The sequence below is a fragment of the Limosilactobacillus reuteri subsp. reuteri genome (assembly GCF_000016825.1).
Lineage (GTDB): Bacteria > Bacillota > Bacilli > Lactobacillales > Lactobacillaceae > Limosilactobacillus > Limosilactobacillus reuteri.
On sequence record NC_009513.1, the window covers coordinates 490,515 to 548,185 of the forward strand.

Sequence of the window (57,671 nt, forward strand, 5' to 3'; positions counted from 1 at the left end):
AGAGTAGCTTGTGAGGGCTACTCTTTTTTTGTGCTACCATTTGCAACCATTTCTCAACTGGGTTAAGCGATTTTTTGCTCTTGTGCTAGTGATATTAATTTGTCTAGGTCGTCTTTATCTGCATAGTGTTTAATAAACGTTTTAGCATTTGAGCGATATTGATATAGTTTGTTTTTCTCTGGGTGTCGTTTCTTGTATCGTTTATGTTATGCTCACTGCCCTACTCCCCTTGTGATATAATATATTTGCTATTTTTTATATCGAAGGGGCGCTCTCACAGTAGAGCGTCTTTTTTTGTTGGAATTTATCGTGCAAAAAAGTCGATGTGCGTTCCTAAAGTATCAATAAACTAACCCCCGTTGAAAGAAAACGGGGGCTTTTTTAGTATGGTCTATTTTAATAGCAAAAGAGGGGCGAATATTGCTCTTTCTTGCTTCTTGTTTTGACGTTAAATGTGATTATATCAATGATTACAGCTAATCACTCATAAGCAATAATAATTAACTACGAATTAGCTAACGAGTATAAGTTTTTCCGATATTGTTTTAACTACAAACATCCCCGATAATGTCCAATTTTGGGCAATGATTTCTAATTAAGATTGCTGTTATATCAACCTTTTAGATGAATTGATAAATTGCACATTACATGGAACATTTACTGTTTCACAATTCCAATGTTTTTATATGCGGTTGTTACCTTGTTCTGGTAGTAACCAGTATAAAAGCGATGGTGCTTTTGATAAACAAAGCCTAACAATTCCATATTGTGCTTGAATTGGCGGTTGCTTAATGGAATTATGGCTTGCTGTTGGCAATATTCCTTGTAATGGTTATATAGGACACGGCAAGCACAATAAAATCTGCGGTCTTTTTTTACCCCGTCAGAGAAAACAAAACTAACAACCGTTGGGTCTGCTTTGCCTTTATTTCTAACTCTGAAATGATAATCTTTCTTACTTTCAGCCATCCACTGTGCTAATGATCGCTTACTAAATACATAACGCCCACGATACCAACTCATTTAGAACCATCCCCTTTGTACTGGTCTTTCATGTAGTGGGTGAATAGCCATATAACTGCAATATCAGCGATAAGACTAGCTAAACCACAAGCAATAGCAACAATCAATAAACACGATACAGCGAACATTTAAATCAACTCCATTTCTCTATACTCTAATTTTCATTTTAAAGCCGTCTAAGCCGTTTTAACTTGCAAATGAATAATTATATTAAACAGACGCTATCGGCTTTAAAACTGCTGATTATTTTTAAATAAGCAGGGTTCTAATTTAATACGTTATATATTTTTCACTGTCGAGTTTTCGACAATGAGTTTTCGTGGCTGAATTTTCAGCAGTCAAACTTTATACAAGTTCCTTTTCCGTCCAATTGATAATGAAAAATTACAGTTGAACTATTGATATATCAGCATTTGGGCTAGTAAAGCATTGCACGCTTTTAAATAAAAAGCATCCCCTTTATATCGCTGTATTAACAGTAAATAGGGGATGTTATTTTTCGTAGGTCATACTTTTTTAAGACAGACGATAATGCTAAAAATGATTGTTAATTAGTGCCACTCGTTATGGTCTAGGCTGTTCACCTTATCCAATAGACTTTGGGCGTTTTCTTTCTGTTCCTGTGGTGCTGTAGGGTCATTTAGTATTGTAGTGGCTGCCACTCTTACAGCGTAACAGTCCATGAGCACTTGATTACCTTGTACTTTGAAATGTTCATCTGGAATATGAGCCACAAGAGGATTTTCAGCCTTAAAGCGTTCAATTGGATTGTTCCCAGCTACTTCTACTAAGCCCTCGTTAATTGCTCGCTGAGTAGGATTGCCTAACTCGTCAATCATCCCCTCATCAACTAGCATTTTATAGAGTTTGTCCTTGTTAGGACGCAAGCCAATAGAAAGAAAATGACTGTAGGCTTGCTCAACTAACGGTGGGTATTTGATGTTAAAATTCATTGTTTGTCCTTTCTTTTTAAGGGTGTCTAATCTGCCCAAACTGCTTCAAATATTTATTAGCTAATTTATCTTTTGCTTTGCTTTCCTCGCTATTGCTTCTTAGATAATCGCTTCTAATGGTCTTTAATTGCTTTTGAAGCGAACTAGAAAGTTTCTTGGCTTTTATTAGCTTTCGATTGTATTTAATTATTAATTGCCTGTTTTGTTTGAGCAGGGTAGGCGTTTGATGTTTGAAGATACCTAGACCATCAACAAAATACAAGTGGGTAAATGGTATCTTGATTAAGCTATCGTTTAATTGCTTCTCGTTGGCTTGTATTAGGTTGTCTAATCGTTTAATATCACTCATCAATTTAGTATAGGTCTCATATCCAGTACTAAAATCAGAAAGACTTCTCTCAAATTCTGTTAGATTCATGAAGATCACTCCTTAGAAAGGTAATTCATCATCAATGTTCTTCTCTTTTTATTTAGGATACTCATTCTTGATGTAGGACAAACATAAATTATCGGTTTCTGGAGTAATACTTGATTTTTCTTTTATCACTGTGAGGGTATCTTTTATTTCGTCAATAGATGATACTTTTAATTCATTTGAGAGAAAGTAAATCAATTGATCGTTATTTGTACTAAATGTTGTTTTGAATTTTGAATTAATGAATTTGATTAGTTGCTCAATTTCTTTTTGATTAACAGTAGAAGATTCTTGTGGAAGGCTTTCTTTTTCTTTATTTATATTCTCTTTATTTATATTATATTTATTTATATTGGAGGCGGATTTAGTACTTAAAAAGGCTGTTTTAGGCTTTTCCCGCCTATTTCCGCCTGCTTCGTTAGAATGTGTGTCAATCCCTTGTCGCTCTAGGGCTTGAACGTCATTATTTTGGGGTGAGGCTTTTTCCGCCTTTTTAAGCCTATTTTCGCCTATTTTATCCTCCATAACTAAGGCGGGTTTAGGACTATTTGAGGCGGATTCCGCCTTTATCAATTTATTTCTTGTTTCTTTTAAATTTTCAAGGTCAATACCTGTCTTTTTGCTATTATATTTGTGGAGAAAATCATTAAGTGTCATTGCGACATTCTCATCGTTTAAATTTGTTGTGTATCTCCAGTCTGTTCTAATATAAGTGATTTTAGTTAGTTCTATTTGTTGAGTGTTGGTGTGGTTTTTGAGGTCTTGATTATTTAACCAATCAACAATAATGACAACACTATCGGATACAATGATAAGACCAGCTTTTTCTAGTTCTTGGTAATTCTTTTCAGTGAAGTGATTGAGTACATTAATCATTGTTAGTTCAGAACAAAAGCCGTCATCATCCGCATACAAGACTAATTCATCGTATAAGTAGCGGTCTTCCACTGATAATTGGAGAAATTTATTACTTTGATGAATACTCTTTGAAATTAATCTTCTATTTGCCAATTTAAGATACCTCACTTTACATAACTGTTATTGGTTCATCAAACTCGCTAATTTTTATTAGACCAGCATCAGCAAGTTGAGAAAATTCTTCACCATTTACATGTAAAACATCGCATATAAGCTCACTACAATAGACAAGGTTGTCAGTGTTCTTATATGCTAAAAGATACAGATACAGTAATTTAGCGTCATTGCTAAGATTGTAAAAATCATCCGTTTCTAGGAAGTCTTTTAATTCCATTACTTACATACCTCCATGTTCTTATAACTTAATTGCCCGTCAATAAATAGCTTTGTTAAAGCGATAAGTCGTTTAAGCATTTCAACATCGTTATTTGTGACTTGTTCAATGCGTTCAACAATCTTTTGGCGTTCTCGCTCTTCTCGCTTGTTGTGCGCTAAGTAATTTGGATTGTTAAGCGACTTCATAATGAAATAAAGGCGAGTGGTGTTTTTATCATCGTTGTTCGTTAGCAAGGACAATTTAGAATATAAGTCACCATTGAAGCCGTCTAAGTAAACTAAAAAGGTGTGAACTTGCTTAATATCATCCCCAACGAACTTACTAATACGGGTGGCGAGTTCCGTTGGTTTTTTGCTGTTCTCGGTGTCTTTAAGATATGAATACCACGAGAGCAGGGCGAGGTAAGTAGTTTTCATGTCCCAACGTTCACGGTGTCCGTCTGGGGCTGTAAGAGTAACTAGTTGCATTCTGTATCACCGCCTTTGAGTTCAAGGGTTGCTAATTGTTGTAGTACTTCTAAATCATTATCATTTAGGCGCTCTAAGCACTCATGTAAAGCGCTGATAATATCTTGCTGATACTTAACTGTTAAGACTAGGCTAATTAAATCATTGTGAGTGTAATCATCCTTCAGCCACTAGTGTTTGAAGTTCATCAAGTGTTTGTGGCTTAGATGAATGCGCTAGCCAAATTGCTTTAAAGTCGGCCCACCAGTGCTCGATAACTGCGTTATCTGCTGGTGTACCAGGAGCTGAATAGCTATGTTGACTATTATTGCTAGTTAAATATTGATTGAACGCCTTAGAAGTATAAGCAGCTCCGCGATCAGTATGAATAAGTGGGGCTAATACACCTTCTTGTTTCTGAGCTTTCTTGAATACTTGAATTGCTCCCTCACTAGTTTCTGTTGGGGTAATTAGCCAGCTAATTGGAAATTGACCATATAAATCAAGAACCACATGTAAACGAACTTTATAATTATGAATATTGTAGGCGAGTTCTGTTGTATCAGTTACCCAAACCTGATTAGCTGCTTCCTGTTTAAATTGACGATTAAGTATATTTTCAGCTTGATAGGTTTGACGTTCCTTGTCGCGTTTTCTTTTAGCTTGACGATAGTCAGCTTTAATCCCATGTTCCTTCATAATTCTAATAACTCGTTTTTTGTTGACCAAATATCCAAGACCTGCACGCTTAATAAGACGAGTCATTTTCCCATAGCCAATACTTTGCTTATTAGTTTTCTCAATTTCTTTAATCAAATTAAGGATCTCTTGATCCTGGATATCCTTAGTAGTTAATTCTCGTTTTAGCCACTTATAGTAGGCTTGCCGGCTTACTTTAGCCGCTTTAACTAGTTCTGATACTGTATAACCGTCTTTAATCATTTCTTGAATCGCTTGATATCGTCCGGTCGATGCACCTCCCGATTGCGTATTTCGACTAATTTTTTTGCGAACGCAATTTGTACCTCGCTTTCTCGTTTCTCAGCTTCTAATTCACGTACTCGTTTTCTCAACCGTTCGAGCTCATTTGTCGGTTCTTTATCTTTATTTCTGCCACGATTATCTTTTAGTACTTCCCAATTATGATCGTGCAAATATTTACGTACCCACGAATAAACCCGCTGATAACTAATATCATACTTACTAGCTGCTTCTTTATAGTTGTTCTGGTGGTTAATCGTCCACTGCACAATCTGCTTTTTCTCATCAAAGGATACTTTCCGGCCCATTTTCTTAACTCGCTTTCTTGTTGCGTAAGCAACAGTTAGTTTGTCACTATTGTACTGGATAATCCATTGTTTTAGTTGAGAAATATGGCGTATTTTGTACTTAATTAAAACCTCACGACTAGCCAGTCCGTTAAGCTGATAATCTTTCACCGCGGCAATCTTTGTCTTAAGTGAATATTTTTGGTTATGTTTAGGACGAATTAATCCTGCCAGTCCTGCTAATAAAAATTGTTTAATCCATTTAGTCATGTTCGCTGTTCTCACTTCGTGATAGTCAGCGAATACTCCTAATGAGCAATCTGAATCCTGATAATTACTTAGTAATCTTAATTTTTCTGTTGTGGAATAACTAGAAACGAAAAACACCCCCTAGAATTGGCACTTTTATTATTTAAAGTGTCAACCCTAAAGGGTATTGTACGAATTTACCATTAGCGGTTTATTCCTTCTGTACTCCTTTTTGCGTTAAAAATATTAATTATCATAATTGCCGGTGATTGGGTTCATTTCATGGATTTGGTTTGTAGTGGGGTCATATTGATAGGTACCAGTAAGATGAGCTACATTTGGATCGCCGCCTTGGTTATTGCGAACTTCAATTTGATAATTATTGTTTTGATTATTCTTAGTCATGTAATAATGATTGCCATCTTGTTGAATGCCACTTGTCTTCACAAAACTTGTTAGGACTTGTTGATCATTTTGTGATGAGGAAGTAGTAGTTGCTGATTGGCTGCTAGGATTACTAGTTACTGATGAACTAGGAGCTTTTACCGTTTGATTAGTTGATTTTGCTGAACTGTTAGTTACCTTTGAATTTGCGCTTGTTGAGCTTGTATTTGTTGAAGAAGTGGACTGTACACTAGTAGGTGTAGATGTGGAGGCTTGACCCTTTGCTTTTTCGCTACTAGTAGAGGAGGCCGCCTTCTTACTTGTTTGTTGACTTACTTTTGTCGCGGAAGTAGATGTTTTTGTTGGGGCTGCTGCACTATTCGTACACCCAGCTAGTCCTAGGGCGGCTAAAATTACTAACGAACTTGCTAAAACTTTATTTGTCATCTTCATCATTTTAATGCCCCCCTCAACTTCTCTTTTTTATAAAATTCTTATAACTATATTATACCGTCTTTTGAAATGATTTTGTAATATTTTTAACTTATTTGTCACAATTAACCAATTATGTTTAATAATTTCTTAGATATTTTTCCTTTGTCTGATTTACGTTAAAATAAACTCTATTGAGGAAGTGAATTAAACGATGAATAAATACGATTTAACAATTACCAAATTACATCAAATGGTTAAAGAAGGAATTGTTCCGGGAGTTAGCTATGTGATTTTTGACCGTCAACATACGATTAAGGAAGTAACGGGGATGGCTCAAGTGTACCCTGAGACTGAATTATTAAAACCTGGTATGCTCTATGATGTGGCCTCATTAACAAAAGTAATAGGGACAGTTCCAGTTATTGCCATGCTTATTCAAAAAGGAGCATTGTCTTTAGATGATCCGATAAAGAAGTATTTACCTGAATTTAATGATAACCGACCAACTATTCGAAATCTTCTTACCCATACTTCTGGGATAGCTGGTTATATTCCACATCGTAATGAGTTAACTGCCTCTGAACTAAAGACGGCTTTTTTGACAAGAATGCAGGTGGAGGATAGTTTGAACCATCAAATCAAATATGCGGATGTGAACTATTTGTATTTGGGATGGATTATTGAACGAATTTATAATCAGCCGGTTCAAAAAGTTATTGCAGAACAGGTTCTTAAACCATTAAATATGCCAACTGCGACATTTAATCCTCATCCAGCTAACTGTGTACCAACAGAAGTACAAGAAAAACGTGGCTTGATTAGGGGAGAAACTCATGATCCTAAGGGGTATATTTTAGGAGAAAGTTGTGGATGTGCAGGCCTCTTTGCATCGTTGAAAGATTTGGAGATTTTTAGTCATGCGCTGATTGAAAATAATTTAAATGGTCTTCTTACTTCTGAAACAATTGATCTTTTTTTTACAGATCAAACACGAATTCCTGGTCCGCATAGCCGTTCGCTGGGATGGAAACTATTTCATGCTAAAGATCATCACCTTTTGATTAGCCATACTGGGTTTACGGGAACTTGGATGGTGTTAGATCGTCAAACTGACCAAGGCTTTATTGTATTAACTAATCGTGTTCATCCAAGTGCCAAAAACCAAGAATTTTTAGCTGCTCGTGACCAACTTTTTGCAATTTATTTAACAGAAAAAGAAAAAACTTTGTGAAATTTATATGCAATCAATTGAATAACCGCTTTCACAGAATATGCGCTTTAGGGGTAAAAAATGTATAAAGACTGTTGATAATTTATATTAATAACTTCTTTTTATATAATTCACTAAATATTGATTTGACGGCATTTGACAACGTTTACATAAACTAATATGATGTAGTTGTAGTCAAGTGATACTTCAAAAAAGGAGTGATATTGTATGCAAAGTCCAATTCATGTTACATCAGAAATTGGGAAGCTTAAGACAGTTATGTTGCATCGACCAGGTAAGGAAATCGAAAATGTTTATCCTGAAATTCTTCACCGGATGCTTGTAGATGATATTCCATACTTACCGATCGCTCAAGAAGAACATGACCTTTTTGCGCAAACATTACGTGATAACGGCGCAGAAGTCTTGTATCTTGAAGATTTATTAACAGACGCACTGGCAGATGATAATATCAAAGATGAATTCCTTGAAAAGATCATCGCTGAATCTGGTTATGCTGCTGGAGCAATCCATGACGGCTTAAAGGAATTCTTGCTTAGTTTCAGTACTAAGGATATGGTTAACAAGATTATTGCTGGTGTACGTAAAGATGAAATTAAAACAAAGTATGCTTCGCTTGCCGAATTAGCAGAAGATAAGGATTACCCATTCTATATGGATCCAATGCCAAATGCATACTTTACGCGTGACCAACAGGCATGTATCGGGGATGGAATTACCATTAATCACATGACCTTTAAGGCACGTCAACGCGAATCTCTCTTTACTGAGTACATCATTAAGCACAATAAGCGTTTTGCTGACAAGGGTGTTGAAGTATGGCGAAACCGTTATCCTGAAGGCCGGATTGAAGGTGGAGATGAATTAGTTCTCAGCGATCATGTATTAGCAATTGGTATTTCTCAACGAACATCTGCAAAGGCTATTACAGAATTAGCTGAAAGTCTCTTTGAAAAGTCTGATTACGATACAGTAATTGCTATCCATATTCCTCACAATCACGCAATGATGCACCTTGATACTGTGTTTACAATGATTAACTATGATCAATTTACAGTTCATCCAGCAATCTTACGTGATGGTGGACATGTTGATGCATACATTATGCACCCAGGTAATAATGGTGAAATTTCAATTACTCATGAAACAAATCTTAAAGAAATTTTGAAGAAGGCACTTGATAAGCCGGAAATTGATTTAATTCCTACTGGTGGCGGTGATCCAATTATTGCCCCACGTGAACAGTGGAATGACGGTTCTAACACGCTAGCAATTGCCCCTGGTGTAGTTGTAACTTATGATCGGAACTATGTCTCAAACGATTTGCTGCGTAAGCATGGCATTCTCGTTCACGAGGTTCGTTCAAGCGAATTATCACGGGGTCGTGGTGGCCCACGGTGCATGTCATGTCCAATTGTTCGTGAAGATCTCAAGAAATAAATAAGATAATGAAAGCAGCAAATTTATCTGAGTAATCTAGAAAGGGTATAATTTTGCTGCTTTTTCTTGTATCATTTTAGTGTAATCAACATGATAAGAAGGGAACACGAATGGATCGAAAGGCAAGAAGAAAATATATTGAACAAGTGGTTAATGATCGTAAAATTGAAACGCAAGAAGAATTGCTTAAGTTTTTAACTGAGGCGGGTTTCGAGACGACACAAGCAACAATTTCAAGAGATATTCATGCGTTGAATATCGTTAAAGCAAATGATGGCGATGGTCATACCCATTATGTTCAACTTCATGTGACACCCGAACATAATTTTGAACGATTATATCAAGGAATTCATGATAATGTGCGGACAATTGAAACTGTTCAATTTATGAACGTGATCAAAACTGCACTAAATTCTAGTTATGCGACGATTTTGGCTGGAATGTTTGATGAACTTGATATTCCGGAAGTTGTGGGCACACTTGCTGGAAATGACACCTTGATTATCATTAGTAAAGATAATGATGATGCTAAAATGGTTTATGACTTAATCATTCAACACATGCATTCATAAACTGCATAGGAGGGATATTTATGGATGAACAAAAGAAAGGTATTGGTAGAGGCGAATTGATCGCCTTAATTGTAAGTTCATGTATCGGTACCGGAATATTTGGTATTACTAGTGATGTGGCAGCGGCGGCGGCACCAGGTCCTGCCCTGTTAGCTTGGATTTTTGTTGGAATTGGTTTTTTGATGTTAGTTCTCTCGCTAAATAATTTATCTGAAAAGCGACCAGATCTTACTTCAGGGATTTTCTCATATGCTGGTGCCGGTTTTGGGCCATTAGGTGAATTTATTTCTGGATGGTCTTACTGGTTATCCGCATGGCTGGGAAATATTGCTTTTGCCACCATGTTGATGAGTTCAATTGGAACGTTCTTCCCAACCTTTAAAGGTGGTCAAAATTTACCATCGATTATTATTGCCATCATCTTCTGTTGGCTATTAACAATCTTAGTTAACAATGGTGTTGAAAGTGCATCTTTTGTTAACATGATTGGAACAATCTGCAAGGTTTTACCATTAGTTATCTTTATTATTATGATGGTTGTTTGCTTCAAGGCTGGGATGTTCACAGCAGATTTCTGGGGCCGAGTTGCCAATAATGCTTCTCACGGCACTACAACTGGGTCTGTTTGGGAACAAATGAAAGGTACCCTAATGACCTTAATTTGGGTATTTATCGGTGTTGAAGGTGCTTCTGTTATGGCAAGTCGGGCAAAGTCCCTTACAGCCGCTCGTGAAGCTTCTCTCATCAGTTTTGGTCTTTTAGTAGTTATCTATGTATTAATTTCAATTTTACCTTATGGTGCATTAACTCGGGCAGAATTAGCCGGCATGGGACAACCAGCTATTGGTCATGTTCTTCAAGCAACCGTTGGTAGTTGGGGCTCAATTTTAATCAATGTTGGTTTAATCATCTCAACAATTGTTTCCTGGCTTTCTTGGACAATGCTCCCAGCCGAAACAACAATGTTAGTTGCCGATGATAAGGCAATGCCAAAAATCTGGGGAAAGGTTAATGCCAAAAAAGCACCAACTGCTTCCTTGATGATTACAGCGGTATTGCAAACAATCTTCTTGTTCTCATTGCTTTTCACTGATAAAGCCTATGAATTCGCATATTCCTTATGTAGTGCAGCAATTTTATTCTCATACTTATTTGTTGGACTTTACCAAATGAAATACAGTTCTGCACACCAAGAATGGGGACAATTTACAATTGGTTTGCTCTCTGCTGCATTCATGTTCGCATGTATGTTCCTTGCTGGATGGCAAGAAGTCTTATTAGTTTCAATTAGTTTTATTCCTGGATTCTACATTTACTACTTAGCATGTAAAGAAAATAATCGTAAAGTTACAACTGCTGAAAAGTGGACAATGGCGCTAATTTTAATCCTAAGTGTTATTGCAATTTGGCTTGTTGCTAATGGAACTATTGCCATCGGCTAGGTAAATAATGTATAATTATTCCACATTTCAAGAATATTTATAAGTGAGGTGATTAAGGTGAAGGAAAAGAAGTTAAATCTCTTCCTCTTAATCACCTTAATTGTAGGAACGATTATTGGTGGTGGGATTTTTAATAGTCCGACCGATTTAATTTTGAAAGCAAATCCAATGGCTGCATTAGTTACCTGGTTAATTGGTGGCTTCGGGATTTTGATGCTAGTACTAGTTTTTTACAAGCTTTCTGTTATTAAGCCGGAGATGAACGGTGGAATTTATACTTATGCAAAAGAAGGCTTTGGTAACTATATTGGTTTTAACTCCTTTTGGGGATATTGGATGGGAGCAGTTTTTGGTAACATTGCCTTTATCTCGCTCTTTTTTAAGACCTTAAATAGTATGCTCGGGACGCATCAACTTTCGCCATTAATGTGTTTTATCGGGGGCTCAATTATTCTGTGGGGATACACTGCGATTACATGGTTTGGTGTCCGCGAGGCAAGTATCCTTAATGCCGTCATTACGATTATTAAGATCTTACCGCTTTTATTAGTTGTTATTGTTGGTGTCTTTGCATTCCAGCCGCATATTTTTAATGTTCCTGATTGGACAAACATTCTTGCCGTTAATCAAACGCAAGTCCCATTTAAAGACCAGATTAGTGGTGCGATGAGTACTATTGTGTGGTGTTTTGTTGGGATTGAAGCAGCTGTTTCAATGTCACGTCGGGCAAAGCAGCCACGTGATGTGGGGTTAGCAACGATTATTAGCTTTGTAATTGTATTGGTCCTCTATATTTCAATCTCTATTATTCCAATGGGGATTCTACCTGCTAAAGAACTTAGCCAGACTTCAGTTCCACTGGCAGCAGCGCTTAGTCATACAGCATTAGGAATAGTAGGGAGTCTTATTATTAAAATTGGCTTACTGATTTCTCTATTAGGGGCATTATTAAGTTGGTTTATGATTGGACCAGAAATTGCATACGTAACCAGTTATGATCGGGATATGCCGCGAGCATTTAAACTTGTTAATCGCCATGGTGTTCCTGGCTTTGCATTAATTGTATATACAATTATTATGCAAGTATGTTTACTAGTTTTACTGCTTCCACAGCTTCAAATGGCCTATACAATTGCATATACTTTAGCTGCGACGATGACCTTAGTTGCTTACCTGCTCTCTGCGTTATATGGGTTGAAGCTAGCAATTAGCGAAAAAATGGGCCTTGGCTTTAAGATTATTGCTACGTTAGCTTCTCTTTATTCCGTCTATATGTTAGTTGCTTCGGGACTTGAATATGTATTTGCAAGTGCGATTATTTTTGCGCTAGGAATACCATTATTTGCCGGGGCTCCTAATAAAATGAGTAAGAAAGAAAGGTGGTTAGCAACAATTATTGCCTTAGCAGCTGTGATTGCGCTGATGTTGATTATTACTGGAAAGATTAATTTTTAAAAATTAAAAGGGATGAGGTTAGAAGGAATTTTTACTTTCCTTCAATCTCATCCCTTTTTGTATTCTAATCTTCGCTAGTCATCTTACTTTTCATGTTATCCATTCGCCAGACAACATAGGTTTCAATCAATGTGATTAGGCTTACCCATAAAATCGTGAAATTTGATGAAGTAAGAAATAGTAAGATGATTAAAATCCAAGATATCCAGTTCCAACGACGCTCCAGACGGATAACTTTGGCAAAGCGTGGTGGGATTCTAGTTGGATTTTGAATGGCTAGTGCTTGTAGTTGGGAGAAAAGACGGACTTCCCAAAAACTTTCTAGCAAAAAAATAATGGTAAATACAAATGTTATGGTTTGGTTCACTGTTTGTCACCTTAATTAAAATGTAGGTTTAATTTTTAGGGCTTTTTGACTGCTTAAGTCGGCATCGGGGTATTTATGCTCAAGAGCTGCTAAAAGAATCTTTTTAGCAATCTCACCATTTCTTGTAAGAATGGGACCGTGGAAATAAGAGCAATAAGTGTTTTTATAGATTGCTCCTTCGGTATGATCTTCACCGTTATTTCCATTACCAGAAATTACTTTACCAAGCGGACGCTCACCTTTTCCTAAGAATGTGCGGCCGTTGTGATTTTCAAAGCCATGGTACTCTTGATTGCTTTCTTCGTTTTTGATGGTAATATCTCCAATGAACCGGTGATTGTCTTGACTTAAAGTATAGTGATCAAGGATTCCAAGTCCCGGAATCTTTTCGCCATCAGCACCGATATAATAGTGGCCGAGAAGTTGATAACCTCCACAAATAGCAAGCAGCGGCTTTCCATCATTAATAAACTTGTCAATTCCTGCTTTTTTGTTTGGAAGATCTTTGGAGACAACAAGTTGTTCGTAATCTTGTCCACCGCCGAAAAGAGCTAAATCAAAATCTTGTGGATTAAAGTCGTTGTCGATACTAATGACTTTGACATCAATATCGGCATCCATCTGTTTAGCGTAATATTGAAGGGCGATAATATTACCGACATCACTATAAGTATTTAATAAATCGCCGTAGAGGTGGGCGAGGTGTAAGTGATATTTTGCCATTAGTCCATTCCTCCTTTAATATAGCCCTTTTCTGCTAGTTGTTTCCGCAATTGCAGAACGGCTGTATATGTTGCCAGAATATAGACGTGTTCAGTTGGCATTTCCTTGATTTTATCAATTACCTGGGTAAGGTCCGGTTCATGCCACATATCTTTTACGCCAGCCATTGTTAATCTAGTGGTAATATCTTTATACCGTTCTCCTCCAGTCATGTATTGTGGGATTTGATGTTGGGTAAGTTTTTCAAAGTCGCCGTCCCAGATCCAGCTAGTATCAATTCCATCAGCATAGTTAGCATTTAGTAAGAAGGCAAAGCTAAAGGGCTTGTCATCTGTCTCAATCATATCCAAAACCTGATTAAGGCCAACTGGATTTTTAACTAAGATCAAAGTAACTTGTTTTCCATCTATATTAATGACTTCTTGGCGGCCAAAAACTCGTTCATCTGATTCAAAAGCATCTTTAATTTGTGCTTGGCTCACTCCGAGAAAACGACCAAGAGAGTAAGCCGCAAGAGCATTATAGATGTTATATAAACCACCGATTCCGATGGTGTATTTTTGCCCATCAATTTCAAAAGTTGAATGCGTGGGGGTAAGCTTATCAATTTTGGTAACAGCATACGTTAATTCTGGTCGATGGAAACCACAATTTGGACAGAAGTAGTTGCCTAGCCCGGCATAAGTTCGCATTCGATACTTTAGAATGTGTTGACATTTAGGACAAAGGAGACCATCAGTGTTAGCTGGGGCGTTGAAAGGCTCTTTTTCTTCGTGGTTAAAGCCATAATAAATGATTGGGTTAGGCAAGTCTTTGCTGTTAAAGAGCTGTTCATCCCCGTTAGCAATGATGGTTGCTTTCGGTGCTAATTTAACCCCCTTTAAGATCTTGTTATAAGTGGTGTAAATTTCACCATAACGATCCATTTGATCACGGAAAATGTTGGTGAAGACAAAGGCAATTGGGGTGATGTATTTACATACTTTAACTACATTGGCTTCATCGACTTCGAGGACGGCCAGCCCTTTTTTCTTTGGACGGGGGGCCGTAATAAAGGTAGTTACGATTCCTTGCTCCATGTTGGAACCAGTCGGATTAGTAAGAACCTGGTCATACTTTTCTCGTAAAACTCGTACGCTTAATGCGGTGGTTAATGTTTTTCCATTGGTCCCTGTTACAATAACAAGGTCGTACTTTTTGCTAAAGGCTTGGAGAATATTTGGATCAAGCTTTAAGGTTAGTTTTCCTGGAAGGGAACTTCCTCCGTTCATAAAAGTATGGAGGAACCAATAGCTTGACCGCCCGGCAAATTCGGCAAATGAACTTCGAACTGTCATGAATATATGTATTCCTTTCGTGTCAATTGTAAGTGATACAATAGTGATGATTAAAATTACCGTTTAATTCTAAACTTTACGATAACAAAAAGAAAGTTATTAAACTGAAATTATTATAAGATTAAAGTTATTCAATGTAAAAAACTCTTTCCTAATGTAGAAGTATTTAAATGACACAAATTTTTGGATATAATGAAGAGTACTATGCAAACAAAAAGGGGCAATTGTAGTGGCACAACTATTCTTTAAATATGGCGCGATGAATTCTGGTAAGTCAATCGATATTTTGAAGGTTGCTCATAACTATGAAGAACAAGGGAAGCCGGTTGTCTTAATGACGAGCGGCGTTGATGATCGTTCTGGTCGAGGCATCATTGCTAGTCGAATTGGCTTAGAGCGTAAGGTAAAACCAATTATGGATGATACCAATATTTACGATTACGTTAATAAGATGGACCGTAAGATATATTGTGTATTGATCGACGAAGCACAGTTTTTAAAGAAAGAGCATGTCTTACAATTAATCAAAATTGTTGATGAGCTAAATATTCCGGTAATGGCTTTTGGACTAAAGAATGACTTTCGGAATGAATTATTTGAAGGTTCAAAATATTTACTGATTTATGCTGACAAAATTGAAGAGATGAAAACAATTTGTTGGTTCTGTCCTCACAAAGCTACGATGAATTTACGGATTCATAATGGCAAGCCAGTATATGAGGGAGAACAAGTCCAGATAGGGGGAAATGAATCATATTACCCAGTATGCCGGAAGCACTATTTTCATCCCCAATTAAAACAATAGGAGGAATAACCAAGAATGGAAATGGAAGAAATTTTCGATAAGCTTCAAGCGGTTGCTGATCGTTACGATGAACTAAATGAATTGATCAGTGATCCAGAAGTAATTGCCGACTCACAACGTTTTATGAAGCTTTCAAAAGAAGAAGGAAGCTTACGTGAAACGGTTGAAAAATATAATCAATATAAAAAAGTTACCCAAACGATTAGTGATGATGAAGAACTATTACGTGAAACGAATGATGATGACTTAACCGCCTTAACTAAAGAAGAGTTAGCAGAAGCACGAGAAGAACAAGCACAGTTAGAAAAAGAGCTTGAAGTCTTACTAATTCCGAAAGATCCTAATGATGATAAAAATATTATCATGGAAATCCGTGGAGCTGCTGGAGGAGACGAAGCAAGCCTCTTTGCTGCTGACCTTTATAACATGTACCTTCGCTATGCTGAAAAGCAAGGCTGGAAAGTAGAAGTTGTGGATCGAAATGAAACTGAAGTCGGTGGCTTTAAGGAAATTGCCTTAATGATTACTGGGGATAAAGTTTATTCTAAGCTTAAGTTTGAGAACGGTGCGCATCGTGTTCAACGAGTTCCTGTTACTGAATCTGCTGGACGTGTCCATACGTCAACTGCGACGGTTGGGGTAATGCCAGAAGCTGAAGACGTAGATGTGGACATTGATCCAAAAGATATCCGGGTTGATGTTTACCGTTCAAGCGGTGCCGGTGGTCAGCACGTTAACAAGACTTCATCAGCTGTTCGAATGACCCACTTGCCAACAGGGATTGTTGTTGCAATGCAAGATGAACGTTCACAACAGCAAAACCGGGCTAAGGCAATGCGGATTTTGAAGTCACGGGTTTATGATTATTACCAACAACAAGAACAAAGCGCCTATGATCAAAAGCGGAAAGACGCGATTGGGACAGGTGATCGTTCAGAACGAATTCGTACTTACAACTACCCACAAAACCGAGTAACAGATCACCGAATTGGGTTAACATTAAACAAGCTTGATAAGATTATGGCTGGTGACCTCGATGAAATTATTGAAGCATTGATTGTTGCCGACCAAACGCAAAAGTTGGAGCAATTACGGAATGAGTAGTTTCGTACCGACCAACTATTTTATGGCTCAGCGATGGGCAAAAGAACAATTACAAGGAAAAGATATTGATCCAAGTGCCCCCCAGTTTTTACTTCAGCAATCACATGGTTGGGATGCGACTCACTTACTTTTACATAATCGTGATGAGATGCCGGCTGACGAAGTAGACTGGTGGAAGGATGCCATAACAAGATTGCTTAATCATGAGCCTGCTCAATATATTGTTGGGCAGGCCCCATTTTATGGACGAACTTTTAAGGTTAATAAAAATGTTTTGATTCCAGAAGCTGAGACAGCAGAGTTAATCGATTGGGTGTTGCAAGAAATGCCATCTCGTCCATTGAAGGTCCTTGATTTAGGAACGGGGAGTGGAGTGATAGGCATTACTCTTGCACTTGAACGGCCAAATTGGCATGTAAGTTTAAGTGATATTTCACCCGCTGCACTTGCTGTTGCTCAGGAAAATATGGCTAAGTTTAACCTGGAGTTGCCGTTAATTAAAAGCGATTTATTTGAAAATATTGATCAGCAATACGATTTAATTGTGACTAATCCGCCTTATATTGACCCGGACGATACTGGTGAAATTGATCAAGCAGTCCTTGAAAACGAACCAGCCTTAGCCCTATTTGCTAATGAACGTGGGTTAGGATTCTATCATCGCTTATTTAAGCAAGCAGGGCAGTACCTAACTACGACTGGTCAAATATTTGGCGAAACTGGTTATGATCAAGAGGAGTCAATTCAAGAATTACTACATCAAACCGATGAACACGCACAGATATGCCCACGACATGATGTGGCAGGAAAAATGAGGATGATACACGCATGGGATTTTTCAAACGCAGGAGGAAGATAGTAAGAATGGATACGAAGATTTTTCGACATGGTGAGATTGCCCAAGCAGCAGCTGCGATTAAGCGCGGTGAATTAGTGGCTTTTCCAACCGAAACTGTTTATGGGTTAGGGGCTGATGCAACCAATGAAAAAGCCGTTAAGAATGTTTATTTAGCAAAAGGGCGGCCAAGTGATAATCCATTGATTGTTCATGTTAACTCCATCGCAATGGTTGAAAAGTATGCTGCCGAGATTCCTGATAATGCCCGAAAGTTGATGGATGCATTTTGGCCTGGTTCTTTAACCATTATCTTGAAGATTAAGAAGGGCGCACTTTCAAAAACCGTCACAGGTGGTTTGAAAACTGTCGCCTTTCGTTACCCTGACTGTCAACCAACCCTTGATTTAATTGAAGAAGCTGGTGTTCCGATGGTGGGACCATCTGCTAATACTTCTGGGAAACCGAGCCCGACTACTGCTCAACACGTTTATCATGACTTGCATGGTAAGATCTCTGGAATTGTGGATAATGGTCCGACACGGGTAGGAGTTGAATCCACTGTCCTTGATATGTCAACAGACCACCCTGTAATTTTACGTCCTGGTGCTGTTACGAAGAAGGACATTGAAAAAGTGATTGGATCCATTGACCTTAATCATCATAAAGTAGGCAAAAATGAAACTCCTAAAGCACCCGGAATGAAATACAAGCACTATGCACCTAAGGCCCAAGTATATATTGTTGATGAAGATACTGATTGGGATAAAGTTGTTGAATGGATACGACAACAGCCATTTGACGTTGGGATGATGGCTGAAGAAAAAGTCCTTCAACAAGAAGTATTGCCGATGAACGCTATTCAATTTTCATTAGGAAAGAATGTTCAAGATGCCAGTGCTCGTCTATTTGATGGCTTACGGCAATTTGATGACCAGCCTAATGTTAAAGCGATTGTCACTCAAGCATTTCCAGCTCATGATTTAGGGGGCGCATATATGAATCGGTTAAATAAGTCTGCTGGTGGTATGCACTTTGATAGTAATGCGGTAAAATAATAAGGGAATCTAGTGGAAGAGGTACCACTCCCTAATTAAAATCTCAATAAAATAATAAAGAGACTGAGGCGGATTCCCAGCCTCTTTATTTATAACCAGAGGAGATGTTGTAAATGAACTATGGTAAAAAATCACCCCAATTATGGGCAGCCATTGAAAATGAAGAACAACGCCAGCAAGATACGATTGAGCTCATTGCTTCCGAGAATATTGTTTCAGATGCTGTTCGTGAAGCGCAGGGATCAGTTCTAACAAATAAGTATGCTGAAGGATATCCTAATAAGCGGTATTACGGTGGTTGTGAGTTTATCGATCAAGTTGAACAATTGGCAATTGATTATGCTAAAAAGTTATTCAATGCAGCATATGTTAATGTTCAACCTCATTCCGGATCACAAGCTAATATGGCAGTTTATCAAGCACTCCTCAAGCCCGGAGATGTGATTTTAGGGATGGGGATGGATGCTGGTGGGCACCTAACTCACGGAGCAACGGTTAATTTTAGCGGAAAACTATATAAGACGTATGGCTATGGCTTAAATCCAGATACTGAAGAGCTTGATTATGATGAAATTATGGCTTTAGCTAAGAAAGTAAAACCACAATTGATCGTTGCGGGAGCGTCTGCCTATAGTCGGATTATTGATTGGCAGGCATTTCGCAAGATTGCTGATGAAGTTGGGGCTTACTTGATGGTTGATATGGCTCATATCGCCGGATTAGTAGCAACTGGTACCCATCCAAGTCCGCTTCCAATTGCTGATGTCGTTACTACTACTACTCATAAAACTCTTCGGGGCCCGCGGGGAGGAATGATCCTCTCTAAATCGACTGAGTTAGGACGGAAAATTAATTCAGCGGTTTTCCCTGGAATCCAGGGTGGACCGTTGGAACATGTGATTGCGGGTAAAGCACAAGCATTTTATGAAGATTTGCAACCAGAATATGCGGAATATATCCAACAAGTTGTAAAAAATGCTCAAGCAATGGAAAAAGTATTTAATACTAGTAAACAGATTCGGGTGGTTTCAGGAAAAACTGAAAATCACCTTCTCGTTCTGGACCTTACGAAGACTGGTTTAACAGGAAAAGATGCGCAAAATCTCCTTGACCGTGTTCACATTACAACCAATAAAGAGGCTATTCCGAATGACCCACGAAGTCCATTTATTACAAGTGGTTTACGAATTGGGACTCCTGCTATTACTAGTCGCGGATTTAAGGAGGAGGATGCGCAAAAAGTTGCGGAATTAATCAGTACAGCTTTAACTAATCCCACCGATGAAGAGCGGTTACAAGAGGTCGCAAAAGGGGTACACGAACTAACCACAAAGTATCCGCTTAACTAAAAAATTAGAACATAAAAAGTTGTTAAGATCCTTTGTCATGACTTGATTTTTTTGGTAGAATAGTGAAGAAATTCAAAGGAGTGTATAGAGGCATGGGTAAATTTGAAGTGTTAGATCATCCATTGATTCAGCACAAGCTAACAATGATTCGGGATAAAAATGTTGGGACAAAGTTTTTCCGGGAAACGGTCAAAGAAATTTCAACTTTAATGGCTTATGAAGTTGCACGCGACATGCCATTAAAGGATGTTGAAATTGAAACGCCAATTGCTAAAACGACCCAGAAAGAATTGGCTGGTAAAAAGGTAGCGATTATTCCAATTCTTCGGGCCGGAATCGGAATGGTGGATGGGATGACGGACCTTATCCCAGCAGCTAAAATTGGTTTTATCGGAATGTACCGGGATGAAGAAACCTTAAAGCCACATGAATACTTTGTTAAGTTACCTAATGATATTACAGAACGGCAATTATTCATCGTCGACCCAATGCTGGCAACTGGTGGTTCAGCAATGATGGCAATCGAAGCCTTAAAGAAGCGTGGTTGCTCAGAAAAGAACATGAAATTTGCTTGCTTAGTTGCAGCCCCTGAAGGAGTTAAGGCTGTGCGCGACGCTTATCCAGATGTTGATATTTATACAGCAGGACTTGATGATCATCTTAATGAAGATGGATATATTGTTCCTGGGTTAGGCGATGCTGGTGACCGTCTTTTTGGTACTAAGTAGATTATTAAGGATTAAAAGCATGATCTGTAGAAAACTTTTTAGCTTTCGCAAATCTTGCTTTTATTTTTTATTTGTGTTGAAAAGGCTTTCGCTTATAATAGGTACTATACCAGAAAAGGGGAATTGATTAATGGAGACCCAAATTAATGGAATTGCAGCCAGTGATGGAGTGGGAATTGCACCTGCTTACTTATTGACGAAGCCTAATCTTAGTTTTGAAAAGTATCATATTAGTGACCCCGATAGTGAAAAAGCGAGATTACACCGTGCTTTTGAGAAGATCATTCAGAAACTAAAGGAAACCAAAAAGAAGCTTGTTGATAAACTTAATGCAGAAGATTTGACAATTTTTGATACTCATATTGCAATCCTAAACGATCCGGAAATGATTAAACAAGTTGAAAACCGGATCACAAATCAACGCTTAAATGCAGAATCGGCTTTTGCAGAAGTAATTACTAAGATGATCAAAACCCTTCAGGCGATGACTGGGAATGAATATATGCAAGAGCGGGCATCTGATTTTCAAAATATTCAAGACCAGGTTTTAGCAGAGTTAGAAGAGAAGAAGCTCCCTAATTTGCGCGAATTAGATCACCCTGTCATTGTAGTTGCCCATTCGATTGGTCCGGCCGATACTTCACAGATGGATGGCCGCTTTGTTAAGGGAATTATTACTGATTTGGGTGGGCGGACTAGTCACGCAGCGATTATGGCTCGTTCTTTACAGATTCCAGCAATTGTTGGGTGTAACGACATAACCAAAAAGGTGCAAAATGGCCAACGAGTAATTGTTGACGGCTTTGAAGGCAGTGCAATTGTTGAACCATCAACAAATGATGTTAAACAATACCAAAAAATTGCTGATAAGTTTATGAATGTCCGTCAGCAATGGAAAAAAATGATTAACCAGCCCTCAGCAACCGCCGATGGTCAACGGTACAAGATTTCAGCTAATATTGGTTCTTCAGTGGATATTTCGTCAGCAATAGAAAATGGTGCTGATGGTGTTGGCCTATTTCGAACTGAATTTCTTTATATGAAAAGTGACCACCTCCCAACCGAAGAAGAGCAGTTTAATGCTTATCGCCGAGCTGTTGAACAGTTAAATGGGAAACGGTTAGTGGTTCGGACCTTAGATATCGGTGGCGATAAACCACTTCAATTTATGCCCTTACCCAAAGAAATGAATCCATTCCTTGGGTACCGGGCTATTCGGATTGCTCTTGATCAACCAGAAATGTTTAGGACTCAGCTGCGGGCCTTACTCCGCGCATCCGAGTTTGGGAAGATTAATATTATGTTTCCAATGATTACCACGCTTGAAGAATTACGAGCAGCTAAGAAAATCTATTATGAGGAGCAGCAGAAATTAGCTGTCGATCATCCTGGGATTGGCCGTGATGTCCATCTTGGGATAATGATTGAAGTGCCATTAGCCGCGTTAAATGCTGATCGCTTAGCTGCAGAAGTTGATTTCTTTAGCATTGGAACTAATGATTTAATCCAATATTGTTTTGCGGCTGATCGTGGTAATGATTCAGTTTCGTACCTTTACCAGCCGCTGAATCCAACTTTTTTAAAATTAATTAAGCACATTATCGATGCTGGGCATGCTCATGATACAACTGTGGCGATGTGTGGAGAAATGGCAGGAGATCGCTATGCCTTGCCACTATTAATCGGGATGGGATTGGATGTCTATTCGATGAGTGCCAGTTCTATTTTACGGACACGTTCAATGATGAAACAATTAGACAGCAAAAAATGTCAGAAACTCTACCAACAGGCTGTTACAACTTGTGATTCAATGACCGGTGTGAAAAAGTTAGTTCAAGATTGGTTGGTAGCAAACTAAAAAGGATTTAGGAAAAGTAAAGATTTTTCTTAAATCCTTTTTTTGTTGCTTGTTAAGAGTAAAATGGCAATAGTTTTGCTGTACTAAGGGGATGTAAAGTTGTGATTAAGCAATACTGGACAAAGCAAAGAATCTGGTTGTTAATTTTTTTAGTGGTTGTTGGAATTGGTGCTCTCTTATTTACCAGCCATAATGAACAGTTTTATCAACAACCAATTGCTAAAGTAATCAGCGAAAAAACGGTGAATAGGCAAAGGGTAAAAGACCAGTTTGATAATGTTGACCATCAATATAATCAACAACTCCAAGTAAAACTAATGAATGGTAAATATCGTGGGCAAGAATTAACAGTCCAAAATACATATAGCGATTCGCAACCGATGGATCAACGTTATCGGGCAGGGAATGAAGTGTTTTTAACCCAGCTTCGTAAACGAGGCGGAAAACTAACCGCCAATGTTAACGGTTATAAGCGGGACACAGTAATCGTCTTTTTACTTTGGCTTGTTGTCTTGATGCTGCTTCTCCTTATGGGACGTTCAGGGCTGTTTGCATTCTTAAGCGTAGTAATTAATGCTCTTTTGTTTATAATTGCAATTGAGATTGACTTAAAGCAAAATGGTCAGCATATCATGCTGCTTTTTAGTGTTCTTGCCATAATTTTTACGTTTATTAGTTTATTATTAGTTCTTGGTTTTAGTAAAAGGATGCTGGCGACTTTTGCGGCAACAGTTATTGGAACATTTGTTGCCTTGGGAGTAAGTATGCTTGTATTTATGTGGACGCATGAACGGGGGATTTACTATGAATCAATGGAATATGTTACGCAAGTTCCTCGACCGCTTTTTTTAGCTGAAACATTGTTGGGGTCTTTAGGAGCAGTAATGGATGAATCAAGCGATATTATCGCCACTCTTTTTGAGTTAAAACAGCTAAATCCCGCTGTTACCCGCAAACAGTTATTTATCTCTGGGCGTAATGTTGGTAAATCAATTATGGGACCGTTAATAAATGTTTTGTTTTTAATTTTTATGGTGGATACCTTTACCGGTAGTCTTTTGTATATCAAAAACGGCAACTCATGGGGATATACTTATGCAATGAATATGAGCTTAGGGACTATTCAGAGCCTGATCAGTGGGATTGGAATTGTCCTTTCAGTTCCCCTTGTCAGTCTATTTGGGGCATTATTATTAGGGAAGAAGGTGCAAAGATGACGACAATTACGGGCCTTGGCTTAGTATTGTTAATTTTGATGGTCCTTGTGGGAGGAAAACAGGGCTGGACAGCTTTTTTAAGCTTGCTTCTTAATTTTGGCTTTTTATATTTTGCAATTATTTTAGTCGCGTTTCATGTCCCTCCGTTATTTGTAACGGTGACTATTGGGATTACAATTTTGGCAATAACCATTTTCATGGGAGAGGATGATTTGCGGACAACCGTGACAGCCTTTTATGCTTCCCTCAGCGTGTTATGTTTAATTTTAGTGCTGATCTTTATTGTCGAGCACTGGGCAATGGTGCAGGGCTTTGGAACAGAAGATAGCGATGAGTTAGAAGGAATGTCAATTTTAATTGGAATTAGTTATTTCAAAGTTTCTGTTACTACGACTATTTTGAGTTCGCTCGGCGCAATTGCAGAAGCGGCAATGGCGATTTCCTCTGGCCTTACGGAAATCCTTGAGAATCATCCCGAAAGAACTAATCGTCAATTAATTCATAGTGGGATGGCAATCGGGCAACAGATTATTGGAACAACATTTAATACGCTTTTCTTTGGCTTCTTCGGTGGATTCTTAGCACTATTTATTTGGTTCTTAGGTCTCCACTATTCCTTTGGTACAATTATGAATAATAAAATTTTTGTGGCAGAAATGATTGAAATTCTGATCTCTTTCATTGGGGTGCTGATCACTGTTCCCATGACCGCTTGGGTGATGACAAAGCGGCGTAAATCAGTTATTGACAATCATCCTAAAACAAAGTAATATACGAATAACTTATAAATAGACCTTTAATCGGAGTCCTGTGAGGCTTCAAAGGTGCGGATAAATTCTCAATACTCTTTCCATAGTTAGGATTGGGCAGAGGAAGAGACGACTTTGGAGCAGGGATTCCAAGGTCGTTTTTTCTTTAGGAGGATTTATATGGCGCACCGTGATAATGTTGTATTAGATGTAGACGAACGGCCGGCACCTTGGCAGTGGTTTGGCTTATCTTTACAACATATGTTTTCTATGTTTGGTTCCACTGTTTTAGTCCCAATCTTGGTTGGATTAAATCCAGGAATTGCCTTGTTTAGTTCGGGGGTAGGAACCCTGATGTACTTACTTATTACTAAGCATAAGATTCCTGCTTATATGGGATCTAGTTTCTCATTTGTTGTCCCAATGATGGCTTTAATGAAAACTACTGGTTATCCAGGAATTGTACAGGGTACAATTGCCGTTGGGTGCGTATATTTAATCATGTCAGTAATTGTAACGTTGGTTGGCTCGCAATGGATTGACCGCATTCTGCCACCAATTGTTGTCGGTCCGATTGTTGTTGTAATCGGATTGTCATTAGCAGGAACAGCCGCTAAAGATGCTACTATCAATTCGGCTACTGGCCATTATGATTTGCGCTTTTTTGCGGTCGCAATGCTTACGATGGCAATAACAGTTATCTTCAATATGTATTTTAAAGGATTCCTTGGTTTAATTCCGATTTTGATGGGGATTGTTGCTGGTTATATTATTGCGATCTTATTTGGTATTGTGAATTTTTCCCCAGTTGCGCATGCACACTGGTTTAGTTTGCCAGACTTCCAGATTCCGTTTGTTGATTATCATCCTCAATTATACTGGGGTGCGATTTTGAGTATGGCACCGATCGCTTTCGTTACCATGACAGAACATTTGGGGCATATTATGGTTCTGAATGAGTTGACTGAACGAAATTACTTCAAGGAACCAGGGTTGAACCATACGCTTGCAGGAGATGGGACGGCTTCAATTATTGCTGGTTTCGTTGGTGGACCACCCGTAACTAGTTATGGTGAAAATATTGGGGTAATGGCAATTACGCGTGTCCATTCAGTTTACGTTATTGCTGGAGCAGCTGTATTTGCCATCTTCTTTAGCTTTATTGGTAAATTAAGCGCTCTGATTGAATCTATTCCTTCACCAGTTATCGGCGGGATTTCATTCCTATTATTTGGTGTGATTGCCTCTAGTGGATTGCGCGTAATGATTGAGAACAAAATTGATTTTAATGAAAAAAGAAATTTAATGATTTCATCCGTTATTTTAGTAATTGGGATTGGGAATGCCTATCTTCAATTGGGAAAATATCAATTCTCTGGATTAGCAGTTGCAGCTGTCCTCGGAATAATAATGAATTTAATTCTTCCACAAAAAGCCAAAAGTGAAATGTAGTTTGGATTTTTAAGCAGAGTGAGAAAAAGGCATCTGACCTCTTACTTTGCTTTTTTCGTATGATAATAAAACAAAAAAATTGAGCGGTCGTGGAAAAAACAGATTGTGAGAAAAAAGTTTATCAAACCTATAAAAGCGTTTTCTTTGCACTCTTATCAATCGATTAGTAGGTATATATAAACCTAATGTTTTTTTGAATTTTAACGAAATTAATGATATATTAACATTCGTAACTTGGGGTAGTTCGTTTTATTTGCAACGTTCATCCAATTTACAAGCCAAATTATTGTTATAAGGAAAGAGGTGGAATATGAATGGGCGGTGATGCTTTAACTTTTAAGCTTTTCGGACTCACGTTCAATACTACGAACATTGTTTCTGGACTGATTATCTACGCAATCGTGTTCTTCACTCTTTACGGGATGTCACGAAAGATCCAAATGAAGCCTACTGGTGCACAAAATGTATTTGAGTGGCTAGTTGACTTTACTAATGGAATTGTGCGAAGTCAGATGCCAGCATCCGAACAAGGGCACTATAGTTTCTTTGCCTTTGTTTTGTTTGTTTTCATTTTCTTTGCAAACCAATTCGGTTTAATTTTCCAATTCCATTGGAACGGAGCTGAAGTGCTTAGAAGTCCAACGGCAGATCCAGTTGTTACGTTAACACTTTCTTTAATGGTAATGGTATTAGCATTCGCTGCTGGAGTAGCACATAATGGCCTTGGTGGATACTTGAAAGGATACACTAAACCATTTACTTTAATGCTTCCTGTTAACATTATCGAAGACTTTGCTAACTTCTTAACTCTTGGTCTCCGTATTTTTGGTAACATTTTTGCCGGTGAACTTTTAATGAGTTTGATTGCTAATATGGCATTCTCACATGGAATCCTAACTATTATTCCAGGACTATTTTTGGAACTAGCATGGCAAGGGTTCTCCGTATTTATCGGTTCGATTCAGGCATATGTCTTTGTAACATTAACGACGGTTTATATTTCTCGGAAGATTTCCGAATAATAATCCCTAAGGAGGAATTTTAAAATGGCATTAGGAGCAATTGCTGCAGGACTCGCGGCTATGGGTGCCGCTATCGGTGGTGGTATCGGTGACGGTATCTTAATCGGACACACAGTTGACAGTATCGCACGTCAACCAGAATTACAAAGTAGATTACAAGCAACGATGTTTATTGGTGTTGGTTTGATTGAAGCCATGCCTATTATTGCCATCGTTATTGGCTTCCTTGTTATGAACAAGTAATTATTTTAAGTTTTTTATTTTTTTAAGATAAGGAGGTGTCAATAGATGTTTGTAAACAGTGTGTTAGCTGAATCAAACAGTTTATACATTGGTGACTTGGTATTCTACATCGTTACTTTTATCATCTTAATGCTATTAGTTAAGCATTTTGCTTGGAAACCAGTAACAGATATGATGAAGAAACGTGCAGATAAGATTGCTAATGACATTGATAATGCTGCTCGTTCACGTGAAAGTGCTGAAAAGATGGCTGCAAAGCGACAAGCGGAGTTACAAAGCTCACGGCAAGAAGCTGCTGAGATTGTAAGTAATGCTAAAAAGTCTGGGGAAACTCAGCGAGCACAGATTGTTGAAACGGCGCAAAAAGATGCCCAAGCTCTCAAGCAACAGGCACAAAAAGATGCTGAGCAAGCACGTCGCGATGCATTAAATAGTGCTAAGGATGACGTTGCAAACTTATCTATTGAGATTGCTTCCAAACTCATCCAAAAAGAATTAAAGGCAGACGATCAAAAAGAATTGATCGATTCCTATATCGAAGGGTTGGTAGAACATGAGTCTTGATAAGAAGACAGTTGCTGATCGCTATGCGAAAGCACTGTTTGAATTGGTCGATGCTGATAACGAACTCGATCAAACTTATCAAGAATTGATTGCTTTACGCCAAGTCTTTGAGGACAACGAGGGATTGGACGCCGCACTTGCGGGAGTTCAATTGTCACTTGATGAAAAGAAATCATTGATTAAAGATTTACAGCAAGGTGCTTCGAAGTATGTTGCTAACTTAATTCAAATGGTTTTCGATTACGGCCGTATTGACTGCATGGTCGCAATTATTGATGAGTTTGAACGGCGGTATGACCGTAAAATGAAGCGGATGCATGCTGACGTTACCACAGCGATCCAACTCGATAAACAACAAGAGGATCAACTGAAGGCTAATCTTGCAAAACGTTTTGGTGCTAATGAAGTTACCTTAACGAAACATGTTGATCCAGAAATTTTAGGTGGGGTTATTGTCCATGTTGATAATAAGACATTAGATGGTAGTCTCAGCTCAAAGATTAAGCAAATTCGTCGTTTACTAGTTAGATAAATATATCTTTTTTCAAAGAGGTGAGACCTTTATGAGCATTAAAACTGAGGAAATCAGTTCACTCATCAAAAAACAACTCGCCAACTACCAAGACAAAGTATCTGTCGAAGAAACCGGTACTGTTACCTATGTTGGTGATGGGGTTGCTCGTGCCGATGGCTTAGATAATGCTATGGCTGGTGAGTTGCTCGAATTTAGTAACGGGGTCTACGGAATGGCTCAAAACCTCGAAAGTAATGATGTAGGTATTGTTATTTTAGGGGATTACACAGGCATTCGTGAAGGAGACACCGTTAAGCGGACGGGTCGAATCATGGAAGTACCCGTTGGCGATGCATTATTAGGACGGGTTGTTGACTCATTAGGTCGTCCAATTGACGGTCTTGGTGAGATTAAGACAGATAAAACTCGTCCAATTGAACGTAAAGCTCCAGGTGTTATGGAGCGTAAGAGTGTTAGTGTGCCACTTCAAACAGGTATTAAGGTTATTGATGCCTTAGTTCCAATTGGACGTGGTCAGCGTGAATTGATTATCGGTGACCGTAAGACAGGTAAAACTGCCATTGCGTTAGACACCATTATTAACCAAAAGAACCAAGACGTAATTTGTATTTACGTTGCTATTGGTCAAAAAGAATCAACTGTTCGGGCTAGTGTTGAAACTCTTCGTAAGTATGGAGCATTAGATTACACAATTGTTGTTTCAGCTAGTGCTTCAAATCCTGCTCCAATGTTATACATTGCGCCATATGCAGGGGCTGCGATGGGTGAAGAATTTATGTTCAACGGTAAAGATGTTCTTATTGTTTATGATGATTTATCAAAACAAGCGGATGCATACCGTGAACTTTCATTAATTCTTCGTCGTCCTCCTGGTCGTGAAGCTTACCCTGGTGATATTTTCTATACTCACTCACGGTTGCTAGAACGTGCTGCTCGTTTGTCTGATGACCTCGGTGGTGGTTCAATGACCGCCTTACCAATCATTCAGACGCAAGCTGGTGATGTTTCTGCATATATTCCTACTAACGTTATTTCTATTACTGATGGTCAGATCTTCTTAGATTCAGATGAATTCTATGCAGGTCAACGTCCAGCTATCGATGCTGGTACTTCAGTTTCTCGTGTTGGTGGTGACGCTCAGATCAAAGCAATGAAGAAGGTTGCTGGTACTTTGCGTTTGGATATTGCTTCATACAACGAATTAGCATCCTTTGCTCAATTCGGTTCCGACCTTGATGCAGCTACGCAAGCTAAGTTGGCTCGTGGTCAACGGACTATGGAAGTCTTAAAGCAGGGATTACATGATCCGCTACCAGTAGAAGAACAAGTTGTAACATTATTTGCTCTTTCACGTGGCTTTATCGATAAAGTCGAAATTGAAGATGTTCAACGTTACGAAAGTGAATTGGCTGCTTACATGCATGCTAACCACCAAGACCTCTACGACACCATCAAGAAGACTGGTAAGCTACCAGAAGGCGATGACTTGCAAAATGCTGTTGCTAAGTTCTCTGAAACATTTCAAGGGACAAAAAAGCAAGTCGCTGAAGAAAAATAGTTAATGATGATTAGTCGAAAGGACGGTGAGATTTAGTGCCAGCTTCACTCGCTGCAGTTAAACATAAGATTGATTCCACTAAGAGTACGCGTCAGATTACTTCGGCGATGCAAATGGTTTCAACCGCAAAACTGAATCAAATTCAACACCACACTCAGACCTACGAAGTATATGCTGAGAAGGTTAAGCAAATGTTGTCTGATCTGGTTAAATCTCACAGCGCAACATCTGCAGCTTCGCAAGATGATGTTTACGCTGCACTGTTTAAAAAGCGCGCAGTTAAAAAGACTGGGGTGCTTGTGATTACGTCTGACCGAGGTTTGGTTGGTAGTTACAATAGTAATATTATCAAGCAAACGTTAGATATGATGGCTAAGCACAATCTTGATAAAGACAACACAGTATTCTTGACGGTCGGTAAAACTGGAACAGAATTCTTTAAGAAGAGGGGAATGAATGTCGTTTACGAATATTCAGGCGTTAGCGATGTTCCTACCTATCGGGAAGTTCACAGTATTGTGAAGACTGCTGTTCAAATGTACAGTGATCAAGTATTTGATGAAATGTACATGGTTTACAGCCATTACGTTAACCGAATTACATCAAATGTTATTGTTCATGATGTACTTCCAATTACTGAAAAGTCATTACTCGATGACGAAAATGAAGCGCAAGAAAATACAGAATTAAATAATTCTGATGTAAGTACTGCGCATGTTTCAGCCGAGTATGAATTTGAACCGTCAGATACAGAAATCATTTCTGCATTGGTTGCCCAATATGCAGAAAGTTTGATTTATGGAGCGATTCTTGATGCCAAGACATCAGAACACTCTTCAAGTGCGAATGCAATGCGTTCAGCTACAGATAATGCTGATGACATTATCTCTACTCTCGAATTGCAATATAACCGAGCACGGCAAGCAGCAATCACCACTGAAATTACAGAAATTACTGGTGGTATGACTGCTCAAGAATAATTTTTTCTAACGTAGGAGGAAACAACATGAGTTCTGGTAAAGTTTTACAAGTTATCGGACCAGTTGTTGATGTTGAATTTCCCTTAGACGAAAAACTTCCTGAAATTAATGACGCTTTGAAGATTAAGGAAAGCGATGGTAAGACTTTAACAACTGAAGTTGCCTTGGAATTAGGTGATGGTGTTGTTCGAACAATTGCCATGGATGGTACTGATGGTCTTCAACGTGGTATGGAAGTTGAAAACACTGGTGCATCAATTAGTGTACCAGTTGGTGATGATACTCTGGGACGAGTATTTAACGTCTTAGGGGAACCTGTTGACAACGGACCGAAATTTGGTCCTGATGCAAAGCGGATGCCTATTCACCGTGATGCACCAAAGTATGATGACTTAAATAATGCTACCGAAATTTTGGAAACTGGGATCAAGGTTATTGATTTACTAGCTCCATATGTTCGTGGTGGTAAGATTGGTCTATTCGGTGGTGCCGGTGTTGGTAAAACCGTTTTGATTCAGGAATTGATTCATAACATTGCTCAAGGTCATAATGGTATTTCTGTCTTCACAGGTGTTGGTGAACGTACCCGTGAAGGTAATGATATGTACTATGAAATGAAGGCCTCTGGAGTTCTTGAAAAGACGGCCATGGTTTATGGTCAGATGAACGAACCACCTGGTGCCCGTATGCGGGTTGCCTTAACTGGTTTAACAATTGCGGAATACTTCCGTGATGTAAAGGGACAAGATGTTTTGCTCTTTATCGATAACATCTTCCGGTTTACACAAGCTGGTTCAGAAGTTTCTGCCCTCTTGGGTCGGATTCCTTCTGCCGTTGGTTACCAGCCAACATTAGCTACTGAAATGGGTCAGTTACAGGAACGGATTACTTCAACTAAGAAGGGATCAATTACGTCTATCCAAGCCGTTTATGTTCCAGCTGATGACTATACCGACCCTGCACCAGCTACAACATTTGCCCACTTGGATGCAACTACTAACTTGGAACGTCGATTAACCCAAATTGGTATTTATCCAGCCGTTGACCCACTAGCTTCAACTTCTACTGCTCTTACCCCAGAAATTGTTGGTAAAGAACACTATGAAGTTGCTACACAGGTTCAACACGTTCTTCAACGATACCATGAACTTCAAGATATCATCTCTATTTTAGGTATGGATGAATTATCTGACGAAGAAAAGACAATCGTTGCTCGTGCACGGCGGATTCAAAACTTCCTTTCCCAAAGCTTTAGTGTTGCTTCCCAATTTACAGGTTTACCTGGTAAATATGTTCCATTAAAGGAAACAATTAAAGGCTTTAAGGAAATTCTTGCTGGTAAGTATGATGATCTTCCAGAAGAAGCTTTCCGGTTAGTTGGACCAATTGAAGACGTTGTTGAAAAGGCAAAGAAAATGAAGGCTGAGACTGACGAAGATAGCTCAGAAGACTAGGAGGGATAATTATGGCTGAAAATACTTTTAAGGTCACTATTATTACTCCAGATGGCACCGTCTATGATAATGATAAGGTTACCATGCTCGTTATGAACACTGCTGGTGGACAAATGGGAATCATGGCTAACCACGTACCATTAATTGCTGCACTTGAAATCAGTACAGTTCGAATTAAACATTCTGAAGGCACTGATGAAGTTGCAGCGGTTAACGGTGGGATTATTCAATTTGATGGTCAAAATGCTACAATCGCAGCTGATAGTGCTGAAATGCCTGAAGCAATTGACGTTGAGCGGGCACAGAGAGCTAAAAAGCGTTCTGAGTCTGCAATCGCAGAAGCAAAGAAGAAGCATAACCAAAGCGACTTATCACGTGCAGAAGTTCACCTCAAGCGTGCAATTAACCGTTTGAATGCTGCTTCTAAGCAACGCAATATCTAAGGTATAATATTACAAAGAGGCTGGAGAAAATAATCCAACCTCTTTACTATTTTAAAGTGTAAATTGCCAAACCACAGTAGATGCTTAGCCATCCTTGCGGGGGTGGGACTAAAACTTACAAGCGAGTTTAGTCTCACCCCTTTTTCGTTTAAAAGATCATTAAGCTTTTTTACGAATTAATAATTTAATCATGTGATATGATATGATTGAATTTAGTTTAAAAGAGGGTGATCGATTGCAAATTACAGGATTACGAGCGCTAATAGAAATAATAGTGCAATTGGCATTTGTCTGGTTAGCGTTTTTTGCTATTCAAGGAATACATTTTGAGCATTTTTTTAACCGACCACCGCGCACATTACCTTTACTCATTGTTTTAATGGCTACTGGACTGGGATATTTATGTGCGACATTTTTCTTAAATATCCTAAGTGCAATTGGGAATTTAACATATTTAATTCGATAGTATTTACTGGAGGAACTTATGGAAAAAATTGTTGTTAGGGGCGGTCAGAGGTTAACCGGTCGAGTTAAAGTTGAAGGAGCAAAAAATGCAGTCTTACCAATTCAAGCAGCATCTATTTTAGCTTCTAGCGGAAACATTAAATTATCAAATGTTCCAATTTTATCGGATGTAACGACAATGAATCAGTTATTACGGTTCTTAAATATAAAAGTAGATTTTGATAAGGATAAGCACGTTTTGACAATTGATGCGGCTGATCCTGTATCATCTGAAGCACCATTAGAATATGTTAGCCGGATGCGGGCATCGATGGTAGTCTTAGGACCCTTGCTAGCTCGGACAGGGCATGCGCAAATTGCGCTTCCTGGTGGATGTGCGATTGGATCCCGGCCAATTGACTTACATCTTAAAGGATTACGTCAATTAGGAGCAATTATTGAGCAACACGATGGATACTTAGAGGCACGGGCTGAACACTTAATTGGTGATCACATTTATTTAGATTTCCCTAGTGTCGGTGCAACGCAAAATCTGATGATGGCAGCAACACTTGCGCAAGGAATTACAACAATTGAAAATGCTGCTAGTGAGCCTGAAATTGTTGATTTAGCAAACCTGTTGAATAAAATGGGTGCACGTGTCCATGGCGCTGGAACAGACATTATCCGGATTCAAGGGGTTAATTTCCTTCATGGTTGTGAACATACAGTAATGCCGGACAGGATTGAAGCGGGGACATTCATGATTGCGACAGCCATTACTAATGGTGACGTCGTGGTTGAAGGGGCAATTGCTGAGCATAACACCTCATTGATTGCTAAGTTGGAGGAAATGGGTGTGACAGTCATCGTTCAAGAAGATGGGATTCGTGTTCTGGGGACTTCGGTTTTAATTCCTACGAATATTAAGACTCTCCCATATCCAGGTTTCCCTACTGATCTTCAACCACAAATGTCCATTCTCCAGCTTTTGGCAAATGGGACCAGTACCCTAGATGAGACGATTTTTGAGAAGCGTTTTATGCATTTAGAAGAATTACGACGAATGAACGCTGATTTTCAAATTAATGGTCCAGTTGCGGTTTTAAATGGTCCTACGCATTTTAGTGGCGCTGAAGTAGCTGCCTCTGATTTACGAGCGGGGGCTGCTTTAGTATTGGCCGGGTTAGTTGCTGATGGAATTACCCAGGTTCGTAACCTAAAATATATTGATCGGGGATATTACCATCTTCACCAAAAGTTACAACAATTAGGGGCTAAGATTGATCGAATTGATGTCGAGGATAAAATTAAATTGGCGGTAAAGCCTTCTAAGAATAAAACAAATCAAGATTAAAGATTCGTAAGCGACGTCTATCTGTATCTCTATTTTGTGGTATAATTACGAACGATATTAACGAGTTTAGCGTTAAGACTTAACTAGCTAAAAGGAGAAGAAATTAATGGCAAAGGATATTGGAATTGATTTGGGAACTGCCAATGTTTTGATTTATGTTCAAGGCAAGGGTATTGTTCTAAATGAACCGTCAGTTGTGGCGGTTGATACAAAAACCAATAAAGTATTGGCTGTTGGTTCAGAAGCATACCGAATGGTTGGACGTACTCCTAGTAACATTCGGGCTATTCGTCCATTAAAGGATGGAGTTATTTCTGATTTTGATGTTACTCAAGAAATGCTTTCCTACTTTATTGGTAAACTAAGCGTTAAAGGGTTCATGTCAAAGCCAAACATCATGATCTGTGCACCAACGAATATTACTGAGATTGAACGGAAGGCAATTATTCAAGCCGCTGAACAATCTGGTGGTGGCAAAGTTTACCTTGAATACGAGCCAAAAGTAGCAGCAATTGGTGCTGGATTAGATATTTTTAAACCTCGTGGAAACATGGTCATTGATATGGGTGGTGGTACCAGTGATATCGCTATTCTTTCATTAGGCGATATTGTCTCAAGCCAGTCAATTCGGATGGCCGGTGATAAGATGAATAGTGATATTGCTTCTTATATTAAGAATAAGCACGGCCTAGTAATTGGTGAACATACTGCTGAAAAGATCAAAATGGAACTCGGGACTGCATTACGGGTTGATGATCCTGAAACGATGGATGTTCGTGGTCGAGATGTAGCTACTGGAATGCCAAAGCAAATCACTGTTAATGAAAATGAAATTGAAGAAGCATTGCATGATACGCTTGAACAAATTGTTTCAGCAGCTGTAAATGTATTAGAAACAATTCCACCAGAGTTAGCTAGTGATATTATTGACCGGGGAATAATGTTAACCGGTGGTACTTCTTTATTAAAGGGTGTCGATCAATTATTCAGTGCTCGTCTAAAAGTACCAGTTGTTGTTTCGCAAGACCCATTAGACAATGTTGCTAAGGGTGCTGGTGAAATGTTAGAACGGATGCAAAAGACTGAACGAAAGAAGTAGTTGAAATGGTAAGGATTTTATGTGACCTTATACGCTGGTATCAACAAGGCATTTCTGCCCAACGACCATTTCGCGTATGTCGCTTTACCCCCTCATGCTCGCAGTATATGTTAGAAGCTTTACAACGTTTTGGCTTAAAGGGGATATTGCTCGGAAGTTGGCGGCTCCTTCGTTGTCAGCCGTTTTCTCGTGGTGGCTATGATCCGGTACCTAATCATTTTACTTTTCGTCGTCAGGGGTAATAATAGTTATTAAGGGTGAAAAAGTGTCAAAGAAAGATAAAAAAGTAGAAGTCAGCGTTAAAGATATTGAACGTCATAATCAACCGGTTCAACAAATTTTTATTGGAGACCGATTGATTGGTGAAGTTGTAACCGATAATGAACGTTTCAAAGCAATGCTGATAAGTAACCAGAGCGAATTTTATGTTCGTTCTCAAGAAGAGGGATTAGAAATAGTCCTTCAACAATATCATCTTCACCAGCATTAGTTTGGTGAACCATCCTCTTTGATTAATAATTTGTAAAGGAGTTTGGTAATGCAACGTTCGCAAAATGATGTAGAAAGTCGGATTGACTGGGGAATTATATTCTGTGTTCTTTTGCTAGCCTTGATTGGTCTTGCCTCAATATATGTAGCGGCAGTTCATGATCGACAGCAAACTAGTGTAGCACGACAGGTTATTACCCAGTTGGTTTGGTATGCGGTTGGAACAATCCTTATTATTGTCATTATGCAATTTGATGCTGAACAATTATGGAAATTAGCACCAATTGTATACTGGCTAAGTGTATTTTTAATGTTCGCAATCCTAGTCTTTTATAGTCGAGCCTATTATGCTAGTACAGGGGCTAAGAGTTGGTTTGCAATTGGGCCATTTACGTTTCAGCCTTCGGAAATAATGAAGCCTGCCTATATTTTAATGATGGGGCGTGTTATTACGACTCATAATAATCGATATAGTGTGCATACTGTTGATTCAGATTGGCGATTAATTGGGACGATGTTCTTATGGCTATTACCAATTTTGGTTTCGCTGAAGTTTCAAAATGACTTTGGGACTGGGTTAGTATTCTTCGCTATTTTCTGTGGAATGGTCTTAGTTTCTGGAGTTACTTGGCGAATTTTGGCGCCAGCAGCTACGATATTAGTTGTTGTTGGGGGCTCAGCCTTAGCGATGGTAACTAGTTCGGTTGGGCGACAAATACTTGAACATGTTGGATTTCAAGCATACCAGTTTGATCGGGTTGACACCTGGCTTCATCCAGAACAGGATACAACTAACCAAGGGTATCAGTTATGGCAGAGTATTAAGGCGGTTGGTTCTGGTGGTATTACTGGAACTGGTTTTAATAACTCAAAGGTTTATGTTCCGGTTCGTGAATCAGATATGATTTTTTCCGTTATCGGTGAGAATTTTGGGTTCATTGGTGGGGTTTTATTAATCCTTATCTATTTGTTACTGATCTACTTAATGATTCGAGTAACATTCGATACCAAGAACGAATTCTATGCTTATATCTCAACCGGAGTTATCATGATGATTTTATTCCACGTTTTTGAAAATATTGGAATGAACATCGGTCTATTACCATTAACAGGTATTCCGCTTCCATTTATTAGTGCTGGGGGATCCTCATTAATTGGTAACCTGATTGGGATTGGAATGGTGATGTCGATGCGTTACCACCATCATTCGTATATGTTTAGCAGTAATCGTGAATTTAGATAGTGGGGTCATAAAATGGCAAAAGATTATTTTTGGGTAAAAGAACAAGCAGATGGTACTAAACGTGTCGGCTTAAACGATGAAGGCCGTGATGAGTTAGGAGAAGTAAGTTTCATCGATGTACCGGCAGTAGGGACAACCTTGAAACAAGCTGATAAGTTTATTGCGGTTGAAGCAGAAAAAGCAGTTACCGATGTGGATAGCCCCATTGATGGTAAGATTACCAAATTAAATGAAGCTATTATTGATGATCCGGCTGGATTAAATTCAAGCGATATGGAAAAAAACTGGATTGTTGAAGTTAAATAAAAATTAGGGGACTAGGATTAAGGCCACTTGATTCTAGTCTCCTATTGTTAGTGTAAGATTTTCATAGGTTGGATGAATAATTCATCTGGTCGTGGAAATCTTTTTTGTAGACCAATTTACTTATTTACAAAAAAAGAAAAGACCAGTAGCCTTTAGTGTGTCGAATACTAAGCAAAGGCAGGTCTTTCCTCATGGATATTTTAACAGAAATCGAGCAGAATTTGGTGAAATCAGGCAGTTTATTTGAAGCTGAACAGATTATTTTAAAAGGGGTATTGGAGTTAGGACAAGTAATCATGCAAAACTTTTTGGAAAGCTTAGATCGAAGCTTAAAGTCCCAAGCTCCAGCGAACTATCAAGTAATCAATAAACAGCCACGGACGCTTAATTTTATCTTTGGCCCGGTGACTTTTCAACGACGGTATTATCAGGCTGGGACAAAGAAACGTGAATTTTACTTAGACCAACAATTAAAAATTAAACCACGTCGTCGTTTATCGCCACACTACTTAATGATGATGGCTAAGATTGCCCAAACAACTACAATGCGCAATACTGCCGACATTTTGAACCTTGTATTTGACAGCGGAATTACTGCCGATTCGGTAATGCACGCCGTGCATGAGTTAGGAAATCAGGTAGCTAAACAAACTCAAGCAAAAGAACACCAAGCTACTCCTCGCCATATGCCTAAAAATTTAACTATTGAGGGTGATGCCTTTATGATTAAAGGTAAAAAAGAAGCAGGTCAGCTGACTCTTGTGCACCATTATCGGGTTTATGAGCGAGTAGCTAATCAAATCATTAATCGGCATGACTTTCTCAGTGTTGGGCACCAAGGACGGCTTGAAGCACGACTAAGTGATTATTTAGACCGCCATTATAAGCTTGCCGGTCAAACGATCTTTTTGGCCAGTGACGCTGGCCCAGGTTACGAACCAGCTAAGCTATTAAGTCTAGTTCCTCAAGGTGCACATGGTGAATACTTTCTCGACCGCTATCATTGTTTACAGAAAATTGAACATACTTTAGGCCGGCACAACGAATTAGCCATGCGAGCAATTAAAGCCGTTCGTCATCATGATCAAGCAGAGCTAACAATAATTTTAGATACTTATGAATCACAAAACCTAACGGAAAAACAAGCAGACGACCTAATGCGTTTAAGAAAGTATCTACAGCGAAATTGGCGGTATATCCTCTCACCACAAATGCGTGGATTTAAGGATATTCATTTAATTGGTTCAGTCGAAAGTTCTCACCGGGCTTTTACTTACCGGATGAAGAAACAGGGCAAGTCATGGACTAAGCAGGGGGCTAAAGCCATGATTGGTTTAATTGAAGCCCGAATGAATGGTGAACTGCAAGCTAGTTTAAATACAATCCTAGAACAATTAACAGTTCTTCCTCGAGTGGCTCAAACCAGCCTATTACAGGAAATGCATATTCGAACTGGAGAGTTTCTAAGAAAGGCACCGACAAAGCCGTCAATTGGAGTAGTACAAGGAATAATTCCGATTAATACGGCCACAAGTAGACCAATAGGACAACTTTTTAAGGCACTAACCCACTAAAACTGTATATTTAAAGGCTACCTATGAAAACTTGACAGATACTCTCCTATTTTAGTATTGGCGGATCTTTCCAGTTCATGTTATACTTAAGGTTCTAGGAAAACGGCTAAGATAAAAATATTTAAGGTGGTATTTATTATGACCCAAAAATTACACATCGCTTTATTATTTGGTGGCAACTCCTCTGAACATGATGTGTCAAAGCGATCAGCACATAATATCTATGATGCTCTTGATAAGGAAAAGTATGATGTAAGTCTTTTTATGTTTACAAAGGATGGAATTCTATTAGGCAATGAGGATTCCCAAAAGATCTTTGATGGCGAACCTGAAGACCAAGTGGTAGCGGAAGCATATCAAAAGATGGATATGAGTAGTCCATTAGCACCAATTATGGCCTTAAACGAACAAAAGGAAATTGATTTCTTCTTCCCTGTTATCCATGGTAATTTAGGTGAAGATGGTACAATTCAAGGTCTCTTTAAGCTCCTTAATAAGCCATACGTTGGTTCAAATATTGCAGCTAGTGCGATGTCTTTTGACAAGGACCTTACTAAGAAGATTATTAGTCAAGCTGGTATTCGCAACACCCCTTATGTAGTAGTTACGCCAGAAAACCAGGCTGACTATTCATGGGGACGGATTGAAGAAAAATTAGGCAATCTCACTTTTGTAAAGCCAGCTAAGCAAGGTTCCTCCGTTGGAATTCATCGAGTTACTAACGCTGAAGAATACGAAAAAGCATTAGACGATGCCTTTAAGTATGACTACAAGATCTTAGTAGAACAAGGAATCGCTAATCCTCAAGAAATTGAGATTTCAATCTTAGGAAATGAACACCCAATTGCCTCTAAGTTAGGAGCTGTACGTGTACCTAAGGATGATCCATTCTATGATTATGAAAACAAATTTGTGGATGCCAGTGGAGTTGTTTTTGAACTTCCTGTTAAATTACCACAATACTTAGTTGATGAAATTACAGACATGGCTTTGAAGGCATACAAGGCATTAGGAATGAAGGGGATGGCTCGGATTGACTTTTTAGTTGACAGCAATAATGTCCCTTATCTTGGTGAACCAAATACTTTACCAGGATTTACTAACATTAGTTTGTATCCTCAAATGTGGGAAGTTTCTGGGATTTCATATTCCGACTTGATTGATCGGCTAATTCAATTAGGATTACAAGAATTTGAACGAAACAGTAAGATTAAGTACGATTTCCGTAAGCTTGGTACCGAACGTGTTGGTCAAAAGAAATATAACGAAGACTAAAGAATAATTATTTGATGGTTAGGATGTTGTGAGTACAATGTGCTAACTATTTTTATTATTAAACTCATAATAGAAAGTAAATGTTATCGTAATGGTATAAAATCTGTGGTTTAGTATTGCAGTAAGAACAATTTATAATATAATGAAGATACGCAGTTTTTGTAAGTATTAGACTGGCCTACAGTCACGCTACTTGCAGTACTTTATAACCATCGCGGGGGTGACTGTGAAGATGGTTATAAGCATTTATTTTTTATAAAATTTATTGCATTTTAAGCATAAAAATAGTATTGATTTATTTTTGGTCTATAATAAAAGACCTAAGTAAAACCAAAGTAATTTTTGTTGCTAATGGTGTATAATACGATTGGCAATGGTACAGTTCATAGAGTACATAATTTATATTCAACAATTATGATTAAGGAAGGTAAACAATGAGACTCCGAGGAGACGTATTAAAACAAATTCGTCGCAAGCGTGGATTGTCCCAAACGGCTTTAGCTGAAGGGATTTGTACTCAAGCGACAATCAGCCTAATGGAAAAACAAAATCGATTACCCAAAATGGATATTTTAACGGCAATATGTGAACGCTTAAATATTTCTTCTGATCGAATTGTCGAAAATGAAGTTAGTGGAATTAATGAAACATTCAACCAAATCGTTGATAATTTGATTTCACGCAATTTTGAAGATGCTTCAGCGCTTTTGAAGAAGGTTCATGTAAAAAATCTAGAAAGTGATTTTGATAAACAACGTTACTACTATCTAGTAGGAATGGTTCAAGTTGAAAATAATCAAATTGATGAAGCCATTTTTAATTTTGAACTTGTTTTAACTCAATTTGCTACTACTAGTGCTAATATTTATTTAGCCATGACAACTGCAGGAATGGCACTTGCTTACTTAAAACGTGGTGATAAAGAACGGGCAGCACGGTTAACTAACCGGTCTGTAAAACTGATTGACAATAAAAAATTGATTGGGAGCCTTCATCAATGGGCATCAATTGATTGTCAAATTGCAGCATTATATCTTCAACTTGAAGACCCTGATAACGCTATTGAAGTTGCTAATAAGGGAATTGAACTTTGTCGGGAACATGATTCATTATTCTTATTAGATGAATTATATCTTTGTATAGGTCGTAGCTACATCCTAAAGAACGACAAAGAAGAAGCTAAAAAAGCATTAAAGATTGCTGAAAGTCTTAGCATTGCTCGTAATGGATCAGTAGCAGAAGATACAATTCTATTAGAGTTAAAGAATTTAGAAATTTAATTGATATGCGTAACTGAAAAACGAAGCTGAGAGATGGTTGATATGTCTCAGCTTCGTTTTTTAGTATAAATTTAAATATTTATCCGTACAAATAATTAATAAAAACTTAATTGATTATTAAAGACTAATTCCAGTTTATGTGCATTAAACGAGAATTAGTCTTTTTTGGTAGTAAAAAAATAAAAATATTTTTCACATGCATAACTGCTTCTAAATACAAGATAGACATGAAATTGTTAAATGTATAAAATGCTTTTTCACAATTGGTTATGATTATTTTTAAATAATTCGCTTGATTTATCCGTACAAATATTTTATAGTAATAATTGTTCAATGAAAGCGCGTTCATGTTCATGAAAAACTACTACTTTTTAATTTTTAAGGAGGATGAATGTAATGGCTAAAGCCGAGAAGAAAATATCAAGTGCATTTATCTACTTCTTCGGATCATTTGGGGGCATCCTATTTGGTTACGATATCGGTGTTATGACTGGTGCCTTACCTTTCTTACAAGCTGATTGGCACCTTGAAAATGCAGCTTCTCTCGTTGGTTGGATTACTTCAGCAGTTATGTTTGGGGCAATCTTCGGGGGCGCATTAGCCGGACAGCTTTCTGATAAGTTTGGTCGGCGGAAAATGATTTTAATGTCTGCGATTGTATTCATGGTATTCTCCGTTTTATCTGGTGTTTCACCAGACATGGGCGAAGCAAGTGCCTATTATCTGATTATTGTTCGGATGCTTTTAGGTTTAGCGGTTGGGGCTGCCTCAGCCTTGGTACCAGCTTATATGTCCGAAATGGCACCAGCTAAAGCGCGTGGACGTTTATCTGGACTTAACCAAACAATGATTGTTTCCGGAATGTTATTGTCATATGTTGTTGACTTCCTATTGAAAGACCTTCCTGGTGAATGGGCATGGCGTCTTATGTTAGGATTGGCAGCTGTTCCTGCTTTAATCTTATTCCTTGGTGTTCTTCGTTTGCCAGAATCTCCACGGTTCTTATTGCGTAAAGGTGATGAAGCACAAGCACGGAAAGTTCTTTCTTACATTCGTAAAAATCCAGCTGAGATTGACCAAGAATTAGCAAGTATTAAAGAAACTGCTAAAGAAGAGCGACAAGCAAATCAAAAGACAAGTTGGTCAACCTTATTCAGTGGCAAGTATCGTTACCTAGTTATTGCTGGGGTTGGGGTTGCAGCCTTCCAACAATTCCAAGGTGCAAACGCGATCTTCTACTACATTCCATTAATTGTTCAAAAAGCAACTGGCCAAGCTGCATCTTCAAACTTAATGTGGCCAATTGTTCAAGGGGTTATTTTAGTTGTTGGTTCCCTGGTTTACATGTGGATTGCTGATAAATTTAACCGGCGGACATTGTTGATGGTTGGTGGTGCTGTCATGGGACTTTCTTTCATTCTTCCAGCCGTTATTAATTGGATGATGCCAAATATGAATCCGATGACAATTGTTGTGTTCTTATGTATCTATGTTGCTTTCTACTCCTTCACATGGGCTCCGTTAACATGGGTGCTTGTTGGTGAAATCTTCCCACTAGCTATCCGGGGTCGTGCCTCTGGTTTAGCTTCATCATTTAACTGGATTGGATCATGGTTAGTTGGTCTTATCTTCCCAATTATGACGGCAAGTATGCCACAAGAAGCTGTTTTTGCGATCTTCGGAATTATCTGTATCTTAGGAGTTCTCTTTGTTAAGACTTGTGTTCCAGAAACTCGTGGGCACACTCTTGAAGAAATTGAAGAGCAAGGAACAAACCATGGTCGAGTAAAGGCCAGCAATCCTGAAAACTAGGAGGAATACTCTATGAATTTACGTGAAACAGCGACACAAGTAAAAAATGGTCAGGCTTCACTAGGAATTGAGTTAGGCTCTACCCGAATTAAAGCAGTCTTGATTAATCCAGATTTTGAAACTATTTCTTCTGGGAGTTATACCTGGGAAAATCAATTGAAAGACGGAATCTGGACATACCCGCTGGATCAAGTTTGGGAAGGAATTCAAGCTGCTTATGCCAAGATTAAGGCAGATGTCCAAAGTAAGTACCATGTGAGCTTGGATGAAATTAGTTCAATCGGTGTCAGTGCCATGATGCATGGGTACCTACCATTTGATAAAAACAACCAATTACTTGTTCCATTTAGAACCTGGCGGAATAACATCACTGAAGAATCCGCAGATAAATTAACTGATTTATTTGATTTTAATATTCCACAGCGATGGAGTATTGCTCACCTCTACCAAGCAATTTTAAACAAGGAACCGCATGTTAAAGATGTTGATTTTATTACAACTTTAGCTGGCTATGTTCACTGGAAACTTTCGGGTGAAAAAGTTTTAGGAATTGGGGATGCTTCAGGAGTATTTCCAATCGATGATCAAACATTAACTTATCGTCAAGACTTTATTGAAAAATTCAACTCATTACCAGAAGTTGAACAATACCCATGGCAACTTAAGAATATTTTGCCCGCAGTCCTGGTAGCTGGACGCGATGCAGGTCACTTAACTGCTGATGGAGCAAAATTACTTGATCCAAGTGGAACTTTACAAGCCGGTAGTTTGATGGCACCTCCAGAAGGGGATGCAGGAACTGGAATGGTTGGAACTAACAGTGTTCGAAAACGGACAGGAAATATTTCAGTTGGAACTTCAGCCTTCTCAATGAATGTGTTGGATGCTCCATTAAAGAAACTCCACCGTGATATTGATATTGTTACTACGCCAACCGGTGATCCAGTAGCCATGGTTCATATCAATAATTGTTCCTCAGATATCAACGCTTGGGTTGGATTATTTAGGGATTTTGCTAATGCAATTGGAGCCAAGATCGATACTAATACGCTTTACGAGACCCTATTTGATTCAACGGTTCATTCCGACCCAGATGCTGGTGGATTGATTAATTATAGTTATCTTTCTGGTGAAAATATTACCAAGATTCAAGAAGGCCGTCCCTTATTTGTCCGTACTCCAAATAGTAAGATGAACCTCGCCAACTTCTTCCTTACTCAACTCTATGCAGCATTTGCGCCATTGAAGATTGGGATGGATATCTTACTAAATGAAGAACACGTTCAAACCGATGTCATGGTTGCGCAAGGAGGACTCTTCGGGACACCAGTTATTGGGCAACAAGTTTTGGCGAATGCCTTAAATATCCCAATTACAATCATGAATACTGCCAGTGAAGGTGGACCATGGGGAATGGCAGTCCTTGCTAAGTATGCTGAGACTTACGGAAAAGAATCCCTAGCAGATTACCTTGACGAAAAAGTCTTTAAGAATCCAGAAAGTATGACTCTTACACCAGAATCTGCTGGCGTAAAAGGATATGAAAGCTTTATTACTCGTTACCAAGCAGGCTTACCTGTTGAAGCATTAGCTGGTGATGACATTAAAGAACGTGAAGAGAAAGGGAGTAAATAGTACATGTTAGAAGATTTAAAGAAAGAAGTTTATGAAGCAAATATGCGGCTTCCTAAACTAGGCCTTGTTTCCTTTACATGGGGCAATGTTTCAGGGATTGACCGTGAAAAAGGATTGTTTGTTATTAAACCTTCTGGAGTTCCATATGAAGAGATGAAGCCGGAAGACATGGTTGTTGTCAACTTGGATGGTGAGGTAGTCGAGGGTGACTTGAATCCATCCAGTGATACTCCTACTCACACTTACCTTTATAATCACTTCCCAAAGATTGGTGGAGTCGTTCATACTCATTCCCCATGGGCAGTAGCATTTGCAGCTGCACGGATGGATGTTCCAGCGATGAATACCACTCACGCTGATACTTTCTATACTGATGTCCCAGCCGCTGATGCTTTGACGAAGGAAGAAATTGAAGAAGACTATGAAGGTAATACAGGAAAGGTAATCGTTCGTTCATTCAAGGAACGTGGCTTGGACTATGAAGCAACCCCAGCGGCATTAGTAATGCAACATGGTCCATTTACCTGGGGGCCGACACCTGACAAAGCAGTTTATAATGCCAAGGTGTTAGAAGTTGTGGCAGAAGAAGATTATCATGCAATGCAATTAACGCACCAAGACCTTCACTTACCACAATACTTATTGGACAAACACTATTACCGCAAGCATGGTGCGAATGCATATTATGGACAAAATAATGCGCATTCAAAAGATCATGCAGCTCACGCTTAATTAATTTGGTAGCTACATTTAAAAACTTTTTAGGATAAAAGGAGTGTAATCTCATGGATATTAAGAATTACGAATTTTGGTTTGTTACTGGTAGTCAATTCCTTTACGGTGAAGAACAATTAAAGTCAGTTGCTGCTGACGCTGAAGACATTGTTAATAAGTTAAACGAAAGTGGTAAATTGCCTTACAAGGTTGTCTTCAAGGGTGTTATGACAACTGCTGAAGGAATCACTAAGTTTATGAAGGAAGCTAACTACAATGACAACGTTGCCGGTGTTATGACATGGATGCATACCTTCTCACCAGCAAAGAACTGGATTCGGGGAACTAAGCTTTTGCAAAAGCCACTACTTCACTTAGCAACTCAATACTTGAACAAGATCCCATATGACACCATTGACTTTGATTACATGAACTTAAACCAATCAGCTCATGGTGACCGTGAATATGCTTACATTAATGCTCGTTTACAAAAGCATAACAAGATTGTTTACGGCTTCTGGGGTGATGAAGAAGTTCAAGAAGAAATCGCTGACTGGCAAAATGTTGCGGTTGCTTATAACGAAAGCTTTAACATTAAGATTGTTCGTTTTGGTGATACAATGCGGAACGTTGCCGTTACTGAAGGTGACAAAGTTGAAGCTCAAATGTTCCTTGGCTGGACTGTTGACTACTGGCCAGTAAGTGACTTGGTTGAATATGTAAATGGTATCAGTGAAGAAGAAATTGATGCTGCTTACAAGGACTTAGCAAGTCGTTACGAAATGGTCCAAGGTGACAATACTAAGGAACACTATGAACACTCAGTTCGTTACCAACTTTGTGAATACCTTGGCTTGAAGAAGTTTATGGATGAAAAAGGCTACACTGGCTTTACCACTAACTTTGAAGACTTGCATGGTCTTGAAGAATTACCTGGGTTAGCTGCTCAATTATTGATGCGTGATGGCTACGGCTTTGGTGCTGAAGGTGATTGGAAGTCAGCCGGAATGGATCGCTTATTGAAGATTGCTGCTGATAATGTTGCTACTGCCTTTATGGAAGACTACACATTAGATCTTCGTCCAGGTCACCAAGCAATTCTTGGTTCACACATGCTTGAAGTTGACCCGACAATTGCTTCGGATAAGCCACGGGTTGAAGTTCACCCATTAGACATTGGTGGTAAAGATGACCCAGCACGGTTAGTATTTACTGGTCGTGAAGGTAAGGCTGTCGATGTTACCCTTTCATACTTCAACGATGGTTACAAGGTTATTGGTTACTCAGTTGATTGTCATAAGCCAGAAGCTGAAACGCCTCATCTTCCAGTTGCTAAGCAATTATGGACACCAACTGTTGGCTTAAAGGAAGGTGCTGAACGCTGGATGCATGCTGGTGGTGGTCACCACACAATCTTGAGTTTCAGTTTGAAACCACAACAAATTAAAGATCTTTTCGGAATGTTAGATGTTAAAGTTGATTTTATTGAATAGTTAATTTTAATTGAAAATCTGTAAAATGGTTCTACTCGGCAAACCTCGAGACGAGTAGAACCATTTTTTATCCGGAGATGGAAAAATGAAAACTGAAAAAGAGAAAATGCTAGCAGGGGAAGTTTTTAACGTTTACGATCCCGAATTAGTTAAAGAGCGCCAATATGCCCGTCAATTAGTTGAGCGCTTTAATGCTCTTGGCGAGATGAACCCGACTGCAAGCAATACTGTGATTCGTCAATTATTTGGACACGTTGGCGAAAAGTGTGAGGTTCATTCGCAATTCAAGTGTGATTATGGTTATAACATTTATGTAGATGACGATTTTTTCGCTAATTATGATTGTGTCATGCTTGATGTCAGTCCAATTCGAATTGGGAAGCATTGTTTATTGGGACCGCGAGTGCAGATTTATACTGTCAATCATCCCCTGGACCCACGATTACGACGCAATGGAGCTTACGGCCAAAGTAAGGATGTTACCATTGGGGATGATGCGTGGATTGGTGGCGGGGCAATTATTTGTCCAGGTGTAACTTTGGGTAATAATGTAATTGTTGGTGCTGGAAGTGTAGTGACAAAGTCGTTTGGTGATAATGTTGTTATTGCCGGCAATCCAGCACGAATCATTAAAAAGAATCCATATGTAGAATAATTGATTATTTCCCGGGTTATTTTTAACGCAAAAAGGGAACTAAGATATGGCCATGTGACGGCCGTTATCTTGGTTCCCTTTATCATTCTTAATATTTAAGGTTATATTCGTAAACTAGTGCTGGTTCTTTACCTACGCGTGTAAAGTTATTTAAGTTATTAATAGCAGTCATTTCCTCGTCGCTTAATGTGAAGTCATAGATGTTAATATTTTGCTTGATTCGCGCTTCATGAACTGACTTTGGAATGAAGGCGACCCCGCTTTGCAAATGCCAGCGGAGGACAACTTGGGCGGCAGACTTATGATGGTTAGCAGCGATCTTATTGAGGGTTGGATTGTCGAGGATGGTTCCACGCCCAAGCGGACTCCACGCCTGAGTAATAATATCATGTTCCTTATCGTATTGGAGCAAGGGTTGTTGATTTAGATGAGGATGACGTTCGATTTGATTGATGACGGGCATCTCATGTGCTTGGGTAGCAAGATACTGAAGGTGAATCATTTGGTAATTGCTAACACCGATTGAACGAGTCAGACCTTCCTTTTTTAATTCTTCAAGGGCTGCCCAAGTATCAAAGAAAGCGCGCTCAATTGGCCAATGAATAAGTAAAAGGTTAACATAATCGAGTTTCAACTTTTGGAGGGAGTCCTTAACAGAGTCAATCGTTTGCTTAAACCCTTGATTAGGTTCAGATACTTTTGTGGTAATGAAAAGTTCCTCACGGGGTAAACCAAGCTCCTGTAAAGCATTTCCAACCTCTGCTTCGTTTTTATATAATTGCGCGGTATCAAAAAGACGATAGCCAGCATCATAGGCATACTTTATCGCGGAGGTAATCGTACTTTGATCAGTAATTTTATATAAGCCAAATCCTTCTTGAGGCATTGATTGACCATCAGCAAGTAATAATTGTTTTACATCGTTATTCATTGGAATTCTCCTTTGTAATAAGCGGAGCAGTAGATTGTCCCTTAATTATCGTTGGGGGATAAACTTTTGAAGTGACTTCTTCGCCTGCAATCATTTTTAAGATCATTTTCCCAGCATCTTCACCTAGTTGACGTTTGGGGTGATTAGCTGTAGTAAGGCTAGGGGAGATAATTTGCGCCATTTCATAGTTATCAAAACCTATTACTGAAATATCAGTCGGCACTTGTTTCCCCTGTTTCTGAAGATGACTAATAACTCTTGTTGCAAGGCGGTCATTATAGCAGGCAATCGCCGTAATATCATTATTACTATTAAGCATCATATCGACTTTTTTGATAATATCTTCATAGTCTTCGCTTGATTGATACATAATAACATTTGATTTAGTGGTGGGGATGTTGTTATCTTGATAGGCTTTGATCATCCCAGCCATGCGGTCAACGCCTTGTTGATCATCTATTTGGAATACTCCTAAAATATTAGTATGTCCGAGGCTAAAGAGGTATTTCACTAATTCCTCCTCTGCTTCCCGATCTTTTGTCAGTAAAGAAGGAAAATCGAAGCCAGGATAAGTGGAGTGAAATAGGATTGTTGGAATTTTATATTTCTGGACTTGACGATAAAGATCTAAGTTAGGATTAGGCATGGCGCTTTCAGTCGGCTCAATAATTAACCCAGCAATTTGAAGATCCAACATATTTAAGATTGTTTGGCGTTCGCGTTTATGGTCATTAAGCGTATTTCCGACAATCATTGAGTAACCTTGTTCTGTTACCACACTATCAATTCCAGAAATGATTGGAGGGAAGATATAGTCAGCCATATGAGTGCTGATTACCCCAATGATTTTATTCTTTTCACTTTTTGTCCAATCGCGTTGCCAGTCTTGAACAAACATTCCACCACCTTGAATACGGTAAATATAATGTTCGTTTTCAAGATCGCCAACAGCGCGACGAATTGTATAACGTGATACATTAAAACGTTTCATTAAGGCACTTTCAGTTGGCAATTTTTCATTGATTTTATATTTTCCATCGATAATTTCGTTTCGTAAAGTTTGCTTTACTGTTTCATATTTCACTTCCAATGCTTTGCGCTCCTATCTTAATAAAATTAGTTTTGAATATATAAAAAATGCTCCATATAATTAGCAACCCGCTAACGCTTATGAAGCATTTGATTGATTTTATCTTGATATTTAGAACCGACGCTTCTTTGGATTTTCGATTGGTTTGTTATCCAAATCGGTCCGTACTACTAGAACGTCACAAATTGCTGTTCGAGTAACAAATTCGGTAACAGAACCGATCAAAATTCGTTCAACAGCGTTTAGCCCAGTAGCACCAATCATGATGAGGTCAGCACCCATTTCCTTTGGCATGTCCCGAGCAATAATTGTCTTTGGAGCACCATATTCAATGGAGTAACTAGCATTTTCAACACCGTGCTCTTTAGCATAGTCGATGTACTTGTCTAAAGTTTTCTTTGCAGTTTCTGTAACTTGTTCAACCATTGAAGTATCGAAACTGGAAATGTTTTGGAATGCACGTGTGTCAACAACGTGAAGTAAACGTAACTCAGTGTCTGCACCATTACGTTTTGCTACAGCAACAGCTTTCTTAAAAGCCAATTCAGCTTCTTTAGAACCGTCAACAGGAACTAAAATGTGTTTGTATTCTTGTGCCATAATTGTAGTGCCCTCCTGAAATCTTTATATTGTATACTTATTATACACTTTTTCACTATTGAGCGTAAAGCGCCTACGAAACATTACTTGCGATGATTTATACGAAAATCAGCAGTGATTGCGAAAGCCATTAATGTTTCGCTGACACAGCCGATGATTACCATAATAACGAGGAATCCGGTATTGTTTGTCCATCCGGAAATGATGCTTAGAATACCGACGATGGTCATCACAATTCCCCAATTTTTTAATTGTGGAGCTAGATATTTGCTTTTAGTAGGGTCAAAAACAAGAAATGGCTTATGGATGTGAGTTAAGAGAAAGATTCCTTCAAAAAGAGCAATCAAACCAAACAGGGTCATTAGAAGTGGTAACAACATAAAAATCTATCCTATCTATAATGAAATTAAAATGAGGGTGAGAAAAAGCAAAAATCTTTCTCACCCTCACTAAATATGTACGAAAACTCCGTTGGTGCCGTTAATTGTCATTCAGTGTTGACCTGTGTTTGAGACAGGTGGGACACGGCTGCCTAATATTCAACTACCAAGTGTAAAGGCATGTTGTCCAAAAGGCAATACACTAGTCCCAAAGTAATAAGACTGTAAGGCAAACCTGCGTTTAGACAACGCGTACACTACAGAATTTTCACTTTTATAATAGCATTTTTAAGTGGTTGGTGCAATTATTTGCTCGGATGATGTTTACCCCGTAAAGTATGTTGCTGGGCCTTCCGTAATTGCCAATATTGGCGGCCTAAACTGGCTTCAAAACGACCATTATTTTTGGGTTGGTAGTATTGGGCATCTTTGATTCGATCGGGCAAGTATTGTTGAGCTACCCAATCTTGGGGATGGTCATGGGGGTAATCATAATCTATCCCATGACCTAACTTAGCAGCTCCTTTATAATGGGCATCTTTAAGGTGAGCTGGAACGTCACCAAAGCCACCTTGGCGCACCTGAGCAAGAGCTTCGTCAATTGCATTAATTCCTGAATTGGATTTTGGTGACAGGCATAATTCGATAACAGCATCTGCTAAGGGAATTCGTGCTTCTGGGAAGCCCACTCGTTCTGCAGTTTGAACTGCCGTAACAGCTCGTTGCACAGCAGGCATATTCGCAAGCCCAATATCTTCATAGGCCGTCACCATTAAACGTCGTGCGATGATAGGAAGATCACCAGCTTCAATTAAACGAGCAAGATAGTGGAGGGCCGCATCAGTATCTGACCCGCGAATAGATTTTTGAAAGGCCGAGATGACATCATAATGAGCATCGCCATCTTTGTCAGCGGATAACGCCTTTTTCTGGACGCTTTCCTCAATAATCGGTAGCGTAAGATGAATTTTCCCATCTTCACTTGGATCAGTTGATTTGGCAGCAAGTTCTAATCCATTTAAGGCACTTCGAAGATCACCATTGGTCGCTGCTACTAGTTGGTCCTCGGCGTTTTCTTCCAGGACTAATGGTAAATTGCCCAGACCACGTTCTTTATCAACTAATGCATGCTGGATAGCGGTCTTCATTTCAGCAGTTGAAAGCGGGTGAACTGGAAAAATTTGCGTCCGACTGCGGATAGCGGGATTAATACTAATATATGGATTTTCTGTTGTCGCCCCGATGAGGATAATTCGTCCGTTTTCGAGGTGCGGAAGAAGAAAATCTTGTTTTACTTTATCTAACCGATGGATTTCATCGAGTAGTAAGATCACCGTTCCGCTCATCTTAGCTTCTTCTGCGACGATTTGTAAATCCTTTTTTGTATCGGTTGCCGCGTTTAGTTTTCGAAAAGCATATTTAGTTGAACCAGCAATCGCACTGGCAATGCTGGTCTTACCAGTTCCAGGAGGACCGTATAGAATCATCGAAGAAAGCATTTTTGCTTTAACCATGCGTGAGATGATCTTACCTGGTCCGACAAGGTGTTGTTGGCCGACCACTTCATCTAATGTCCGTGGCCGCATTCGATAAGCAAGTGGTTGTTGCATATATTAGCCACGATCCTTTCTATGGAAGAGGTGGTGGAAAAAGCTTTGGTGTTGATCATTGGTTTTTTCAGTCGTACTATTATTTGAATTTACCAGATTAGGATATCGCTTTTTGACGTCGACTGGTGATTGGTAAACAGCTGTTTTTGCCGCCACGACAACTGCTAATGAATCCAGGTCAGTTTTATATTCTGGATCAGTTTTTAATGTAAACTGGGCATTATCTTTAGCAGCAGTTTGAATGTATGGATGAATTTCGTCGTGAGGGAGATTACCGTTGATAAAAACAAGGTTACCAATTCCACGATCTAACTCGGCAGTTAATGCCTTTGTCCAATCTTGTTCCTGTAGTTCTTGAACACTAATTGTTAGACAGACGCGTTCACGGAATGTTCCGAGGTATTTTCGCTGTTCATCGGGCTTGATTTTTGGTGTACCGTAAACAGCATTGTCAATTCGCTGTTGAGCAGCACTTTTTTCTTGTTCAGACATATTGAACGCCTCCTTATCATGCAATTGTAACACGAAATGCAGAAAACTATATTTCTTGATAATATTATAATTTTTGTTATATCATGACTATGAAGAAACATAAAGTAGGCTAACATATAAGGGAAGTGATTATTATGTTTAGTGCAGTATTTTGGGTTTTAGCATTTTGGTTTATTGTCAATCTAGTCTGGACAATAGCGCGTCTTAATAATCGGATGATGTCAAGAACGTTTGCCTGGATAAATGTAGTGGCAGTAGTAATTGGCTTTTGGACATTTTATGCTGCCAGCAATGGCGGGGGCGGAATTGCTCCTTGGTTTCGGTTGATGAATTGGACTAACATTGTTCTTGCCATTTTTCAATTTTATAATGGATACTGTCCACATCAATATGGTAAAAAATCATAGCTCTAATTAAAAAGGCGAGGTTGGAAGAATTCTTCTTCCGGCCTCGCCTTTGATGTTTTATTTTACAATTTCACAGAATTCGATTGTTTCACTGTTAGGGCCTTCAATGTTGAAGAACTTAATTCCCTTATCCCAGAAGTCAAGGTGTTGAACTTCATTGTCCTTTAGTTTAAAACCTTCAGCTTTAGCAGCCTTGAAAGCCGCGTCCACATCGCTAGTATTAAGGGAAATGTGGTTAATAGCGCCCGTTTCGTGAACGGCACCGTCGCCAGTCCAGATTTCTAAAGTGAGGTGGCCATATTGCATGAAAACAACTTCATTTCCCTGGTCATCAGTATCAAATTCACCAAGCTTCTTGAAACCAAGCTTTTCCCAAAAAGCAATTGTTTTTGCCATATCATCGGTTGGAATCCCAATGTGTTGTACATCGTCAAAGTAACCTGCTAAACTCTTGTTAAATGCCATAATAAAATCACTCCTGTATAAATTTTAATTACCAATATCAAGTGCCTGGTGCTTTAATTTAGGGAAGATATAACGGTCTGCCCAACCAGTAATTGCACCTTGGAAGGCAAGGGCAAATAATGTTCCTAATCCAAAGTTGTAAATACCGCCTTGCATGAATGCAGCAATAATTGCCATAATTGTTGGTGGAATGTATGATAACCACATCGCAATTGTTGCGTTACCATGGCAATAACGGAAACGAATAATTTGGAAAAGGTCATCAGCGGGGTGTAACACGAGGTTGACACGCTGATAAATTGAAATGGCGGTTCCGATGAAAGCAACTCCTAAGAAGTTAATGAAAACATATAGGATAATCATCGGTAAGGTAGTGGCGTCCGGCATAATTCGGTTAAAGATGTCAGAGAACCACTGGATAAAAATAGAAAATGGCAACATGAAAATAAAATTACCACCAATTCGTCGCCAGTCCCACTTATGCATCAAAATTGCGTTGAGGACAGAAGTTAACATCCCTAAGACCATGAAAGCCCAGAAAAGGGTCATTGAATTATTCCCTAAAACGGCAATCCCTAGGTTGTTTTCTGCGGCTGTCCAATAAGCGGAGCCAAGAAATTGTGGGTGGACGTGTGAACTTGTAACAAGTGTTAGGACGTTCCCCATTGAGTTAATAACAATTGACAGTGCAAAGTATGCCCAACTAGCAGTTAATGAAATTGTTCGCTCGGCAACTTGACCTTGTACTGGAACTTTTTCTTGTTCCATTTATATTCTCCCTTCCAACTTGACCAATCATTTGGTGAAGTTATTCACTTTCTCTCTACGATGAATTAATTTACAACCATCAAAAAAGCTTGTCAAGCGCTTCACAAGCTGAAATAACGGGATTTATCCTATACCAAAATTATTGAAACGATTTACTGAAAGCGCAAACATTAAGTGGGCATAGGAAACATAAATCTAATTAGACCAATTAGCTGAAAAAGCTTACAAAAAAATTTTGAAAGGATGAGATATGTGAAAATAATCATTTCTCCAGCACGAACAATGCAAGTTGATACTGACTCCTTACTTTACAAAGATTTGCCGGAATTTCTTCAGCAGACAAAAGACATTTTAGGGTGGATGAGGAGTTTATCTTATGATGAGTTACACAAAGTATGGGGGAATTGCAGCTCGCGTTTAGCGATGAAAAATTATCAATGGCTCCAACAAATGGATCTTCAACGAAAGCTGACGCCAGCGATTATTGCTTTTACTGGTCTGCAATATCAATATATGGCGCCAAGTGTTTTCTCGGAGGATGGGCTGAAATACGTTCAAGACAATTTACGGATATTATCAGGATTTTATGGTATTTTACGGCCGTTTGATGGAATAATACCTTATCGCTTAGGGATGGGTGACATGGCGCCAGTGAATGGATATAAGAATCTTTATGACTTTTGGGGAGAACAACTTTATCATGAACTCTATAAGAATAATGATTTAGTAATTAGCTTAGCCTCGGTCGAATACGAAAAGGCAATTACTCCTTATCTACAAACGCAAGATCGATTTATTAAATGTATTTTTGGCGAAGAAATAAATGGAAAGATAAAACAAAAAGCAACATTAGCTAAAATGGCTCGTGGGAACATGGTGCGATATTTAGCAGAAAACCAAATTCAAACGATTGAAGGCGTCAAGCAGTTTAATATCGGCGGTTACCGTTTTCGGGAAGATCTGTCTACTGATGAAAAATTAGTTTTCGAACTGGTAAAGTAAAAGTAATCATATTATTTGCCAATCTTTTTGAATTGTCTTATAAAAGAATTGTATACAAAACTATCCACATTGCACTGATTCTATTAAATTTTTAATGATAGAAGGGAGCCAAATTATGGTAGGCGATTCTTTAAATAAGACAGGTGCCAATTTATTAATCAAGGCCTTGCAAGAGAATAATATTAACCGAATGTATGGAATAGTTGGAATCCCGGTAACCGATTTAGCGCGGCTCGCTGAATTACGCGGAATGAAATATTATGGTTTTCGCCGTGAAGATTCAGCAGTTAATGCCGCTGCGGCAACTGGTTACTTAACGCAAAAACCTGGCGTTGCATTAACTGTTTCAGCACCCGGTTTTTTGAATGGATTAACAGCTTTAGCTCAAGCTACTAAGAATTGTTTTCCGTTGATTATGATTTCAGGTTCGTCTGAACGCCATATTATTGACTTATCACAGGGCGATTATGAAGGCCTCGACCAATATAATGCGGCAAAACCCTTCTGCAAAAAAGCTTATCGGGTTGATCGAGCAGAAGATATGGGATTAGCTGTTGCAAGAGCCATTCGGACAGCAGTTTCAGGCCGCCCTGGTGGTGTTTATCTTGATATCCCAGCTGACACAATTGTTCAAGAAGATGATGCTGATCAATCTAGTTTGGGTGTTTATAAGTTAGTTGATCCTGCCCCTAAACAGGTACCTAATGATGAAGCAATATCACGAGCGGTTGATTTAATCAAGAATGCCAAAAAGCCCCTTATTATTTTAGGAAAAGGGGCTGCCTATGATCGGACCGAAAAACAAGTGCAACAATTAGTAGCTGAAACGAATATTCCATTTTTGCCAATGTCGATGGCAAAAGGGCTAATTCCAGATGATAGTCCTCATTCTGCTGCAGCGGCTCGTTCTCTTTCACTGCGAAATGCTGACGTAGTAATTGTAATTGGTGCCCGTTTAAACTGGATGCTTTCATATGGGGATGCACCACAATTTAACCCGCATGCAAAATTTGTTCAGCTAGACATCGATGCCACGCAGTTTGATTCCTCACAGCCAATTAGTGCCCCGCTCCAAGGAGACCTTAAGTCGATTTTAGATAAATTGGTTCCAGCACTATTGGCAACTGGATATCAAGCGCCCGAAGAATGGTTAGAGCAAATTGCACAAGATACTGAGAAAAATGACAAAAAATTCGCGCAACGAATTGCTAATGGTAAAGTAGCACAAAATTTTGGCTATTATGGAGCAATTGCGCCTATTGCTGAATACTTCCAACAACATCCAGATACCTATCTAGTCAGTGAGGGGGCTAATACGCTTGACATTGGACGAGATATGATTGGAATGCAACTCCCCCGTCATCGACTCGACACAGGAACTTGGGGCGTCATGGGTGTTGGCCTTGGTTATGCAATTGCGGCAGCAGTTGAAACAGGAAAACATGTTGTTGCGCTTGATGGCGATAGTGCATTTGGTTTTGATGGGATGGAGATTGAAACGATTTGTCGATATAAGTTGCCGATTACGGTCGTTATTATCAATAATGGCGGAATATATAACGGAATCGGCCAAGTTGTTCCTAATCAACTTGGGCCAACTA

General features: G+C 38.9%; 61 protein-coding genes, 1 other RNA gene and 1 pseudogene (1 of these 63 only partly in view). 41 read left to right on the forward strand and 22 right to left on the reverse strand.

Features of this window, described 5'->3' with window-relative positions:
* Positions 1-657: 657 nt before the first annotated feature.
* The 10 genes and pseudogenes from LREU_RS02285 to LREU_RS02325 all read right to left on the reverse strand — a co-directional run bounded on the left by LREU_RS02285 (position 658) and on the right by LREU_RS02325 (position 6,449).
* On the reverse strand, positions 658-1,023 hold the full coding sequence (locus tag LREU_RS02285) for a hypothetical protein (RefSeq protein ID WP_003667528.1): 366 nt from the start codon (positions 1,021-1,023) through the stop codon (positions 658-660).
* Positions 1,020-1,151 (reverse strand): hypothetical protein, encoded by a 132-nt coding sequence (locus LREU_RS10615; RefSeq protein ID WP_003667529.1) that lies wholly within the window; start codon positions 1,149-1,151, stop codon positions 1,020-1,022. The genes LREU_RS02285 and LREU_RS10615 overlap by 4 nt, the downstream gene beginning before the upstream one ends.
* A gap of 423 nt (positions 1,152-1,574) precedes the next feature.
* Positions 1,575-1,976, reverse strand: coding sequence for a hypothetical protein (locus LREU_RS02290; RefSeq protein ID WP_003667530.1), 402 nt, complete (start codon positions 1,974-1,976; stop codon positions 1,575-1,577).
* Positions 1,977-1,992: 16 nt separating this feature from the next.
* Positions 1,993-2,394, reverse strand: coding sequence for a hypothetical protein (locus tag LREU_RS02295; RefSeq protein ID WP_003667531.1), 402 nt, complete (start codon positions 2,392-2,394; stop codon positions 1,993-1,995).
* Positions 2,395-2,442: 48 nt separating this feature from the next.
* Positions 2,443-3,402 carry a hypothetical protein gene (locus tag LREU_RS02300; RefSeq protein WP_011953407.1) on the reverse strand — a complete coding sequence of 320 codons (960 nt, stop codon included), beginning with the start codon at positions 3,400-3,402 and terminating at the stop codon, positions 2,443-2,445.
* Between the two features lie 16 nt (positions 3,403-3,418).
* The gene (locus tag LREU_RS02305; protein ID WP_003667533.1) at positions 3,419-3,643 is read right to left on the reverse strand and encodes a hypothetical protein; all 225 of its coding nucleotides are present in this window, start codon (positions 3,641-3,643) and stop codon (positions 3,419-3,421) included.
* Positions 3,643-4,113 carry a hypothetical protein gene (locus LREU_RS02310; protein WP_003667535.1) on the reverse strand — a complete coding sequence of 157 codons (471 nt, stop codon included), beginning with the start codon at positions 4,111-4,113 and terminating at the stop codon, positions 3,643-3,645. The genes LREU_RS02305 and LREU_RS02310 overlap by 1 nt, the downstream gene beginning before the upstream one ends.
* Before the next feature lie 159 nt (positions 4,114-4,272).
* Positions 4,273-5,034, reverse strand: a pseudogene (locus tag LREU_RS02315) (IS3 family transposase); the annotation flags it as partial.
* Positions 5,031-5,630, reverse strand: a complete 600-nt coding sequence (locus LREU_RS02320; RefSeq protein ID WP_003667537.1) for a helix-turn-helix domain-containing protein — start codon at positions 5,628-5,630, stop codon at positions 5,031-5,033. The gene LREU_RS02320 and the pseudogene LREU_RS02315, both read right to left, overlap by 4 nt.
* A gap of 225 nt (positions 5,631-5,855) precedes the next feature.
* Positions 5,856-6,449, reverse strand: a complete 594-nt coding sequence (locus tag LREU_RS02325) for a hypothetical protein (RefSeq protein WP_003667538.1) — start codon at positions 6,447-6,449, stop codon at positions 5,856-5,858.
* Between the two features lie 190 nt (positions 6,450-6,639).
* Between LREU_RS02325 and LREU_RS02330 the strand changes: the two genes are divergently transcribed.
* The 5 genes from LREU_RS02330 (at position 6,640) to LREU_RS02350 (ending at position 12,568) form a co-directional block, all read left to right on the forward strand.
* A complete protein-coding gene (locus LREU_RS02330; protein WP_003667539.1) occupies positions 6,640-7,659 on the forward strand; it encodes a serine hydrolase domain-containing protein in 1,020 nt (339 codons plus the stop codon).
* Positions 7,660-7,866: 207 nt separating this feature from the next.
* Positions 7,867-9,099 carry an arginine deiminase gene (arcA, locus tag LREU_RS02335; RefSeq protein WP_003667540.1) on the forward strand — a complete coding sequence of 411 codons (1,233 nt, stop codon included), beginning with the start codon at positions 7,867-7,869 and terminating at the stop codon, positions 9,097-9,099.
* A 110-nt stretch (positions 9,100-9,209) separates the two neighbouring features.
* On the forward strand, positions 9,210-9,671 hold the full coding sequence (locus tag LREU_RS02340) for an arginine repressor (RefSeq protein ID WP_003667541.1): 462 nt from the start codon (positions 9,210-9,212) through the stop codon (positions 9,669-9,671).
* A 20-nt stretch (positions 9,672-9,691) separates the two neighbouring features.
* Positions 9,692-11,113 carry a basic amino acid/polyamine antiporter gene (locus LREU_RS02345; RefSeq protein ID WP_003667542.1) on the forward strand — a complete coding sequence of 474 codons (1,422 nt, stop codon included), beginning with the start codon at positions 9,692-9,694 and terminating at the stop codon, positions 11,111-11,113.
* 48 nt (positions 11,114-11,161) lie between these two features.
* Positions 11,162-12,568 (forward strand): amino acid permease, encoded by a 1,407-nt coding sequence (locus tag LREU_RS02350; protein ID WP_003667543.1) that lies wholly within the window; start codon positions 11,162-11,164, stop codon positions 12,566-12,568.
* A 64-nt stretch (positions 12,569-12,632) separates the two neighbouring features.
* Here the strand turns inward: LREU_RS02350 and LREU_RS02355 are convergent, their stop codons facing one another.
* The 3 genes from LREU_RS02355 to LREU_RS02365 are packed head-to-tail and all read right to left on the reverse strand — an operon-like array spanning position 12,633 to position 14,995.
* Entirely contained in the window at positions 12,633-12,935 is a 303-nt protein-coding gene (locus LREU_RS02355; protein WP_003667545.1) for a hypothetical protein, read from the reverse strand.
* Between the two features lie 15 nt (positions 12,936-12,950).
* A complete protein-coding gene (locus LREU_RS02360; protein ID WP_003667546.1) occupies positions 12,951-13,658 on the reverse strand; it encodes a type 1 glutamine amidotransferase in 708 nt (235 codons plus the stop codon).
* Positions 13,658-14,995 carry a Mur ligase family protein gene (locus LREU_RS02365; protein WP_003667547.1) on the reverse strand — a complete coding sequence of 446 codons (1,338 nt, stop codon included), beginning with the start codon at positions 14,993-14,995 and terminating at the stop codon, positions 13,658-13,660. The genes LREU_RS02360 and LREU_RS02365 overlap by 1 nt, the downstream gene beginning before the upstream one ends.
* 229 nt (positions 14,996-15,224) lie before the next feature.
* Between LREU_RS02365 and LREU_RS02370 the strand changes: the two genes are divergently transcribed.
* The 33 genes from LREU_RS02370 (at position 15,225) to LREU_RS02525 (ending at position 48,325) form a co-directional block, all read left to right on the forward strand.
* A complete protein-coding gene (locus LREU_RS02370; protein ID WP_003667548.1) occupies positions 15,225-15,800 on the forward strand; it encodes a thymidine kinase in 576 nt (191 codons plus the stop codon).
* 21 nt (positions 15,801-15,821) lie between these two features.
* Entirely contained in the window at positions 15,822-16,904 is a 1,083-nt protein-coding gene (gene prfA / locus LREU_RS02375) for a peptide chain release factor 1 (protein WP_003676159.1), read from the forward strand.
* On the forward strand, positions 16,897-17,763 hold the full coding sequence (prmC, locus tag LREU_RS02380; RefSeq protein WP_003667550.1) for a peptide chain release factor N(5)-glutamine methyltransferase: 867 nt from the start codon (positions 16,897-16,899) through the stop codon (positions 17,761-17,763). The genes prfA and prmC overlap by 8 nt, the downstream gene beginning before the upstream one ends.
* A gap of 5 nt (positions 17,764-17,768) precedes the next feature.
* Positions 17,769-18,797 carry an L-threonylcarbamoyladenylate synthase gene (locus tag LREU_RS02385; RefSeq protein ID WP_003667551.1) on the forward strand — a complete coding sequence of 343 codons (1,029 nt, stop codon included), beginning with the start codon at positions 17,769-17,771 and terminating at the stop codon, positions 18,795-18,797.
* A gap of 113 nt (positions 18,798-18,910) precedes the next feature.
* Positions 18,911-20,146 carry a serine hydroxymethyltransferase gene (gene glyA / locus LREU_RS02390; protein WP_003667552.1) on the forward strand — a complete coding sequence of 412 codons (1,236 nt, stop codon included), beginning with the start codon at positions 18,911-18,913 and terminating at the stop codon, positions 20,144-20,146.
* Positions 20,147-20,238: 92 nt separating this feature from the next.
* Positions 20,239-20,874, forward strand: coding sequence for a uracil phosphoribosyltransferase (gene upp / locus LREU_RS02395; protein WP_003676152.1), 636 nt, complete (start codon positions 20,239-20,241; stop codon positions 20,872-20,874).
* Positions 20,875-21,004: 130 nt separating this feature from the next.
* Entirely contained in the window at positions 21,005-22,732 is a 1,728-nt protein-coding gene (gene ptsP / locus LREU_RS02400) for a phosphoenolpyruvate--protein phosphotransferase (RefSeq protein WP_003667554.1), read from the forward strand.
* Positions 22,733-22,833: 101 nt separating this feature from the next.
* Complete coding sequence (locus LREU_RS02405; RefSeq protein ID WP_003667556.1) at positions 22,834-23,949, forward strand: YibE/F family protein; 1,116 nt, start codon at positions 22,834-22,836, stop codon at positions 23,947-23,949.
* Positions 23,946-24,719, forward strand: a complete 774-nt coding sequence (locus tag LREU_RS02410) for a YibE/F family protein (RefSeq protein ID WP_003667557.1) — start codon at positions 23,946-23,948, stop codon at positions 24,717-24,719. Before LREU_RS02405 ends, LREU_RS02410 begins: the two co-directional genes overlap by 4 nt.
* Before the next feature lie 159 nt (positions 24,720-24,878).
* On the forward strand, positions 24,879-26,150 hold the full coding sequence (locus LREU_RS02415) for a solute carrier family 23 protein (RefSeq protein WP_003667558.1): 1,272 nt from the start codon (positions 24,879-24,881) through the stop codon (positions 26,148-26,150).
* A gap of 314 nt (positions 26,151-26,464) precedes the next feature.
* On the forward strand, positions 26,465-27,172 hold the full coding sequence (gene atpB, locus LREU_RS02420) for a F0F1 ATP synthase subunit A (protein WP_003666558.1): 708 nt from the start codon (positions 26,465-26,467) through the stop codon (positions 27,170-27,172).
* A 24-nt stretch (positions 27,173-27,196) separates the two neighbouring features.
* Entirely contained in the window at positions 27,197-27,415 is a 219-nt protein-coding gene (atpE, locus tag LREU_RS02425; protein WP_003666561.1) for a F0F1 ATP synthase subunit C, read from the forward strand.
* A 45-nt stretch (positions 27,416-27,460) separates the two neighbouring features.
* Positions 27,461-27,979: a F0F1 ATP synthase subunit B gene (gene atpF, locus LREU_RS02430; RefSeq protein WP_003666564.1), complete on the forward strand. Its 519-nt coding sequence runs from the start codon at positions 27,461-27,463 to the stop codon at positions 27,977-27,979.
* The gene (gene atpH / locus LREU_RS02435; protein WP_003667559.1) at positions 27,969-28,511 is read left to right on the forward strand and encodes an ATP synthase F1 subunit delta; all 543 of its coding nucleotides are present in this window, start codon (positions 27,969-27,971) and stop codon (positions 28,509-28,511) included. The genes atpF and atpH overlap by 11 nt, the downstream gene beginning before the upstream one ends.
* A 31-nt stretch (positions 28,512-28,542) precedes the next feature.
* Positions 28,543-30,072 (forward strand): F0F1 ATP synthase subunit alpha, encoded by a 1,530-nt coding sequence (gene atpA / locus LREU_RS02440; protein WP_003666568.1) that lies wholly within the window; start codon positions 28,543-28,545, stop codon positions 30,070-30,072.
* A 35-nt stretch (positions 30,073-30,107) separates the two neighbouring features.
* Positions 30,108-31,052 (forward strand): F0F1 ATP synthase subunit gamma, encoded by a 945-nt coding sequence (locus LREU_RS02445; protein ID WP_003666570.1) that lies wholly within the window; start codon positions 30,108-30,110, stop codon positions 31,050-31,052.
* 26 nt (positions 31,053-31,078) lie between these two features.
* Positions 31,079-32,506 (forward strand): F0F1 ATP synthase subunit beta, encoded by a 1,428-nt coding sequence (gene atpD / locus LREU_RS02450; protein WP_003666573.1) that lies wholly within the window; start codon positions 31,079-31,081, stop codon positions 32,504-32,506.
* A gap of 11 nt (positions 32,507-32,517) precedes the next feature.
* A complete protein-coding gene (locus tag LREU_RS02455) occupies positions 32,518-32,949 on the forward strand; it encodes a F0F1 ATP synthase subunit epsilon (RefSeq protein ID WP_003666575.1) in 432 nt (143 codons plus the stop codon).
* A 202-nt stretch (positions 32,950-33,151) separates the two neighbouring features.
* The gene (locus LREU_RS02460) at positions 33,152-33,415 is read left to right on the forward strand and encodes a DUF1146 family protein (protein ID WP_003667560.1); all 264 of its coding nucleotides are present in this window, start codon (positions 33,152-33,154) and stop codon (positions 33,413-33,415) included.
* Between the two features lie 18 nt (positions 33,416-33,433).
* Positions 33,434-34,750 carry a UDP-N-acetylglucosamine 1-carboxyvinyltransferase gene (gene murA / locus LREU_RS02465; RefSeq protein WP_003667561.1) on the forward strand — a complete coding sequence of 439 codons (1,317 nt, stop codon included), beginning with the start codon at positions 33,434-33,436 and terminating at the stop codon, positions 34,748-34,750.
* 106 nt (positions 34,751-34,856) lie between these two features.
* Positions 34,857-35,849 carry a rod shape-determining protein gene (gene mreB, locus LREU_RS02470; protein ID WP_003666578.1) on the forward strand — a complete coding sequence of 331 codons (993 nt, stop codon included), beginning with the start codon at positions 34,857-34,859 and terminating at the stop codon, positions 35,847-35,849.
* 5 nt (positions 35,850-35,854) lie between these two features.
* Entirely contained in the window at positions 35,855-36,091 is a 237-nt protein-coding gene (gene yidD / locus LREU_RS10175) for a membrane protein insertion efficiency factor YidD (protein ID WP_011953410.1), read from the forward strand.
* 23 nt (positions 36,092-36,114) lie between these two features.
* Positions 36,115-36,339, forward strand: a complete 225-nt coding sequence (locus LREU_RS02475; protein ID WP_003667563.1) for a DUF2969 domain-containing protein — start codon at positions 36,115-36,117, stop codon at positions 36,337-36,339.
* A gap of 48 nt (positions 36,340-36,387) precedes the next feature.
* Positions 36,388-37,581: an FtsW/RodA/SpoVE family cell cycle protein gene (locus LREU_RS02480; RefSeq protein ID WP_003667564.1), complete on the forward strand. Its 1,194-nt coding sequence runs from the start codon at positions 36,388-36,390 to the stop codon at positions 37,579-37,581.
* 12 nt (positions 37,582-37,593) lie between these two features.
* Positions 37,594-37,887 (forward strand): glycine cleavage system H family protein, encoded by a 294-nt coding sequence (locus LREU_RS02485; RefSeq protein WP_003667566.1) that lies wholly within the window; start codon positions 37,594-37,596, stop codon positions 37,885-37,887.
* A 191-nt stretch (positions 37,888-38,078) separates the two neighbouring features.
* Complete coding sequence (locus LREU_RS02490; protein ID WP_003667567.1) at positions 38,079-39,461, forward strand: ISLre2-like element ISLre2 family transposase; 1,383 nt, start codon at positions 38,079-38,081, stop codon at positions 39,459-39,461.
* A gap of 138 nt (positions 39,462-39,599) precedes the next feature.
* Positions 39,600-40,736: a D-alanine--D-alanine ligase family protein gene (locus LREU_RS02495; protein WP_003667568.1), complete on the forward strand. Its 1,137-nt coding sequence runs from the start codon at positions 39,600-39,602 to the stop codon at positions 40,734-40,736.
* Positions 40,737-41,170: 434 nt separating this feature from the next.
* On the forward strand, positions 41,171-42,016 hold the full coding sequence (locus LREU_RS02500; protein ID WP_011953411.1) for a helix-turn-helix domain-containing protein: 846 nt from the start codon (positions 41,171-41,173) through the stop codon (positions 42,014-42,016).
* Positions 42,017-42,403: 387 nt separating this feature from the next.
* Entirely contained in the window at positions 42,404-43,828 is a 1,425-nt protein-coding gene (locus LREU_RS02505; RefSeq protein WP_003667571.1) for a sugar porter family MFS transporter, read from the forward strand.
* A 12-nt stretch (positions 43,829-43,840) separates the two neighbouring features.
* On the forward strand, positions 43,841-45,463 hold the full coding sequence (locus LREU_RS02510) for a xylulokinase (protein WP_003667572.1): 1,623 nt from the start codon (positions 43,841-43,843) through the stop codon (positions 45,461-45,463).
* Between the two features lie 3 nt (positions 45,464-45,466).
* Complete coding sequence (locus tag LREU_RS02515) at positions 45,467-46,195, forward strand: L-ribulose-5-phosphate 4-epimerase (RefSeq protein ID WP_003666594.1); 729 nt, start codon at positions 45,467-45,469, stop codon at positions 46,193-46,195.
* Positions 46,196-46,248: 53 nt separating this feature from the next.
* Positions 46,249-47,670: an L-arabinose isomerase gene (gene araA, locus LREU_RS02520; protein WP_003667573.1), complete on the forward strand. Its 1,422-nt coding sequence runs from the start codon at positions 46,249-46,251 to the stop codon at positions 47,668-47,670.
* An 85-nt stretch (positions 47,671-47,755) separates the two neighbouring features.
* On the forward strand, positions 47,756-48,325 hold the full coding sequence (locus LREU_RS02525) for a sugar O-acetyltransferase (RefSeq protein WP_003666598.1): 570 nt from the start codon (positions 47,756-47,758) through the stop codon (positions 48,323-48,325).
* Between the two features lie 88 nt (positions 48,326-48,413).
* Here LREU_RS02525 and LREU_RS02530 read toward each other — a convergent pair whose 3' ends face one another.
* The 7 genes from LREU_RS02530 to LREU_RS02555 all read right to left on the reverse strand — a co-directional run bounded on the left by LREU_RS02530 (position 48,414) and on the right by LREU_RS02555 (position 53,428).
* Positions 48,414-49,256 carry an aldo/keto reductase gene (locus LREU_RS02530; RefSeq protein WP_003667574.1) on the reverse strand — a complete coding sequence of 281 codons (843 nt, stop codon included), beginning with the start codon at positions 49,254-49,256 and terminating at the stop codon, positions 48,414-48,416.
* Positions 49,249-50,346: a GntR family transcriptional regulator gene (locus LREU_RS02535; RefSeq protein WP_003667575.1), complete on the reverse strand. Its 1,098-nt coding sequence runs from the start codon at positions 50,344-50,346 to the stop codon at positions 49,249-49,251. Before LREU_RS02535 ends, LREU_RS02530 begins: the two co-directional genes overlap by 8 nt.
* 111 nt (positions 50,347-50,457) lie before the next feature.
* On the reverse strand, positions 50,458-50,946 hold the full coding sequence (locus tag LREU_RS02540) for a universal stress protein (protein WP_003666602.1): 489 nt from the start codon (positions 50,944-50,946) through the stop codon (positions 50,458-50,460).
* A gap of 83 nt (positions 50,947-51,029) precedes the next feature.
* On the reverse strand, positions 51,030-51,326 hold the full coding sequence (locus LREU_RS02545) for a hypothetical protein (protein ID WP_003666604.1): 297 nt from the start codon (positions 51,324-51,326) through the stop codon (positions 51,030-51,032).
* Between the two features lie 81 nt (positions 51,327-51,407).
* A non-coding RNA gene (gene ssrS / locus LREU_RS10725) (6S RNA) lies at positions 51,408-51,595 on the reverse strand.
* Positions 51,596-51,631: 36 nt separating this feature from the next.
* A complete protein-coding gene (locus LREU_RS02550) occupies positions 51,632-52,936 on the reverse strand; it encodes a replication-associated recombination protein A (protein ID WP_003667576.1) in 1,305 nt (434 codons plus the stop codon).
* Between the two features lie 3 nt (positions 52,937-52,939).
* A complete protein-coding gene (locus LREU_RS02555; RefSeq protein ID WP_011953413.1) occupies positions 52,940-53,428 on the reverse strand; it encodes a YueI family protein in 489 nt (162 codons plus the stop codon).
* A 134-nt stretch (positions 53,429-53,562) separates the two neighbouring features.
* On the opposite strand from LREU_RS02555, the gene LREU_RS02560 reads away from it, so the two are divergent.
* A complete protein-coding gene (locus LREU_RS02560; protein ID WP_003667579.1) occupies positions 53,563-53,835 on the forward strand; it encodes a hypothetical protein in 273 nt (90 codons plus the stop codon).
* A gap of 57 nt (positions 53,836-53,892) precedes the next feature.
* Here the strand turns inward: LREU_RS02560 and LREU_RS02565 are convergent, their stop codons facing one another.
* Together LREU_RS02565 and LREU_RS02570 are read right to left on the reverse strand one after the other, a co-directional pair.
* Complete coding sequence (locus tag LREU_RS02565) at positions 53,893-54,300, reverse strand: VOC family protein (protein ID WP_003667581.1); 408 nt, start codon at positions 54,298-54,300, stop codon at positions 53,893-53,895.
* Positions 54,301-54,324: 24 nt separating this feature from the next.
* Positions 54,325-55,068 carry a DUF6198 family protein gene (locus LREU_RS02570; protein ID WP_003666612.1) on the reverse strand — a complete coding sequence of 248 codons (744 nt, stop codon included), beginning with the start codon at positions 55,066-55,068 and terminating at the stop codon, positions 54,325-54,327.
* Positions 55,069-55,320: 252 nt separating this feature from the next.
* Between LREU_RS02570 and yaaA the strand changes: the two genes are divergently transcribed.
* Together yaaA and oxc are read left to right on the forward strand one after the other, a co-directional pair.
* Positions 55,321-56,070, forward strand: a complete 750-nt coding sequence (yaaA, locus tag LREU_RS02575; RefSeq protein ID WP_011953415.1) for a peroxide stress protein YaaA — start codon at positions 55,321-55,323, stop codon at positions 56,068-56,070.
* Positions 56,071-56,185: 115 nt separating this feature from the next.
* On the forward strand, positions 56,186-57,671 hold the 5' portion of the coding sequence (oxc, locus tag LREU_RS02580; RefSeq protein ID WP_011953416.1) for an oxalyl-CoA decarboxylase. 245 nt of this gene lie beyond the right edge of the window; the window shows 1,486 of its 1,731 coding nt (coding positions 1-1,486); the start codon lies at positions 56,186-56,188; the stop codon falls past the right edge of the window.

Coding starts and splice junctions, on each gene's coding strand:
- LREU_RS02340 (WP_003667541.1), top strand. CDS start 9,210: ATGGATCGAAAGGCAAGAAGAAAATATATTGAACAAGTGGTTAATGAT.
- LREU_RS02500 (WP_011953411.1), top strand. CDS start 41,171: ATGAGACTCCGAGGAGACGTATTAAAACAAATTCGTCGCAAGCGTGGA.
- LREU_RS02290 (WP_003667530.1), bottom strand. CDS start 1,976: ATGAATTTTAACATCAAATACCCACCGTTAGTTGAGCAAGCCTACAGT.
- LREU_RS02295 (WP_003667531.1), bottom strand. CDS start 2,394: ATGAATCTAACAGAATTTGAGAGAAGTCTTTCTGATTTTAGTACTGGA.
- LREU_RS02550 (WP_003667576.1), bottom strand. CDS start 52,936: ATGCAACAACCACTTGCTTATCGAATGCGGCCACGGACATTAGATGAA.
- LREU_RS02310 (WP_003667535.1), bottom strand. CDS start 4,113: ATGCAACTAGTTACTCTTACAGCCCCAGACGGACACCGTGAACGTTGG.
- LREU_RS02540 (WP_003666602.1), bottom strand. CDS start 50,946: ATGGCACAAGAATACAAACACATTTTAGTTCCTGTTGACGGTTCTAAA.
- LREU_RS02485 (WP_003667566.1), top strand. CDS start 37,594: ATGGCAAAAGATTATTTTTGGGTAAAAGAACAAGCAGATGGTACTAAA.
- mreB (WP_003666578.1), top strand. CDS start 34,857: ATGGCAAAGGATATTGGAATTGATTTGGGAACTGCCAATGTTTTGATT.
- LREU_RS02330 (WP_003667539.1), top strand. CDS start 6,640: ATGAATAAATACGATTTAACAATTACCAAATTACATCAAATGGTTAAA.
- LREU_RS02530 (WP_003667574.1), bottom strand. CDS start 49,256: ATGAATAACGATGTAAAACAATTATTACTTGCTGATGGTCAATCAATG.
- LREU_RS02570 (WP_003666612.1), bottom strand. CDS start 55,068: ATGGAACAAGAAAAAGTTCCAGTACAAGGTCAAGTTGCCGAGCGAACA.
- glyA (WP_003667552.1), top strand. CDS start 18,911: ATGAACTATGGTAAAAAATCACCCCAATTATGGGCAGCCATTGAAAAT.
- LREU_RS02345 (WP_003667542.1), top strand. CDS start 9,692: ATGGATGAACAAAAGAAAGGTATTGGTAGAGGCGAATTGATCGCCTTA.
- LREU_RS02415 (WP_003667558.1), top strand. CDS start 24,879: ATGGCGCACCGTGATAATGTTGTATTAGATGTAGACGAACGGCCGGCA.
- LREU_RS02285 (WP_003667528.1), bottom strand. CDS start 1,023: ATGAGTTGGTATCGTGGGCGTTATGTATTTAGTAAGCGATCATTAGCA.
- LREU_RS02560 (WP_003667579.1), top strand. CDS start 53,563: ATGTTTAGTGCAGTATTTTGGGTTTTAGCATTTTGGTTTATTGTCAAT.
- araA (WP_003667573.1), top strand. CDS start 46,249: ATGGATATTAAGAATTACGAATTTTGGTTTGTTACTGGTAGTCAATTC.
- arcA (WP_003667540.1), top strand. CDS start 7,867: ATGCAAAGTCCAATTCATGTTACATCAGAAATTGGGAAGCTTAAGACA.
- LREU_RS02365 (WP_003667547.1), bottom strand. CDS start 14,995: ATGACAGTTCGAAGTTCATTTGCCGAATTTGCCGGGCGGTCAAGCTAT.
- LREU_RS02480 (WP_003667564.1), top strand. CDS start 36,388: ATGCAACGTTCGCAAAATGATGTAGAAAGTCGGATTGACTGGGGAATT.
- LREU_RS02490 (WP_003667567.1), top strand. CDS start 38,079: ATGGATATTTTAACAGAAATCGAGCAGAATTTGGTGAAATCAGGCAGT.
- atpE (WP_003666561.1), top strand. CDS start 27,197: ATGGCATTAGGAGCAATTGCTGCAGGACTCGCGGCTATGGGTGCCGCT.
- LREU_RS02410 (WP_003667557.1), top strand. CDS start 23,946: ATGACGACAATTACGGGCCTTGGCTTAGTATTGTTAATTTTGATGGTC.
- LREU_RS02385 (WP_003667551.1), top strand. CDS start 17,769: ATGGATACGAAGATTTTTCGACATGGTGAGATTGCCCAAGCAGCAGCT.
- LREU_RS02525 (WP_003666598.1), top strand. CDS start 47,756: ATGAAAACTGAAAAAGAGAAAATGCTAGCAGGGGAAGTTTTTAACGTT.
- atpD (WP_003666573.1), top strand. CDS start 31,079: ATGAGTTCTGGTAAAGTTTTACAAGTTATCGGACCAGTTGTTGATGTT.
- LREU_RS02360 (WP_003667546.1), bottom strand. CDS start 13,658: ATGGCAAAATATCACTTACACCTCGCCCACCTCTACGGCGATTTATTA.
- atpF (WP_003666564.1), top strand. CDS start 27,461: ATGTTTGTAAACAGTGTGTTAGCTGAATCAAACAGTTTATACATTGGT.
- LREU_RS10615 (WP_003667529.1), bottom strand. CDS start 1,151: ATGTTCGCTGTATCGTGTTTATTGATTGTTGCTATTGCTTGTGGTTTA.
- LREU_RS02455 (WP_003666575.1), top strand. CDS start 32,518: ATGGCTGAAAATACTTTTAAGGTCACTATTATTACTCCAGATGGCACC.
- upp (WP_003676152.1), top strand. CDS start 20,239: ATGGGTAAATTTGAAGTGTTAGATCATCCATTGATTCAGCACAAGCTA.
- atpB (WP_003666558.1), top strand. CDS start 26,465: ATGGGCGGTGATGCTTTAACTTTTAAGCTTTTCGGACTCACGTTCAAT.
- LREU_RS02565 (WP_003667581.1), bottom strand. CDS start 54,300: ATGGCATTTAACAAGAGTTTAGCAGGTTACTTTGACGATGTACAACAC.
- LREU_RS02515 (WP_003666594.1), top strand. CDS start 45,467: ATGTTAGAAGATTTAAAGAAAGAAGTTTATGAAGCAAATATGCGGCTT.
- LREU_RS02505 (WP_003667571.1), top strand. CDS start 42,404: ATGAATGTAATGGCTAAAGCCGAGAAGAAAATATCAAGTGCATTTATC.
- atpA (WP_003666568.1), top strand. CDS start 28,543: ATGAGCATTAAAACTGAGGAAATCAGTTCACTCATCAAAAAACAACTC.
- LREU_RS02460 (WP_003667560.1), top strand. CDS start 33,152: ATGATTGAATTTAGTTTAAAAGAGGGTGATCGATTGCAAATTACAGGA.
- LREU_RS02495 (WP_003667568.1), top strand. CDS start 39,600: ATGACCCAAAAATTACACATCGCTTTATTATTTGGTGGCAACTCCTCT.
- LREU_RS02320 (WP_003667537.1), bottom strand. CDS start 5,630: ATGACTAAATGGATTAAACAATTTTTATTAGCAGGACTGGCAGGATTA.
- LREU_RS02555 (WP_011953413.1), bottom strand. CDS start 53,428: ATGTCTGAACAAGAAAAAAGTGCTGCTCAACAGCGAATTGACAATGCT.
- atpH (WP_003667559.1), top strand. CDS start 27,969: ATGAGTCTTGATAAGAAGACAGTTGCTGATCGCTATGCGAAAGCACTG.
- murA (WP_003667561.1), top strand. CDS start 33,434: ATGGAAAAAATTGTTGTTAGGGGCGGTCAGAGGTTAACCGGTCGAGTT.
- LREU_RS02510 (WP_003667572.1), top strand. CDS start 43,841: ATGAATTTACGTGAAACAGCGACACAAGTAAAAAATGGTCAGGCTTCA.
- prfA (WP_003676159.1), top strand. CDS start 15,822: ATGGAAGAAATTTTCGATAAGCTTCAAGCGGTTGCTGATCGTTACGAT.
- LREU_RS02305 (WP_003667533.1), bottom strand. CDS start 3,643: ATGGAATTAAAAGACTTCCTAGAAACGGATGATTTTTACAATCTTAGC.
- ptsP (WP_003667554.1), top strand. CDS start 21,005: ATGGAGACCCAAATTAATGGAATTGCAGCCAGTGATGGAGTGGGAATT.
- prmC (WP_003667550.1), top strand. CDS start 16,897: ATGAGTAGTTTCGTACCGACCAACTATTTTATGGCTCAGCGATGGGCA.
- LREU_RS02325 (WP_003667538.1), bottom strand. CDS start 6,449: ATGATGAAGATGACAAATAAAGTTTTAGCAAGTTCGTTAGTAATTTTA.
- yidD (WP_011953410.1), top strand. CDS start 35,855: ATGGTAAGGATTTTATGTGACCTTATACGCTGGTATCAACAAGGCATT.
- LREU_RS02545 (WP_003666604.1), bottom strand. CDS start 51,326: ATGTTGTTACCACTTCTAATGACCCTGTTTGGTTTGATTGCTCTTTTT.